The following is a 56,037-nucleotide window of genomic DNA, read 5'->3' as shown; positions in this document are numbered from 1 at the left end:
AAGTCCGAGAGCATCGGTACCGTCGTGGTGGCAGGCGCGGCGAATCTCGCCATCGCGCTGGCCAAGCTGGTCGCCGGGCTGATCTCCGGCTCGGCGGCGATGCTCTCCGAGGCCGCCCACTCGGTCGCCGACACCACCACCGAGGTGCTGCTCTACCTGGCGCTGCGCCGTGGCGCGCGACCCGCGGACCCCTGGCACCCCTTCGGGTACGGCAAAGAGAGCTACGTCTGGGCGTTCCTCGCCGCGCTGTTCACCTTCGTCGCCGGGGCGGGCTTCGCCATCACCCACGGCGTGACCACCATCCTGGTGCACAAGCACAGCGGCAACTACCTCGCCTCCTACATCGTGCTGGCGGTCTCCTTCGCCATCGAGTCGGTCTCACTGGCCCGCGCGGTGCGCCAGATTCGCAACGAGTCCCGCCGCTGGCGGACCACGCCGCGGCGGTTCCTGTGGCTGACCGCCGACACCACCGTCAAGGCGGTGTTCCTGGAGGACAGCGCCGCCCTGATCGGCCTGCTGATCGCCGGGGTCGGGCTCGGCCTGTCCGAGGTCACCGGCGACGAACTGTGGGACGGCCTCGCCTCGATCGCGATCGGCCTGCTGCTGCTGGTGGTGGCCATCGTCCTCGCCAGGGCCAACATCTCGCTGCTGGTCGGGCGCGCGGTGCCGGAGCGGCTGCACCACGAGATCGAACGGGAACTCGCCGACCTGCGGACCGTGCACCGGATCGACACCCTGATGACCATGCAGCTGGGCCCGGACGAGATCCTGGTCGCCGCCAAGGTCGACTTCCATGACGACGCCACCGGCGCCGACATCGAGGCCACCGCCGACGAGGCCGAGCGCCGGCTCACCACCCGCTACCCGGAGATCGGGTTCGTCTTCCTCGACCCGACCCGCTCGATGCCCGGCAGCAACGGGGGCCGCGCCCGGCGTACCCAGCACCAGGACGACCAGCCGCGCCCCGGCCCCGGCACGCCCTGACCCGGAGGCGGCGCCGCCGCCGGGCGCGGATAGCGTGCCGGGCATGGTGCGATGGCGGTCGGGAACGGTTACGGCGGTACGACGGCGGTGGGCCGGCGCGGTGGAACTCGACGTCGACCTGCCCGACGGCACCAGCCTGCGGGCCCTGGCCTACCCCGCCCTGGTCGGCGACCCGGCGCCCGGCGACCGGGTGCTGCTCAACGCCGGCGCCCTGCTGATGGGGCTCGGCACCGGCGGCTACGCCCTGGTCGTGGCGCTGCCCGACCGGCTGCCGCCGGACCCGCCGCAGGCCGGTGACACCCGCGACGCCGGCCACCTGGTCAAGGCCCGCTACACGCCGTTGCAGGCGATCATGCTGGGGGTGGACGAGGAGGCCTCCCCGCACCACGAGCTGCTGGCCGGGGCGGACAGCCTGGACGGCCTGCCCGTGGTCACCGCGGACCTGCACTCGGCGCTCCCGGCGATCCTGGCCGGCGTCCACGCCGAGGCGCCCGACGCCCGGGTGGCGTACCTGCTCACCGACGGCGGCGCGCTGCCGGCCTGGTTCTCCCGCACCCTCGACGGGCTGCGTGGGCAACTGGTGGGCACGGTCAGCGTCGGGCAGGCGTTCGGCGGCGACCTGGAGGCCACCACCCTGCACAGCGGCCTGCTGGCCGCCCGGCACGTGCTGCGCGCCGACGTCGCGATCGTCGCCCAGGGGCCGGGCAACCTGGGCACCGGGACCACCTGGGGCTTCTCCGGGGTCGCCGTCGGCGAGGCGGTCAACGCCGTCGCCACCCTCGGCGGCCGGCCGGTCGGCTCGCTGCGGATCTCCGACGCCGACCTGCGCCCCCGGCACCGCGGCGTCTCCCACCACAGCCTCACCGCGTACGGCCGGGTGGCCCTCGCCCCGGCCGAGCTGGTGGTACCGGAGGGCCTGGCGCCGTCGCTGGCCGCGGACGTGGACGCGACGCTGGCCCCCCTCGCGGGGCGACACACGATCGTCCGGGTGCCCACCGACGGCCTCGACGCGGCGCTGCGCGCCCTGCCGGTGACGTTGTCCACCATGGGCCGGGGGCTGGACGCCGACCACGCCTACTTCCTGGCGGCGGCCGCGGCCGGGCGGCACGCGGCACGGCTGGCGGCCTGACCGCCGCCGGGCTCAGCCGACGAGGAAGATCAGGGCCAGCCAGCCGCCGACGATGACGATCAGCGCGACCGCGAGCACCCAGGTCGGCACGGTGTACTCGCCCCGGCGGTTGCGCTCGATCTCGGCGCGGATCTTCTCCCGGCGGCGTTCGACCCAGTTCAGCTTCTCGGTGCCGCGGTCGCGGTCGGAGGGTGAGGAAGTGTTCATCGCGACGCCAGCGTACCGGTGCCTCGGCGGCCGGTGCCGGGCACCGGCCGCCGACTTCGCTCACATGCTGGCGATCAGGCGTTCCACCCGCTCGTCGTACGCGCGGAACGGGTCCTTGCAGAGCACGGTGCGCTGCGCCTGGTCGTTGAGCTTCAGGTGCACCCAGTCGACGGTGAAGTCGCGGCGCTTCTCCTGGGCGTGCCGGATGAACTCGCCGCGCAGCCGGGCCCGGGTGGTCTGCGGCGGGGTCTCCTTCGCCTCGAAGATCTCCGGGTCGGTGGCCACCCGGTCGACCTGCCCGCGCCGCTCCAGCAGCCCGTAGAGGCCACGGCCGCGGCGCAGGTCGTGGTAGGCCAGGTCCATCTGGGCCACCCGGGGGTGCGACAACGGCAGGTCGTGCTTGCGCTGGTAGCGCTCGATCAGCCGCAACTTGGTCACCCAGTCGATCTCGCGGGCCACCGGGTCCAGATCGCCGGTCTCCACCGCGCCCAGCACCCGGCCCCACAGCTCCACCACCCGCTTGGCGGTCTGGTCGCCGCCCCGGCGCTCGACGAACTCGGTCGCCCTGGCGAGATACTCCTGCTGGATCTCCAGCGCGCTGACCTCCTTGCCGGAGGCCAGCCGCACGTTGCGACGTCCGGTGATGTCGTGCGACACCTCCCGGATCGCCCGGATCGGGTTCTCCAGCGTCAGGTCGCGCATCACCACCCCGGCCTCGATCATCCGCAGCACGATGTCGGCGCTGCCGACCTTGAGCAGCGTGGTGACCTCGTTCATGTTCGAGTCGCCGACGATCACGTGCAGCCGGCGGTACCGCTCGGCGTCGGCGTGCGGCTCGTCGCGGGTGTTGATGATCGGACGGCTGCGGGTGGTCGCCGAGGAGACTCCCTCCCAGATGTGCTCCGCCCGCTGGGACAGGCAGTACACCGCCCCGCGCGGGGTCTGCAACACCTTGCCGGCGCCGCAGATCAGCTGCCGGGTGACCAGGAACGGGATGAGCACGTCCGCCAGCCGGCCGAACTCCCCGTGCCGGGAGACCAGGTAGTTCTCGTGGCAGCCGTACGAGTTGCCGGCCGAGTCGGTGTTGTTCTTGAACAGGTAGATCTCGCCGGCGATGCCCTCGTCGTGCAGCCGCTTCTCGGCGTCGACGAGCAGCCCCTCCAGGATCCGCTCGCCGGCCCGGTCGTGGGCCACCAGGTCCACCACCGAGTCGCACTCCGGCGTGGCGTACTCCGGATGCGAGCCGACGTCCAGGTAGAGCCGGGCCCCGTTGCGCAGAAACACGTTGCTCGACCGGCCCCACGACACGACGCGGCGGAAGAGGTACCGGGCAACCTCGTCAGGGGACAGCCGACGCTGCCCGCGGTAGGTACAGGTGACGCCGTACTCGGTCTCGAGGCCGAAGATTCGCCGCTCCATGATGTGACACTAGCCGCCCGGAGGCCCCGTCCGTCACTGTCACGGCACAGGTCGTGCTCTCCGGTCGATCACAAACCGTCCGAGTACGACATTCCGTCCGGCCGCAGGCTCGCCGTGAACGCCCGGCAGGCGTCGTACTGCGGCAGCAGGCCGGACTCGCGGGCCTGCGCCAGGGTGGGCGCGACGGCATCGCGGGCGGACAGCTGCGGGGCCTCGGCCGGCCACTCGATGGCCAGGTCGGCGTCGAGCGGATGCACCGCGTGTTCCCCGGTCGGGTTGTACGTGGTCGAGCAGAGGTAGCTCAGCGTCGCGTCGTCGGTCAGCGCGCAGAAGCCGTGCCCCAGCCCCTCGCTGAGGTATACCGCGCGCCGGTCGACGTCGTCGAGCCGGGCGCCCTCCCACCGGCCGAACGTCGGCGAGCCGACCCGCAGGTCCACGATCACGTCCAGCACCGCGCCGCGCACGCAGGTGACGTACTTGGCCTGGCCGGGCGGCACGTCGGCGAAGTGGATGCCGCGCACCACGCCGCGCGCGGAGACCGACAGGTTGCCCTGGGCCAGCCGCAGCGGGTGGCCGACCGCCTCGGCCAGCTGGTCGAAGCGGTACCACTCCATGAACAGCCCGCGCGGGTCGCCGTGCTGCTGCGGGCTGATCTCCCAGGCGCCCTCGATGCCCAGCTGCCGGATCTTCATCACCGGACCACCTCCGTTCGCGACTGCGGGGCTCGCAACCCCGGCTCACTCCTCGCGCTCACCGAGCCACCGCCCCGCCGTGCTTCTCGGCCAGCAGGCCGAGCAGGTAGTCGCCGTAGCCGCTCTTGGTCAGCGGCTCGGCCAGCGCGCGCAGCTGGTCGTCGTCGATCAGGCCGGCCCGCCAGGCCACCTCCTCGACGCAGCCGATCTTCATGCCCTGGCGCTCCTCGATCACCCGGACGAACTCGCCGGCCTGCATCATCGAGGCGAAGGTGCCGGTGTCCAGCCAGGCGGTGCCCCGATCCAGCACGGTCACCGACAGCTCGCCGGCCTCCCGGTACGCCTCGTTCACCGCGGTGATCTCCAGCTCGCCCCGGGCGCTGGGCTTGAGGTCGCGGGCGATCCCCACCACCTGGTTGTCGTAGAAGTACAGCCCCGGCACCGCGTACCGGGACTTGGGCTTCTCCGGCTTCTCCTCGATCGAGAGCACCTTGCCCTCGTCGTCGAAGTCGACCACGCCGTACGCCTCCGGGTTGGCCACCGGGTACGCGAACACCCGCCCGCCGACCGGGTCGCGGTGCGCGGCGAGCTGCCGGCCCAGGCCGACGCCGTGGAAGATGTTGTCGCCCAGGATCAGCGCCACCGACTCGTCGCCGATGAAGTCCGCGCCGAGCACGAACGCCTGCGCGATGCCCTCCGGCCGGGCCTGGGTGACGTACTCCAGCCGCAGACCCCACTGGCTGCCGTCACCGAGCAGCCGCTCGAACTGGGACTGGTCCTCCGGCGTCGTGATCACCAGGATCTCCCGCACGCCGGACATCACCAGCGTCGACAGCGGGTAGTAGACCATCGGCTTGTCGAAGATCGGCATCAGCTGCTTGGAGACCGCCCGGGTGATCGGCCAGAGCCGGGAACCGGTGCCACCAGCGAGAAGGATTCCACGCACCCGGGGAGACTACCTGCACCGGCGCGAACCGGACACCGGGGTCGCCGTCCCCCGGGGCCTCCGGCGTTTCGCGTACACTTCCGGACCCGTGAGGATTCTCGTCACCGGCGGAGCCGGATTCATCGGGTCGGAATACGTACGGATGCTGCTGGGCGTGCCCGGCGGCGACGCCGCCGGGGTGCCCGCCGTCGAGCCCGCTGCGGTGACCGTGCTGGACAAGTTGACCTACTCCGGCAACCTGAACAACCTCGCCCCGGTGCGCGAGGACCCCCGACTGCGCTTCGTGCAGGGTGACATCTGCGACCCGGCCCTGGTCGACGAAGTCGTCGCCGGTCACGACGTGATCGTGCACTTCGCCGCCGAATCGCACGTGGACCGCTCGATCGCCGGCGCCGCGCCGTTCGTCACCACCAACGTGCTGGGCACCCAGACCCTGCTGGACGCCGCGCTGCGACACGGCACCGGCCGCTTCGTGCACGTCTCCACCGACGAGGTGTACGGCTCCATCGACTCCGGCTCCTGGACGGAGACCTGGCCGCTGGCCCCGAACTCCCCGTACTCGGCCTCCAAGGCCGGCTCCGACCTGCTCGCGCTGGCCTACCACCGCACCCACGGCATGGACGTGGTGGTCACCCGCTGCTCCAACAACTACGGGCCGTACCAGTTCCCCGAGAAGGTCATCCCGCTGTTCGTGACCAACCTGCTCGACGGCGGCACCGTCCCGCTCTATGGCGACGGCGGCAACGTCCGCGACTGGCTGCACGTGCACGACCACTGCCGGGGCATCGCCCTGGTGCAGCAGAAGGGCCGCGCCGGCGAGGTCTACAACATCGGCGGCGGCACCGAGCTGAGCAACAAGGAGCTCACCGGCCGGCTGCTCGAGGCGTGCGGCGCCGACTGGGACCGGGTCGTCCCGGTCGCCGACCGCAAGGGCCACGACCGCCGCTACTCGCTGGACATCAGCAAGATCAGCGCCGAGCTGGGGTACGCCCCGAGCATCGACCTGGACCGCGGCCTCGCCGAGACGGTGCAGTGGTTCCGGGACAACCGGGCCTGGTGGGAGCCGCTGAAGGCGACCAAGGGCGCATGAGCCGGGTGCTCGTCACCGGCGCCGGGGGCATGCTCGGCCGGGATCTGCTGGCGGTGCTGGCGACCCGACCGGAGCTGACGGTGACCGCCGCCACCCGCGCCGAACTGGACATCACCGACGCCGAGGCCGTCCGCGCCGCCGTCGCCGGACACGCCGTGGTCTTCAACGCCGCCGCGTGGACCGACGTCGACGGCGCGGAGCGGGACGAGGCCGCCGCCACCGCGATCAACGGCGACGGCGTCGCGCACCTCGCGCGGGCCTGCGCCGCCACCGGCGCCCGTTTGGTGCACGTCTCCACCGACTACGTCTTCCCCGGCGACGCGGACCACCCGTACGCCGAGGACGCGCCGACCGACCCGGTCAACGCGTACGGCCGCAGCAAGCTGGCCGGGGAGCGGGCCGTGGTCCGATTTCTCCCCGAAACCGGCTACATCGTGCGTACCGCCTGGCTCTACGGCGCGCACGGGCCGAACTTCGTGGCCACCATGCTCCGCCTCGCCGAGCAGCGCGAGCAGCTCGACGTGGTCGACGACCAGCAGGGCCAGCCCACCTGGTCGTACGCGCTGGCCACCCAGCTGGTGGCGCTGGCCGACGCGGCGCTGGCCGGCCGGGCCCCCGCCGGGGTCTACCACGGCACCTGCTCCGGCCGGACCACCTGGTGCGGCCTGGCCCGCGCCACCTTCGCCCTGGCCGGGTTGGACCCGGAGCGGATCCGACCCACCACCAGCGACCGGTTCCCGCGTCCGGCCGCGCGACCGGCGTACAGTGTGCTAGGGCACGACCGCTGGGCGGCCGCAGGTCTTCCGCCGCTGTCGGACTGGCGTGACACGCTGTCCGACGCCTTCGACTCCCCCACTCCACCCGCCCCGTGGAAGGTCGCATGAAGCTCACCCTGATCACCGGTCTGACCGGCCTGATCCTGCTGGTCACCATCGTCGAACTGCTGCGCCGCCGGCAGCTCCGCGAGAAGTACGGCATGCTCTGGCTGGCCGTCCTACTGATCGTCATTCCGCTGTCGCTGTTCCCCCGGCTGCTGGACAACGTGGCCGGTTTCTTCGGCGTGGTCTCCGGCGTCAGCCTCGTCCTCTTCCTCGGCATCGTCTTCCTGCTGCTGGTGTGCGTGCACCTGAGCTGGGAGGTCAGCGCCCTGGAGGAGGAGACGCGCACCCTGGCCGAAGACTTCGCCCTGCTCCGCGCCCAGGTCGACGCGGACCGGGCGGCCCGCACCGAATCAGCCCGAGACGAACTGGTGTCCCACGATGGTTAACGGCAAGCGCGTTCTGATCATCATCCCCGCGCTCAACGAGTCCGGCTCGATCGCCGACGTCGTCGGCGAGGTCCGCGGCGAGCTGCCCGGCGTCGACGTGCTCGTGGTCGACGACGGCTCCACCGACCGCACCGCTGCGGTGGCCGCCGCTGCCGGCGCCCGGGTCGCCAAGCTGCCGTACAACCTCGGCGTCGGCGGGGCCATGCGGCTCGGCTACCGCTACGCCCGGGACAACGACTACGACGTGGCCATCCAGATCGACGCCGACGGCCAGCACGACCCGCGCTACGTGCCGAAGCTGGTCGACCTGCTCGACGACACCGACCTGGTCATCGGCGCCCGGTTCGCCGGCGAGGGCGACTACAGCGTCCGCGGCCCCCGCCGCTGGGCGATGGTCATGCTCTCCGCCGTGCTCTCCAAGGTCGCCCGGACCAAGCTCACCGACACCACCTCCGGCTTCCGCGCCGCCAACCGGCGGGTCATCGAGATGTTCGCCGGCTGGTACCCGGCCGAGTACCTCGGCGACACCGTGGAGACGCTGGTGCACACCGCCCGGCGCGGCTACAAGATCCGGCAGGTGCCGGTGGCCATGCGCAAGCGGATGGCCGGCACCCCCAGCCACTCCCCCGCCAAGGCGATGATCTACCTGGGTCGCGCGTTCGCGGTACTCACGCTGGCGCTCATCCGCCGGTGATCCGGCGGCTGCTCCACCTCGTCCCGCCCGGCACCCTCGCCGTGGGTGCCGGGCTGGCCCTGCTCGGGCTGGCCTCCTACGTCCACCTCGCGGTGGCCGGGCACAGCCTCACCGAGGCCGACTACTCCTCCCTGTCGGTGCTCTGGTCGATCGTCTTCACCCTCGGCATCGGCGTGTTCATGCCCGTCGAGCAGGAGCTCGCCCGGGTCGTCGCCGCCCGCCGCAGCAAGGGGCTGCCGCCCGGTCCCGTGCTGGCCCGGGGCGCCGTCCTCGCCGCCGGGGTGCTGGCCGTCATGGTGGTCGTGATCCTCGCCGCGCGCGGGCCGCTCACCGACCGGCTCTTCGCCGGCGACGCCGCCATGGTCACCGTGCTGATCGGCGCGCTCGTCGCGATGGCCGTCGCCTACACCACCCGCGGCGTCCTGTCCGGCCTGCAGCTCTTCCCCTGGTACGGCACCCAGCTCGGCATCGACGGCGGACTGCGGATCGCCATGGTCGCCGTGCTCGGGCTCGCCGGCGTCACCTCACCCCTCTGGTACGGGCTGGTGCTGGTGATCGCCCCGCTGGCCGGCGTCCTGCTCACCCTCCCGCCGGTGCTGCGCGCCGTCGGCGGCGGCGTACCGGTCGCCTGGGGAGCGCTGCTGCGCGGCCTCGGCCTGCTCACCGTCTCCAGCCTGCTCTCCCAGGTCGTGGTGAACGTCGGCGTGATCAACGTGCGGCTGCTCGACCCGTCCGACGTCGCCACCGCCGGGGCGCTGCTCTCGGCGCTGGTGCTGGTACGCATCCCGCTGTTCGTCTTCGCCTCCCTGCAGGCGTCGCTGCTGCCCGGCCTCGCAACCTCCGCCACCACCGGCGACCTGCGGGGCTTCCACAGCCTGCTGCGCCGGGCGCTCGGCATCGTCACCGCGCTCGGCGTCCTCGGCGCGATCGGCGCGATCGCCCTCGGCCCCTGGCTGGTGGGCACTCTCTTCGACGCCGCCGACGTGCTCGGCCACGGCGATTTCGCCTGGCTGGCCGTGGCCACCCTCGCCTACCTGTGGGCGATGGTCCTCGGCCAGGCGCTGCTCGCCCTCGACCGGCACCGCGCCCAGGCCCTCGCCTGGACCGTCGGCGTGGCCGCCCTGGTCGCGGTGACGCTCACCCCGGCGTCGGTGGCGCTCCGCGTCGAGCTGGCCTACACGGTCGGCTCCGTCGTGGTGGCCGCCGCCATGGCGCTGCTGCTGCTGCGCCGCCGCTCCCGCCCCACCCCCACCCCGATCCGGTCCCTCGACGACGCCGTGGCGACCGGAGTATCCGGAGGCATCCGATGACCCGCCCGCAGGTGACCGCGGTGATGCTGGCCTACGGCGCCGAGCCGTACCTGGTCGACGCCGCCCGGGCCGTGCTGGACAGCACCGACGTCGAGATCGAGCTGATCGTGGTCGACAACGGCTGCACCGGCGACGGCATCGACGTCGTCAAGGGCTTCCCCGGCGTCCGGGTGATCCGCCCCGAGGAGAACACCGGCTACTCCGGCGGCTGCCGTGTCGGCGCCGCCGAGGCCACCGGCGAATGGCTGGCCTTCGTCAACTCCGACGCGATCGTCGCCCCCGACGCCCTCGCCAGGACTGTCGCCGTCGCCGGCGAACCGGGCGTCGGCGCCGCGATGGCCTCCATCCGCCTCGCCGACAACCCGGAGCTGATCAACACCTCCGGCAACCCGCTGCACTTCACCGGCCTGTCCTGGGCCGGCGGCAACGGCGAGCCGGCCAGCGCCCACGCCGTGCGCACCACCGTGCCGTCGCTCAGCGGCTGCTGCTTCGTGATCAACCGGGCGCTCTGGCGGGAGCTGGACGGGTTCGCCGCCGAGTACTTCGCCTACCACGAGGACACCGAACTCAGCCTGCGCCTGTGGCAGCGCGGGCTGCGGCTGGAGTACGTCCCGGACGCCGTCGTCCGGCACCACTACGAGTTCTCCCGCAACGCCCTCAAGCTCTACCTGGTCGAGCGCAACCGGCTGGTCACGCTGCTCACCGCGTACGAGACCCGGACGCTGGTGGTGCTCGCGCCGGTCCTGCTGCTCACCGAGGCGGCCATGCTCGCCGCCGCGCTCGCCGGCGGCTGGACCAAGCAGAAGTTCCGCGGCTGGGGCTGGCTCTGGACCAACCGGGCCTGGCTGGCGTCCCGCCGCCGGCAGCTCCAGGACGAGCGGATCGTGCCCGACGGGATCATCGCCGAGCTGATGACCGCCCGGGTCGCCCCGTCGAACGTCGACTCGCCCCCCGGCATGGGCGTCTTCAACGCCATCGCCGCCGGCTACTGGGCGCTGGCCAAGCCGCTGCTGCGCAAGCGCTGACCGCGCCCGGGTGAGCGGCCGTCCGGCATTGCCGGGCGGCCGCCGCCGTCCGGGGCCACCCAGGATGCAACCTGCCGCGGAATCGGGGCCGGCGGCCCGGGACGCAACCTGCCGCGGAAACGGGGCCAGGGGCCCGCGCCGCCCCGGACACGCCGCGGGGGCCGGGGAGGTCCCCGACCCCCGCGATCCAGGAGCCGCTACGCCTCCGGCGTGTCCTCCGGCCGACCCTCGAGGTCCGCCGAGCCGGCCGACGTGGTCGGCTTGTGCGCCTCCTCCGTCGGCACCGTCGGGGTCTTCGCCCGGCCGCCGGCCGGCGCCGCGTCACCCGCCGCGTCCCCGTCGAGCAGCGCGGTCAGCCCCGCCCCGGTGACCCGGCGGAAGGTACGCCCCACCCGACGCCGGTCCAGGACCGCCACCTCCAGCTGGTTGGCGGCGATCGTCCGGGCGGCGCCGCCCTCACCGCCGACGCTGCTCAGCGCCTGTACGGCCACCTTCACCGCCTCGCTCAACGACATCTCCGGCCGATGCTGCGCCTTCAACACCCCGGTGATCGCCTCGGCCTGACCGCCCATGGCCATCCGGCCCGGCTCGTCGTTGACCGAACCGTCGTAGGTGATCCGGTACAGCTCGTCGTCCTCGGCGGTGGCGCCGACCTGCGCGACGCAGATCTCCACCTCGAACGGCTTGGACTGCTCGGTGAAGATGGCGCCCAGGGTCTGCGCGAACGCGTTCGCCAGGGCCCGGCCGGTGACGTCGCGCCGGTCGTAGCTCAGGCCGTTCAGGTCGGCCATCCGCACCCCGGCCCGGCGCAGGTTCTCGAACTCGTTGTAACGGCCGACCGCGGCGAAGCCGATCCGGTCGTAGATCTCGCTGACCTTGTGCAGGGCGCTGGAGAGGTTCTCCGCGACGAAGAGCACCCCGCCCTCATAGCTCAGGACCACCGCGCTGCGACCCCGGGCGACGCCCTTACGGGCCAGCTCGGAGCGGTCGCGCATGATCTGCTCGGGCGAGGCGTAGAACTGCATGGCCACGGCGGCGGTTCTCCTTCGGGCGCTGTGCTGACGACTGCTGACTGTGGGGTGGGAGCGGGCCTCAGCCGCCCGGGTTCTCCATCCGGGCCGCCACGACCGCCTCGGCGATCGCCGCCGTCTCGGAGTCGGTGAGCCGGTGGGTGCCCTCGGCCGTCGCCGTCATCACCACCGGGTAGATCCGGCGGGTCAGGTCCGGGCCGCCGGTGGCGGTGTCGTCGTCCGCGGCGTCGTAGAGCGCCTCGACGGCGAGGCGGGCCGCGTCGTCGAGGGAGATCCCGGCGCGGAAGCGCTTCTTCAGGGCGGACTTGGCGAAGAGCGAGCCGGAGCCGATCGCGTCGTAGCCGGTCTCCTCGTACGGGCCGCCGGTGACGTCGAAGCTGAAGATCCGACCGGCCGTCGCCGGGTCCTTCGCGGCCAGGTCGAAGCCGGCGAAGAGCGGCACGACCGCGAGCCCCTGCATGGCCGCGCCCAGGTTGCCGCGGATCATCGAGGCGAGCCGGTTGGCCTTGCCGTCGAGCGAGAGCATCGCGCCCTCGATCTTCTCGTAGTGCTCCAGCTCCACCTGGAACAGTCGCATCAGCTCGATGCCGATGCCGGCCGTACCCGCGATGCCCACCAGGGAATACGCGTCGGCCGGGTGCACCTTCTCGATGTCGCGCTGGGCGATCAGGTTGCCCATGGTGGCCCGCCGGTCGCCGGCCATCACCACGCCACCGGCGGCCGAGATGGCCACGATGGTCGTCGCGTGCGGCGCCATGTCGGCGGCCATGCCCGGCGGCAGCGGCCGTCGGCCGGGCAGCATCTCGGGGGCCACCCTGCTCAGGAACGAGGTGAAGGAGGACGTCCCCGCGTTGGTGAACGCGTCTGGTAGACGCCCGGATGGATCAAAGCCCGCTGCCACGTGGTTCCTCTCAGGTAATTGATCGTCCTGGCCCGCCTCGGAGCATTCTCGCAGAACTGACCAAGACCACCGTTGCAGGTCAGCTTCTCGGCCCTGACGGGCCGAGCTTGCGGCTGTGGGTGCCGTGCTGGCTGCACGGGTCACGCCGCGTTCGGCAGGCTGGCGGCTGCCCAGTCCACGACACCGCGAGCGGCGATGTTGCGGGCTGCGTTCACGTCGGCGTGCTCAGCGAAGCCGCACGACGTGCACCGGAAGGTGGATTGGTTAGGGCGGTTGGCCTTGGCGATATGTCCGCAGGCGGAGCAGCCCTGGGAGGTGTACGCCGGATCAACGTGGACGACCTTGATCCCGGCCCGCGCCGCCTTGTAGACGATCAACCTCAACCGAGGCGAGGTTCGCACCGTCGTTACACAACTGCAGGGTCGCGGAAAGCGCCGCCTCTTGGACGGCATCGGGGTACAGCCGAACCTGGACGACGATCTTCACGTCGACACTCTACCTTCTTGCCGGTCGGCCACCTGTGGTCACGGCCGCGCGTCGCCAGGTCGTGCGGCGGAGCAACCTCGGCGTAATCCGCGAGCACGTCAAGCTTCAGGAACGTCAAGGCTCGTTCCCGCTGGCAGTGGCGCTACAGAGCCTGCCGCATGCAACTCTTTAGTAAACGAACATTCTTCCCTATTCACCCCCTTTCTGCACATATCCACGCACGAACTCCTCGGCGTTCTCCTCGAGGACGGAGTCGATCTCGTCGAGCAGGTCGTCCACGTCCTCGGTGATCTCGGCGTGCCGCTCGGAGACCTCCGGGTTCGCCTCCGTGGTGACGTCCTCGATCTCCTCGCCCTGACGGGCCTTGCCCGACTGCGACTGCCCGCCGCTGTCACGAGTGGCCATGGCTGCCTCCTCCACGATCGTCTGCGATGAACTTACCTCGCCTGAGCGACGAAAAGCCCGCCGCGCACCGGCTCGCGGCACCCGACGGGCGTACGTCGGCGGCCGGTCAGCCGCCGGTGAGCGTCTCCAGCAGGTCCTTGGCGCTCTCGCACCGGTCGAACAGCGCGCCGACGTGCTTGCGGGTGCCCCGCTCCGGTTCCATCATCGGCACCCGAACCAGCGACTCCCGGCCGACGTCGAAGATGACCGAGTCCCAGCTGGCCGCGACCACCTCGGAGGCGTACTGGGCGAGGCAGCGGCCCCGGAAGTAGGCCCGGGTGTCCTCCGGCGGCTCCACCATCGCGGTGCGGGTCTGCTCGTCGTCGAGCAGCGTCTTCATCGACCCGCGGGACACCAGCCGGTGGTAGAGGCCCTTCTCCGGGCGCACGTCGGAGTACTGCAGGTCGACCAGCTGGAGCTTGTGCGAGCCCCAGCCGAGCTTCTCCCGCTCCCGGTAGCCCTCCAGCAGCCGCAGCTTGGCCACCCAGTCCAGCTCGTCGGCGCAGAGGAACGCGTCGCGGCCGAGCCGGTCGAGCACGCTTTCCCACCGGTCCAGCACGTCCGCGGTCTGCTCGTCGACGTCGTCGCCGTACCGGTCGTCGACAAAGGACCGGACCCGCTCCAGGTACGCCCACTGGACGTCCAGCGCGGTCAGCCGGCGGCCGTCGCGCATCCGCATGAGGTGCTTCAGGGCCGGGTCGTGGCTGACCGCGCGCAGCTCGCTGACCGGGTCGGCGATGCCGAGGTCGGCGCCGAGCGCCTTCTCCTCGATCATGGTAAGGATCAGCGCGGTGGTGCCGAGCTTGAGGTAGGTGGAGATCTCCGAGAGGTTGGCGTCGCCGATGATGACGTGCAACCGCCGGTACTTGTCGGCGTCGGCGTGCGGCTCGTCCCGGGTGTTGATGATGGGCCGCTTGAGGGTGGTCTCCAGGCCCACCTCGACCTCGAAGAAGTCGGCCCGCTGGGAGATCTGGAAGCCGCTCCGGCCGCCGTCCTGGCCGATGCCGACCCGGCCGGCGCCGCAGACGATCTGCCGGGTGACGAAGAACGGCGTCAGGTACGCCACGATGTCGGCGAACGGCGTCTGCCGGCGCATGAGGTAGTTCTCGTGGGCGCCGTAGCTGGCGCCCTTGTTGTCAGTGTTGTTCTTGTAGAGGTGGATCGGGTGGGTGCCCGGGATGGTGGCGGCGCGGCGGGCCGCCTCGGCCATCACCCGCTCCCCCGCCTTGTCCCAGCGCACCAGATCGAGGGGGTTGGTGACCTCGGGGGTGGAGTACTCGGGGTGTGCGTGGTCGACGTAGAGCCGCGCGCCGTTGGTGAGTATCACGTTGGCCAGGCCGAGGTCCTCGTCGGCGAGCGCCTCGGCGGGGTCGTACGCGGCCCCGGAGTAGGTGAAGCCGCGGGCGTCGCGCAGTGGCGACTCCTCTTCGTAGTCCCACCGCGCCCGGCCGCCCCGGTTGAGTTCCGGGCGCGCCCCGTAGGCGTTGACCACCTGGGAGGAGGTGACCATCGGGTTGGCTCCGGCCTGGCCGGGCACGGAGATCCCGTACTCGACCTCGGTGCCCATGATCCGTCTTACGCTCATCGACCTACCCGCTCCGCTCGCCCGACCCGGTCCCCCGTCACGTCGAGCGTAGTCCGCCTCAGGGCGCAGGGGGGCACGCCGGCACAGCGGGAGGTGGTGTCGCGGGCGGGGCACCCGGCACGGGGGGCGGCTCGGCGGGGAGCACGTCGCACTCGGGGACGGTGAGGGGGACCCAGCTGACCCGGTGGCGCAGCGACGGGTCCTTCCTGATCAGCCGCTGGATCCGGCGCTCGGCGCGGGGGTCGGCGGCGATGAAGCGGATCGGCCCGGAGACCCGCCGGACGATCTGGTCGGTCCGGTCGGGTTCGAGGAAGTCCAGGTTGTAGACGCCGGCCTCGGTGCGCGCCGTGGTGCCGTGCAGGGCATCGAAGCAGAGGGTCTCGACGTAGCCCCGGTAGGGGCCGCGGTCGACGACGATGGTGGTGGTGTCGGGCAGGTCGGGGTAGCGCTGCTGGGCGGTGGCGCAGACCCAGGCCTCTTTGGACGGCAGGTGCAGGTCCTGGTGCACCCAGCGCTGCGTCCAGGTCTTCTCGTTGGCGATGAGCAGGCTGGGGTGCCATCCGGTGACGCCGCAGAGCGCCACGGCCACGACCATGACGACGACCCCGGTGAGGACGCCGGCGACGGTGGAGCCGACGCCGCGCAGCGACCAGGCGGGGCGGGGTACGGGCAGCAGCCGGACCACGGCGGCGGCGCCGACGACGAGCAGCACGGTGGCCAGGTGGGTGGACTTGATGAAGTAGTAGCCGGGCTCGACGCCGGAGGTGGTGTTGTACTGCGCGATGCCCAGCGGTAGGGCGACGCCGACCGCCGAGACGAGCAGCCAGCGCCGCCAGGTGGGGTCGGCGCGGCGGACCTGGACGAGCAGGGCCACCCCGACGATGCCGCCCAGCCAGATGAGGGCGCGCCAGGCTTCGGTGCGGGCCTCGATTCCGCCGTTGACGTCCAACGCCTCGGTCTGCTTGGCCCGGAGCACGCCGAGCAGGGGGGCGACCAGGGCGAGGGGGGCGGTGGCGAGGCCGACGACGCCGACAGTGGCCCAGCGACGCAGGGCCTCCCGCCAGTGCCCGAGCACCCAGCAGAGCACCAGGACGGCGGCGGGCGGGAGGAACAGGTAGTAGGTGAAGCCGATCGCGACGAGCAGCGCGGCGAGCAGGACGACCTGTTCGCGGGTGCCGGCGAGTGGACGGCCGACCAGCGCGGCGAGGAGCACGGTGAGGGCGAGCCCGAGGACTTCGGTCGCGTAGCCGGAGACGAGCAGGCGGGGCAGTTGGGTGCCGAGGATGAGCGCGCCGACGACGACGGTGAGCACCGTGCGGTGCAGCGGGTGGATGGGGCCGGAGATGCGGTGCGCGGCCCAGAGCAGGGTCAGCACGAACAACCCGAAGCCGGCCATGATCCAGCCGACGTAGTGGTCGACGGCGGCCGGGCCGCGGGGCGCGGTGCCGACGGGGGTGAGGAAGCCGTCGAGCATGGCGGTCACCAGGTGCCAGCCCTGCGGGTAGTAGAGCATCTGGGAGAGGATCTGGTCCTTGGCGGCGGCGGGGTCGACGAAGGCGTAGCCGCCGAGGCGGCCGACGACGTCGAAGAGCGCGAGGTGCCGCCAGTTGTCCTCGCCGCGGGCGATGATGGTCAGCTGGTCGGCGAGGTCGGCGGCGCGCTGCCAGGGCGCGGAGAGGTAGCCGAGCATTGCGGCGGTGCCGGCGACGGGGAACAGGTCGACCCAGCCGGGGCGCGGCAGGCGGGGGCGTCGGCGCAGCGCGGCGGCGGCCAGGACGACCACGGTGAGCGCGAGGCCGGTCAGCGGCACCGGGCGCATCCCCCAGGGCCAGACCGCGAAGAGCAGCCCGCCGGCGGTGGCCGCGCCCAGCAGCAGGGCGAGCGCGAGCACGAGCCGGTCGAGCAGGGTACGGCCACCGCGCAGGACGCTCGCGGCGGCGAGCAGCACCAGCGGGGGCAGCAGCCAGTCGCGGTGCAGGGCGTGCGCGGCGAGGGGTACGCCCCAGGCCGCCACGAGCGCCGCCAGCACCACCAGCGCTCGTGGCCAGGGGCGTCGGGTCGGGGCGGGCGGGTGCGCGTCCTCGGCCGCCGTGGTGGCCGGCGGGTCGACGACGGTGAGCTCGGACGACACGAAGCTCCTCGGACGGATCGACGGGGGGTGGAGGAAGTCTACCGACGAGTCCGGCATTCCACCCGCTGGGGACGCATCGCCCAGGTGAACGTGTCGTGACGTGCGAGAAGGCCCGCGGCGTGCGCCGCGGGCCTTCCTCGTCGTGCGGTCAGAGGTACTGGCCGGTGTTGCTGGCGGTCTCGATGGACCGGCCAGCCTCGGCGCCCTTGCCGCCGGAGACGAGCGTGCGGATGTAGACGATCCGTTCGCCCTTCTTGCCGGAGATGCGGGCCCAGTCGTCCGGGTTGGTGGTGTTGGGCAGATCCTCGTTCTCGCGGAACTCGTCGACGCAGGCGTCGAGCAGGTGCTGCAGTCGCAGGCCCTTGCGCCCGGAGGTGAGGAACTCCTTGATGGCCATCTTCTTGCCGCGGTCGACGATGTTCTGGATCATCGCGCCGGAGTTGAAGTCCTTGAAGTAGAGGACTTCCTTGTCGCCGTTGGCGTAGGTCACCTCGAGGAAGCGGTTCTCCTCGGTCTCGGAGTACATCCGCAGCACGACCGCGTCGATCATCGCCGCCACGGTGGCCTGAGGGTCGCCGCCGTGCTCGGTCAGGTCGTCCGGGTGCAGGGGCAGCCCGGAGAGGATGTACTTGGAGAAGATGTCCTTGGCCGCCTCGGCGTCCGGACGCTCGATCTTGATCTTCACGTCGAGCCGGCCGGGGCGCAGGATGGCCGGGTCGATCATGTCCTCGCGGTTGGAGGCGCCGATCACGATGACGTTCTCCAGCCCCTCCACCCCGTCGATCTCGCTGAGCAGCTGCGGGACGATGGTGTTCTCCACGTCGGAGGAGACGCCGGAGCCGCGGGTGCGGAAGACGGAGTCCATCTCGTCGAAGAAGACGATGACGGGGGTGCCCTCGCCGGCCTTCTCCCGGGCCCGCTGGAAGACCAGCCGGATGTGCCGCTCGGTCTCGCCGACGTACTTGTTGAGCAGCTCGGGGCCCTTGATGTTGAGGAAGAAGCTGGTGTGCCTCTCCTTGCCCTCTCGCTCGGCGATCTTCTTGGCCAGCGAGTTGGCCACCGCCTTGGCGATCAGCGTCTTGCCGCAGCCGGGCGGCCCGTAGAGCAGGATGCCCTTCGGCGGCCGGAGCTGGTGCTCGCGGAACAGGTCGGCGTGCAGGAAGGGCAGTTCCACCGCGTCGCGGATCTGCTCGATCTGCGACTGGAGGCCACCGATGTCGCCGTAGTCGACGTCGGGCACCTCCTCCAGGACCAGCTCCTCGACCTCGCTCTTCGGGATCCGCTCGTACGCGTACGCCGAGCGGGGCTCGATCATGAGCGAGTCACCGGCCCGGATCGGCGAACCGATCAGGGTCTCCGCGAGGTGCACGATGCGCTCCTCGTCGGAGTGCGAGACCACCAGCGCCCGGTCGCCGGGGCTGCCGTCGGGACCGGTGAGGATCTCCTTGAGCATCACCACCTCGCCGACCCGCTCGTAGCCGAACGCGTCGACGATGTTGAGCGCGTCGTTGAGCAGGACCTCCTGGCCGCGCCGCAGCTCCGTGGCGTCCAGCGACGGTGAGACGGCGACCCGGAGCTTGCGCCCGCCGGTGAAGATGTCCACCGTGTCGTCGTCGTGCCGCGCGAGGAAGACGCCGTAGCCACTCGGTGGCTGGGCGAGGCGGTCGATCTCCTCCTTGAGGGTCACGATCTGCGCGCGAGCCTCCTTGAGGGTGCTCACGAGCCGGTCGTTGTTCTCGGTCAGCCGCGCCAACTGTGCCTGGGTGGCCGCCAGCCGCTCTTCGAGCTGCCGGGCGTGTCGGGGGCTCTCGGTCAACTTGCGCCGCACCAGAGCGAGTTCCTCTTGCAGGAACGCGACCTGCGTGGAGAGATCGTGGGCTTCCTTCTCCCACCGTGCGGCGCGCGAGTCCGCGTCGTCGCTGCGTGCCACGTCCCACCTCCCCGGGGGCTTGAACGTTCTGCCCTAACACTAGCCGCTATGCGGCCGATTCGATCCTACGCAACGCCCTCGTCACCGAACCTTGATCGCCAAGGGTCGCCTCCGGGGTGGATACGGGCGTTCGGGTACCGTCGGGGCGTGGGACGGGAGAACATGGGGGGTGCATCGTGGCGGAGGTCGTGACGGACCAGCTTCAGGTCTGGGTGGACCAGGATCTCTGCACCGGCGACGGGCTCTGCGTGCAGTACGCGCCGGAGGTCTTCGAGTTCGACGTCGACGGCCTGGCGTACGTCAAGGGCCCCGACGGCGAGCTGCGAATGGCCCCGGGCAGCCGGGTCGACGTGCCGGAGCACCTGCGCCTGGAGGTGATCGACTCGGCGAAGGAATGCCCGGGCGAGTGCATCCACGTGGTGCGCGGCAGCGACGGCGTCGAGGTGGCCGGCCCGGAGGCCGAGGAGGACTGACCCGCCCGGCGGGGCCGCCAGACGTGCAAGGGCCGCGGACGACGAGGTCGTCCGCGGCCCTTGCACGCCGGGTGGGCCCTCAGAGCACCGGGCGGCCCACCACGGAGGCGACGAGCCGGGCGAACTCCTCCAGCCGGGCGATCTGGCCGGCCCCGCCGTCGTCGAGCGTCTTGCCGAAGCGCAGCGCGTCGTGCCGGGGCGCCCCGGCGATCTCGTCGCCCGGCGGCGCCTCGTCCAGCGAGGTCAGCAGCAGGTAGACGTCGATGCTGTCGACCCGGACCTCGCCGTTGTCGGCGCGGGTCAGCCGCCGCCGGCAGCCGACCTCGGTGACGGTGGAGACCGGCACCACCCGCAGCGACGAGGTCATCGACCCGGGCGGCCCCTCCCCCGGCGGCACGTCCTCGCCGTGCCAGAGCACCAGGCGGCTGCCGTCGCAGACGACGACCTCCTGCCAGACCCCGTTGACCTCGTTGACGAAGCGTTCCAGGGTGAAGCCGAGCACCGACGCCCCGCGCAGCACCCCACCGAGCGCCTCCAGGGCGATGTCCGGGTCACGCAGGTAGGCCCGCGCCGCCGATTCGAGGTCCTGGTAGGGCGACCAGTCCGGGAACACCGCCGGCAGATCTCCACCGCCGAAGCCCGGCCGACTCATGCCATCTCCCCCAGGTCGCGCCGCCGACCCGCACCGGCCGGCGGAATCCGCCCGCTCACTCCCAGCCGTCCCGCCCCGCCGTCACGACGCGTCCGCCCCGCCCGAGGCGGCGGGTTCCATCCCGGCGGCCCGGGCGGCCGCCGCCTGGCGGGCGGCCTCGGCCTCCCGCAGCGCCTGCCGACGCTCGGCGTACGCCTCGGCGCCCTTGCTGGGCTTGCGACGCCGCGGCGGGGCGGTGACGCCCGGGGCGAGCTTACGCGCGGAGACCAGGAATGCGGTGTGCGCGATCATCCGGTGGTCCGGGCGGACGGCCAGGCCCTCGGCGTGCCAGTCGCGCACCAGCGACTCCCAGGCCCGTGGCTCGGTCCAGCCGCCGCGCTCGCGCAGCGCCTCCACCAGCTCGGACAGCTGCGGGGTGGTGGCGACGTAGCCGATGAACACTCCGCCGGGCAGCAGCGCCCGCTCGACCATGTCGAGGGTCTCCCACGGGGTGAGCATGTCCAGGATGATCCGGTCGAAGCCGGTCTCGGGGCAGTCGGCGACGTCGCCGACGTGCAGCGTCCAGGCAGGGTGCGGGGCGCCGAAGAAGGCCTCGACGTTGCGCCGGGCGATCTGGGCGAAGTCGTCGCGCATCTCGTACGAGTGCAGCTCGCCGCCGGTGCCGACGGCGCGCAGCAGGGAGCAGGTCAGCGCCCCGGAGCCCGCGCCCGCCTCCAGCACCTTGGCGCCGGGGAAGATGTCGCCCATCGCGACGATCTGCGCCGAGTCCTTCGGGTAGATCACCTGCGCGCCACGGGGCATGGACAGCACGTAGTCCGACAGCAGCGGGCGCAGCGCGAGGAACGCGGTGCCGCCGCCGGAGGTGGTCACCACGCTGCCGTCGGGCTGCCCGATCAGCGCGTCGTGCTCCAGGATCCCGCGGTGCGTGTGGAACGCCTTCCCGGGCTCCAGGACGACCGTGTGCATCCGCCCCTTCGGGTCGGTCAGCTGCACCCGGTCGCCGGGCCGGAACGGCCCGCGGTGCACGGGGGGCAGATCCGGGACGGCGACGGGCGCCGGTGTGCCGGGGTCAGCCGGGAGGGCGGAGGGATGTGCTGCGGTCACTTGTTCATCTTCCGTGTGGGTTCGAGGACCTGGGCGAGATCCCCGATGTGCAGAACGCCGACGACATCTTCGCCTGCCGTCACCACGTACTGTGCGGCCGGGTGGTTCTGCACCGTCTCCATCACCCGGTCGCCGGCGAGCCCGGCCGGCAGCACGGGCAGCCGGTCCAGCGGCCGGGCCACCGCGTCCACCGCCAACCAGGGCCGGCGTTCCGGGGGTACGGCGTCCACCGCGGCCGGGTCCACCAGGGCGACCGGCCGGCCGGCGCCGTCGACCACGATCACCGCCGCCCCGGCCGGCGCCTGCGCGGCGTGCCGGCGCTGCGCCTCGGCCAGCGGGGTGCCGGTGGGCACACCGAAGACGGGCCGGGCCAGCCGGGCCAGGTCGATCAGCGGGACGCGGCGGCTGATCCGGGCGTACCGGATCGACTGACCGGCGCCGCGCCACAGGGTGACGACGACCAGCAGCATCAGCGGCAGGGCCAGCGGCACCAGCAGCCGCCCGACGGTGAGCAGCACCACCAGCACCGCCGTGCCGACCGCGACGGCGCGCCCCACCCAGCCGGCGACCTCGGTGGCCCGGTGCCGGTCGCGGGTGAACGCCCAGACCGCGGCGCGCAGCGCCCGGCCGCCGTCCAGCGGCAGCCCGGGCAGGATGTTGAACAGCGCGACGATGACGTTGCTCAGCGCCAGCTGCAGGGCGAGCTGGTGGGCCAGGGTGTGCTCGGGCAGGGCCAGGGTGAGGCCGACGGCGAGCGCGCCGAGCACGGCGGAGACCGCCGGCCCGGCCAGCGAGACCAGCAGGTCGACCCGGGGGGTGGGGGCGTCGGAGTCCATCTCGGTGTAGCCGCCGAGCAGTTCCAGGGTGATCCCGCGCACACCGATGCCGTACCGGCGGGCGGTCAGCGCGTGGCCGAGCTCGTGCAGCAGCACGGAGCCGAGCAGCGAGACGACGAAGCCGAGGCCGATCAGGTAGCCGCCCAGCGGGCCGAGGCCGAGCTGGTCGCGGGCGAACTCGGCGTACGTCACGGTGATCAGCAAGGTCAGCAGCAGCATCGAGACGTTGACGTGCAGCGGCACCCCGAACACCCGGCCCACGGTCAGGCCGGGACGCCGGCCGGGCCGGCGGGGCGCTCGGGTACGGGAGTTCACCGGCCCGATGCTACGCGGTGCCGATCATGCTCCGGTGCGGCGATCACAGCCCTGTCACACCGGTGCCCTAACCTTCCGGGCATGACGGCGGAACCGGTGATCGACCAGCAGGCCACTCCCGCGGCGGCGCTGCCGACCACGATCCGGGCGTCGTTGTCGCCGTCGCGGGCGGCGGATTTCAAGACCTGCCCGCTGCTCTACCGGTTCCGCAGCATCGACCGGCTGCCCGAGCGCCCGACGGTGGAGCAGGCCCGGGGCACCCTGGTGCACGCGGTGCTGGAGCGGCTGTTCGACCTGCCGGCCGGCGGGCGCACCCCGGACGCCGCCGGTGGCCTGGTCGCCCCGCAGTGGGACCGGCTGGTCACCGAGCAGCCCGAGCTGGCCGGCCTGTTCGACCCCGGCGACGAGGCGGGCACCGCCGAGTTCCTGCGCGCGGCGGCGGCGCTGCTGGAGGGCTACTTCGCGGTGGAGGACCCGCGCCGGCTGGAGCCGGCCGAGCGGGAGAGCCTGATCTCGGCCGTGGTCGACGAGCAGCTGCTCATCCGGGGCTACCTCGACCGCCTCGACGTCGCGCCCGACGGCGCGCTGCGGGTGGTCGACTACAAGACCGGCGGCGCGCCCCGGGAGGCGTTCGAGGCCCGCGCGCTGTTCCAGCTGAAGTTCTACGCGCTGGTGCTGTGGCGTACCCGGGGGGTGGTGCCGCGGGTGCTGCGCCTGCTCTACCTCAAGGACGCCGAGGTCTGCGACTACTCCCCCGACGCCGAGGAGCTGCTGCGCTTCGAGCGCACGGTGGTGGCGCTCTGGCAGGCGATCGAGCAGGCCACCGAGCGGCAGGACTTCCGCCCCCGGCCGAGCCGGCTCTGCGACTGGTGCAGCCACCAGGCGCACTGCCCGACCTTCGGCGGCACCCCGCCGCCGTTCCCGGACCGGTCGGCGGCCGCCGACCCGCTGCGCGACGCCCGCTCCCGCCCGGCCGCCCCCGGCGCCGACGAGTGAGTCGCCGGCGGCGCCACGCGCCCGGCCGGCTCAGCGCGGCGGCGGGGGCTGCCACCAGGGCATCCGCTGGCCGGCCGCCCAAGCGGCCGAGGCCGTCTCCTCCCTGAGGAGGAGGGCCGGTTCACCATCAGCGACGAGCTCACGCGTCGGGCGGCGGCTAGCGTCGCGGTATGACCGACCGAGCCGCGCGATGGTGGCAGCGCCGACCGCTCGCCGGTGACGCGCTCTTCGCCGTCGCCCTGGTGCTGCTGGAGGTCGCCTTCCTCCTGCTCACCCCGCCGGAGTTCTGGCCCGGACGGCTGCCGGCCGCGCTGGCCTGGAGCCTGTTCGCGGCCGCCCCGGTGGCGCTGCGCCGGGTCGTCCCGTGGGCGGCGGTGGGCCTCGCGGTGGCCACCCTGGCGCTGCCGACCCTGCTCGGGCACGCCCCCGGCACGCAGGGCCTGACGTTCATGGTCCTGACGTACACGATGGCCGCGCACCGTCCGGCGCGGCAGGCGGTGCTCGCCGCGGTGCTGCTCTGGGTGCCGGTGGCGGTGGCCAACCTGGTCGCCCCGCCCGAGGGAGTGCTGGAGGTGGGCCCCGGCTACCTGCTGCTCAACAACCTGCTCACCGCCCTGCTGTCGTACGCGGTGGGGCGGGCGGTGCAGGCGCGCCGCACGTCGGTGCGGGTGCTGCGGGAGCGGGCCCGGGTCGCCGAGCAGAACCAGCGTTCGCTGGCCGAGCAGGCGGTCGCCGACGAGCGGCACCGGATCGCCCGGGAGCTGCACGACGTGGTCGCCCACCACGTGAGCGTGATGGGGGTGCTGGCCACCGGTGCGCGCCGGGTGCTGCGCCGCGACCCGGACGCCGCGGACGAGGCGATCGCCACCATCGAGGACACCAGCCGGGTCACGCTGCGCGAGATGCGCCGCCTGCTGGACGTGCTGCGCACCGACGCGGAGCCGGCGGCGGAGCTGGCCCCGCAGCCCGGTCTGGCCGGGATCGAAGCGCTGGTCGAGCAGGTGCGGGAGGCGGGTCTGCCGGTGACCCTGCACCTGGAGGGCACGCACGGGCCGGTGGAGGAGGGCGTGTCGCTGACGATCTACCGGATCGTGCAGGAGGCGTTGACCAACGCGCTCAAGCACGCCGGGGAGGCCACCGCGCAGGTGCGGCTCACCCTCTCCGACGGATGCCTGACGGTGGAGATCACCGACACCGGGCGCGGGCCGGGCCCGGGACCCGACCGGATCGGGCACGGCCTGGTCGGCATGCGGGAGCGGGTCGGCCTCTACGGTGGGACTCTGCGGACCGGTCCCCGACCGGGCGGCGGCTTCCGGGTGTCGGCCAGGATCCCGGTGGAGCCGGTCGGGGTCCCGGCGTGACCCGAAAACATCCCGGGCGGCGCCAGCGCACCAACCATCGCGAGGGCCACCGGGCCCGACGGCCCGACCAGCACGACAGGGAGACCTCATGAGCGACGGCGCGGCGACGGCGCGGCCGGTACGGATCCTGCTCGCCGACGACCAGCCGCTGCTGCGTACCGGCTTCCGGATGGTGCTGGGCACCGAGGAGGACCTGGACATCGTGGCCGAGGCGGGGGACGGCCAGGAGGCGGTGGAGCTGTCCCGGCGGCTGCTGCCGGACGTGGTGCTGATGGACATCCGGATGCCCCGGATGGACGGCGTGGCGGCCACCCGGGCCATCGTCGACGCCCGGCTGCCGGTGCGGGTGCTCATCCTGACCACCTTCGACCTGGACGAGTACGTGGTGGGGGCGTTGCGCGCCGGGGCGAGTGGCTTCCTGGCCAAGGACGTGCCGGCGGAGGATCTGGTCACCGCGATCCGGACGGTCGCCGCCGGGGAGGCGGTGGTCGCGCCACGGATCCTCAAGCGGCTGCTGGACCGCTTCGCCACCGTGCTGCCGGACCCGGCGGCCACCCCACCGAAGGCGCTCAACTCGCTCACCGAACGGGAGCGGGAGGTGCTGGTGCAGGTGGCGCGGGGGCTGTCCAACGCCGAGATCGCCGTGGCGCTGTCGGTCAGCGAGACCACCATCAAGACCCACGTCGGGCACGTGCTGACCAAGCTGGGGCTGCGCGACCGGGTGCAGGCGGTGGTGCTGGCGTACGAGTCGGGCCTAGTGCGCCCGAAGGCGTGAGGCGGCTACGTCGCGGAGCGTACGCGAGGGGTCGCCGGAGGGGCGACGGCGCGGTTGCCGTCGTCACCTACCGTCACAAAAGACGGCGCGGCGCGGTTGACCATGACGTGATGTCAGGTCCTGGCGTCGGTTCCGGCGCCGTCCCGGCGGGTGGAAACACGCTCGACCGGCCGCCGGCTCAGGGGCAACCCTGAGCCAGGCTCCGACTCAGGGGCAACCCTGAGCCAGGCTCCGGGCGGACCCGCAGCGGGAAATCCGCTCCGGGTCCGCCCCTGGGCGGACGGATCCGGCGGGCACGGCACAGAGGATGGGAGCAGCCCCACCGACCAGCGGGGGCGGCGGGGACACAAGTGATGCAGACGGAAGAGGTAGATGACGTGACCGCGACGGTAGGCCACCAGGCGCAGGCCGCGGCCAGGGCCAGCGACGTGTGGAAGGTGTACGGCAGCGGTGAGGCGCAGGTCGCCGCACTACGGGGGGTGAGCGCCGAGTTCGAGCGCGGCCGGTTCACGGCGATCATGGGCCCGTCGGGTTCGGGCAAGTCGACGCTGATGCACTGCCTGGCGGGGCTGGACTCGGTCACCCGGGGCACCGTGCACATCGGCGACACCACGGTGACGGGGCTCGGCGACGCCGGCCTGACGAAACTGCGGCGGGACAAGGTCGGTTTCATCTTCCAGCAGTTCAACCTGCTGCCGACGCTGACCGCCCAGGAGAACATCCTGCTGCCGCTGTCGATCGCCGGCCGCAAGCCCGACCCGGCCTGGTACGACACGGTGATCGACACGGTGGGCCTGCGGGACCGGCTGGGGCACCGCCCGGCGCAGCTGTCGGGTGGTCAGCAGCAGCGGGTGGCGTGCGCCCGGGCGCTGGTCGCCCGACCCGAGGTGATCTTCGCCGACGAGCCGACGGGCAACCTGGACTCCCGCTCCGGCGCGGAGGTGCTGAACTTCCTGCGCAACTCGGTCCGCGAGCACGGCCAGACCATCGTGATGGTCACCCACGACCCGACCGCCGCCGCGTACGCCGACCGGGTCATCTTCCTCGCCGACGGGCAGATCGTCTCGGAGCTGATCGAGCCGACCGCCGACACCGTGCTGGACACCATGAAGAAGCTCGACACGCCGGCCGAGGTGGCGAACTGATGTTCCGCGCGACGTGGAAGAGCCTGCTGGCGCGCAAGGTGCGCCTCATCCTCTCCGGCCTGGCCGTGGTGCTGGGCGTCATGTTCGTCTCCGGCGCGTTCGTGCTCACCGACACGCTCGGCCGCTCGTTCGACGCGGTCTTCGCCGACGCGTACGAGGGTGTCGACGTCAACGTCTCCGCCAAGCCGAAGATCGCCCTCAGCGAGACCGAGGGCGAGCAGGTGCCCGGGTCGCTCCCGGCCGCGACACTGGAGAAGGTGCGTACGGTCGGCGGGGTGGCCGAGGCCACCGGGATCGTTGCCGCCGACGGCGCGCGCCTGATCGGCAGCAACGGCAAGGTGGTCACCTCGTTCGGGCCGCCGCAGCTCGGCCAGAACTGGGTGGGCGAGGACGACCTGGTCAAGCTGCGTGAGGGCCGCGAGCCGCGCGCCGACGACGAGATCGTCGTCAACGGAGCGCTGGCGAAGGCGGCGAAGGTGAAGGTCGGCGACCGGGTGGGCGTGCTGACCCTGGAGCCGAAGAAGGAGTTCACCCTGGTGGGCGTCTTCGGTTACAGCGGTGACCGGGACTCCCTGGGTGGCGCCAACGAGGTCGCCTTCACCACCCCGGTGGCGCAGCGCCTGATGCTCGGCGAGCCGGACGTGTTCACCAACATCAGCGTGAAGGCCGCCGACGGGGTCGGCGAGGCCGCCCTGCGCGACGACATCGCCGGCGTTCTCGGCGGCGACTTCGAGGTCAAGACCGGCGAGCAGCTCTCCGCCGACGCCTCGGCCGGCCTGAAGGAGGGGCTGTCCTTCTTCAACAAGATCCTGCTCGGCTTCGCCGCGGTGGCGCTGCTGGTCGGCACCTTCCTCATCCTCAACACCTTCTCGATCATCGTCGCCCAGCGCACCCGGGAGCTGGCCCTGATGCGGGCCATCGGGGCCAGCGGTCGTCAGATCATCGGCTCGGTGGTGCTGGAGGCCGTGGCGGTGGGCCTGATCGCCTCCGTGCTGGGCCTGGGCGCCGGCATCGGGGTCGGCGCGCTGCTGGCGTACCTGTTCGGCAAGGTGGCCGGCGGGCTCGCCCTGGCCGGGATCGGTGTGCCGGCGGCGGCGGTGATCGGCGCGTTCTCGGTGGGTCTGGTGATCACCGTGGTGGCGGCGCTGCTGCCGGCGCTGCGGGCCTCGCGGATCCCGCCGATCGCGGCGATGCAGGACGTGGCCACCCCGGACCGCCCGCTGACCAAGGTGACGGTGGCCGGCGGGATCGTCACCGCGATCGGCGCCGGCCTGCTCTTCCTGGGGCTCAGCGGCAACGCCGGCGACAACACCCTGACCACCATCCTCGGCGGGGTGCTGTTCGCCTTCATCGGGGTGGCGCTGCTGACCCCGCTGATCAGCCGGCCGGTGGTGTCCCTGCTCGGGGCGCTGTTCGCCTGGTCGGTGCCGGGCAAGCTGGGCCGGCTCAACTCCGGCCGCAACCCGCGCCGCACCGCGATCACCGCGGCCGCGCTGATGGTCGGCATCGCACTGGTCACCGGCGTGACGGTGATCCTCGACTCGGCCAAGGGCAGCATCAGCGCGCTGGCCGAGGACCAGATCAAGGCCGAGCTGGTGATCTCCGGGGCGCAGAGCGGCCCGCGCCCGCCGAGCTTCGACCCGGCGGTGCTGGACAAGGCGGCGGCCATCCCGGGGGTGCAGATGGTCGACGGCGAGTACGGCGACATGGCGGTGGTCAACGGCGAGCGCACCTGGGTGGCGGCGTCAAGCAACGTCGCCGCGCTGGAGCGGATCTTCGGGGCGAAGGCCACCGCCGGTGACATCAGCCGGCTGGGGCCGGACCAGATGCTGTTCAGCTCCGACACCGCGAAGTCGCGCAACCTCTCGGTCGGCTCCCCGGTCACGGTGCAGCTGTCCCGGGGCGAGGCCCGCACGTACACGGTCAGCGGGATCTACGAGAGCTCGCAGCTGACCAACCCGGTGGTGCTGCCGCCGCAGGCGGCGCGGGACTTCGCCATCCCGCAGCCGATCCAGGGCTTCCTGCAGCTCGCCCCCGGCACCCAGGTCGCCGACGTGCAGCCGCAGGTCGAGACGCTGCTCGCGGACAGCCCCGAGGTGTCGGTGGCCGACCGGGCCGCCTTCATCAAGCAGCAGACCAGCATGCTGGACACCCCGCTGCAGATGATCCAGATCCTGCTGGCGCTGGCCATCGTGATCGCGGTCCTCGGCATCATCAACACCCTCGCCCTGTCGGTGCTGGAGCGGACCCGGGAGCTGGGCCTGCTGCGGGCGATCGGGCTGCGCCGGGCGCAGACCATGCGGATGATCACGGTCGAGGCGGTGGTGATCTCGATCTTCGGCGCGCTGCTCGGCGTGGTGGTCGGCACCGGCCTCGGCGCGGCGGTGGTCCGGGCGCTCAAGGACGAGGGCATCACCGACCTGGTCCTGCCCTGGGGCCAGATGGGGGTCTTCCTCGGGCTGGCCGCGATCATCGGGGTGATCGCCGCGGTGCTGCCCGCGGTGCGGGCCGCGCGGATCAACGTGCTGGGCGCCATCGCCCACGACTGACCCGACGCACTCCACGACGAGGGGCCCCGCCGGTCGGCGGGGCCCCTCGCGCGTGGTCAGGCCAGCGGCTCGCCGAGCAGCGCGGCCAGCAGCTCCAGGTCCGCCGCCGTCAGGCTCTCCAGCTGGTGTACGCCGTCGATCGGCGCGATCGGCACCTCCGCCGGCACGGCCAGCACCGCCGCACCGGCGGCGAGCGCGCTGGCCACTCCGGTCGGCGAGTCCTCGATCGCCACGCACCGGCCGATCGGCACGTCCAGTAGCCGGGCCGCGGTGAGGTACGGCTCGGGGTGCGGCTTCGCCGAGTCGACCTCGTCGCCGCAGACCACCGCGTCGAAGCTGTCCCGCCCGAGGGTGTCCAGGGCCACCTCGACCAGCGGACGCCCGCTGGAGGTGACCAGCGCGGTGGGGATGCCGGCGGCGCGTACCGCCCGGAGCAGGGCCAGCGCCCCGGGACGCCAGCGCAGCCCGGTGCGGAACAGCTCCAGGATCCGGGCGTTGATCCAGTCGATGCTGACCTGCGGGTCCCGCTCCGGCTGGCCGAGGTCGTCGTGCACGATCCGCATCGACTCGGCCATGCTCGTGCCGATCACGGCATGCCGCGCCGCGTCGGAGAGCGTGCCGCCGTACTCGGCCGCCAGCTCACGCAGCGCGACGTCCCAGAGCTTCTCGCTGTCGACCAGGGTGCCGTCCATGTCGAAGAGCACGGCGGCGGGGTGTGGGCTGCTCAGCGGGGGCCTCCTCCGGCTTGGGGTGGTGTCGGAGCGATCCTCTCAGCCCGACCCGGGCCGCCCGCCGCCCTCCCTGCCGAAGGTGACCTGGCCGATGCCGATCAGCCGAGGTCGCAGGCGTCCCACTTGCCGTCACGGCAGACCAGGTCAGACTCACCCTGCCGGTGCACCACCAGGGTCGCGTACTGCTGCTCCGAGCAGCCGAACCGGACTCGGTTCAACCGGCCGCCGACGGCCCAGATCGACACCGTACGGTCGGCGAACTGCCACGACAGGCAGCGATCGTCAAACGGCTGAGCCGCGTCCGCCCGGAACCTGATCGGCTTCGACTCGACCCTGGCGCGCCGCTTCGACCCGTGCTTGCCGAGATTGCCAGCACGGATGTTGGCCTTCAGGGTGGCGTACGCGCCGGCAACCTTGCGGGCAACGTGGATCGCCGGCTGGGCCGACAGCCAGTTCGCCGGTCGCATCACAAACGACGTTGCTCCGTTGTGGACGGTCCGGGATACCGTCAGGTCGGTAGCGCTACCGCGAGACCAGACCATCGATCTTCTGTGAGGGCATCTCATTCAGGTCTGGTCTCATACACGCTGGTTGGTGCCCTGCTGGTCGCCCGCGGCGCCGCCCGTGCCGCAATCGCTTCCCATCCAGCCCGTGATCGTTGGCGGCTCAGCTGTAGTCGCCCCGGCGTGTCGACTAGCTCAGCTGCCAACGTTCCAGTCGTAAACGGGCGCCATCCTGCCGCGACCATCAACCCGAAACAGACACACCATCACGTACCTGAACGGGATGCCCTCTAGAAGCATGAGCATGGATGACCTGACCGGCGCGCAGTGGCGTACCAGCACCCGCAGCAGTTCCAACGGCGGAGCGTGCATGGAGGTCGCCGACAACCTTCCCGGCGTCATCCTGGTCCGCGACACGAAGGACCGCGAGGGCGGGACCCCTGGCCTTCAACCACGCGGCTTGGCGCGCGTTCGTCGCTCAGATCGCCGTGCGGTCCTGACCCATCGGTGTCCGGCTCGGCCCGGCGGCTCCGACGTCCCCGGAGAAGGCCCATCCGAGGGTCGGCCGAGAGGAGTGACGCGTGAAGTACATGATCATGCTGTACGGCTCGCAGCGGGACTACGCCGCGATGGCGGGCCGACCCGGCGACAACCCGCCGCCGATGTCGCCGGAGCAGGTCGCGGCGATGCACGCCCACATGGAGGCGGTGCACAAGGAGATCGCGGAGTCGGGCGAGCTTGTCGACGGCCGGGGGCTGACCGCTCCGGTGCACGCCCGGCGGGTCCGGTTGCGCCAGGGTGCACCCGTGGTCACCGACGGCCCCTACCCGAAGACGCAGGAGGTGCTGGCCGGATTCACGATCGTGGAGTGCCGCAGATCGAGGCGCTCTACGCGGTGCTCATGGACCTGTCCGACAACCCGGTGGTGGCGCTCAACCACGCCGTGGCGGTGTCCATGGCCCGGGGCGCGCCCGCCGGGCTCGACCTGCTCGCCGCGCTGGCGGCCGACCCGCGGATCGCCGGTGACCCACGGCTGCCCGCCGCCCGCGCGCACCTGCTGGAACGCACCGGCGACGTCGACGCGGCGCGGGCGGCGTACGAGGAGGCGGCGCGGCGGTCGATGAACCTGCCGCAGCAGCGTTACCTGTACGCCCGCGCCGCCCGCCTGGCCGGCGCCGACTGAGCTGGTCTCACCACTGCCCGCCGGGCACCAGCACCCTCGTGACGTCCGGCAGCGTGGTCAGCACCCGACGGTTCCCGCCGCCCGGCTCGACGGCGACCAGCTCGGTACGCCCCGGCGTCCGGCGCGTCAGGACAACGTCCGCGCCGACGATCCCCTCGAACAGCTCCGCGGAGCCCTTCTCCGCCGGGGCCAGGTCCACCCGTCCCGCCGACTCGCCGGTGCGGACGTCCACGCCGACCAATGCGCTCGCCGGCCACGCTGGCGCCCCCTCCGGCTGGTCGGATGGCTCCAGGTCCGACCGGCCCACCTGCACCCAGATCCGGGCCGGCGTCCCGCCGCCGTGCAGCAGCGGCACGATCGCGTTGAAGGACTCGCCGGGACGGAGCTGTCCGGGCCGCAGCACCGGCACGTCCCGGGTGGCGCTGGTGTCGAGGTCCCGCACCGTGACGGCCAGCCGCGGTGGCGCCGTGGCGTCCGGGGCGGACGGCTCCAGGTCGACCAGGACGAGGTGTCGGCCGTCGACGAGGGTGACCGCGTCGGTCAGCGGGGTGCCCGCCACGTCGAGCCGGCGCAACGCCCCGTTGCCCGTCGAGAGCACCGCGAAGGCGCGGCTCGACCGGGACAGCTCGGCGAGCACGACCGAACCCGAGTCGGTGGACCAGCGCCACAGCTCGTACCCGGTCGGCACCGCCCGCTCCGTCGTGCCGGCCAGGTCCCGGATCCACCACCGGCCGTCCCGCCGGACAGCCAGCCACCGGCCGTCCGGGGACAGCGACTGGTGCACCGGGCCGAGAGTGGCCGGGGTGCGTCCGGCCCGGAACTGCCCGCCGGAGCGGGTGACCAGGTGGATGTCCCGCTGCCGGAAGGTGCGGGTCGCCTCGTCGAAGTCGCCCGGCAGCTCGACCTCGTACAGAAAGGCCGCCGGGCCGACCTCCCGGTCCGTCGGCAGATCCGCCAGGGTGGGCGGCGGACCCAGCCGGGTCGGCAGGCCGGCCAGCACGTCCCGTGGCGCGACGGCAGGGGTGGTGGCCTCCGCCGGCGGGCCGTCGGTGCTCGTCCGCCAGCCCAGCACACCGGCCGCCCCGCCGACCAGCACCCCGGCCAGCAGCACCGCGAGCCACCCGCGTCCGAGTGCCCGTCGCGGCGTCTGTTCCTCCACCGTGGATTCCATCCCGGTGCCCCCCGTTCCGGGCCGTCGCTGCCCCGGCCAGCGAAGCCGAGGCGAGCGCCGCCCGTCAACAGCGTCGCGTGATCCGACGCACGATGTCGACCTGATCGAGACCGGTCAGGGTCGCGGCTCGGGTTCCACCCGGAACACCGGGTGCCGGGCGGCGACCGCCTCGAACTCCGCGAGCGGGGCGCGCCGGTCGACTGGCAGGTGCGGTCGGGCGCCGGGGGCGAGGTCGAGGTAGCGGCGCAGGATCGGGGCCCGCCGCGCCACGTCGACCTCCCGTAGTAGCACGCGCTCCCGCCCGCCGTGGCGCAGCACCGCCCGCCCGCCGGCCGCCCGCACGTTGCGTACCCAGTTGGCGTTCTCGCCAAGCATGGACACCAGGTAGCGGGCACCGTCGACGTCGGCCACCACCACCGGCACGGTGACGGTCCGGCCGGTGCTCCGGCCGCGTACCTCCAGGGTGACCGCGCGGCGTGGGGCGAGCACCCCGGTGGCGAACTGCGCGGCGTCCATCCGGTTCATCGCCCGGGCCAGCCGGCCGGGCCGGTCGCCGGGGTACATCCGGCGCTTGACCTCGTACAGCAGCTCCACGACACGGCGCACGGTCACCTCCCAGGTCCACCGTCGAGTCTGCACGCCGCCGGCCGGTGGGTGCAGGGGCGTTGGTCCCGGCCCGACACGCCGGCGGCCCGGCGATGGGGTGGCGGCCGTACCGGGTGGCGATGACGGTCGCCGGAACGGCAGCGTGATCCCGTCCCGGTCGAGCACGGCGATGTAGTGGCCGAGCAGGCCGGGGAACCGGCGCGGGGGCAGGCGCAGCACGGCGGCGTTGCCACGGGCGTGCAGGTCGACCTCGGTGCGTTCCACCCGCCGACCGTAGCCGCCGTCACCCGTCCGCGAGGACCTCCCGAAGGCGGGCGGCAAACCGCTTCGGGTCCTCCACGAAGCCGATGTGGCCGCCCGGGAACATCGTCGGCGCGGTGCCGAGCGCCTCGGCCAGCGCCCGGGACGTCCGGTCGCAGACCTGGCCGGTCGACTCCTCCCCCAGGCCGACCACCACCCGGGTCGGGCCCTCGCGCAGGGCGGCGATGTCCGGCTGGAACCGAGTGGTGCCACCGATCATGTGCACGTACTGGAAATGCTCGTCGGCGGCGGCCTGCGGATCGGGGTCGCCCCCGAACATGGCCTGGACGACCTCCTCGGGCAACTCGATGTTCGCGGTGGCGAGGAACTGCCGCCCGGCGCCCAGCCGGTCGCCGGCGACATACGTGGCGACCATGGCGTCCTCCCGGGCCAGGAGTTCCGCGCGGTCATCCAACAACCCGAGCAGCGGCGGCTCATGGGCGATGACCGTGTGCGCCCGCCCCGGGTGGGCCTGGGCGAGGGCGAGGACGGTCACCGCGCCACCGCTGGAACCGAGCACGGCGGCCGGGCCGGCGTCGAGGTGGGCGATCAGCCGGGCGACGTCGTCGGCGCGCAGCTGCGGGGTCGAGTCCTGGTGCGGGTCGTGCAACGGGCTGCGGTTGATGCCGCGCGGGTCGGTGGTGAGCACGGTGTGGTCGGCGGCCAGCAGGTCGGCCAGCGGCGCGAACGCCCCGGCGTCCATCGGGGCGGCGACCAGCGCCACCAGCGGGCCCCGTCCGCGGACCTCGTAGTGCAGTCGCCCGTCGGGGACCTCCAGGCTCGCGGTGGTGGCGGGTGCGGTGGATGTGGTGCTCATCGGGTCCTCCCGGGTCGTGGCGTGCGCGCGTTCAGGGTGGAGACTTCCGTCATACGGCAGAATCGTCGCTCGTGAGGGTGATTTCTCCGCGCGTCGCCGACGACGCCCGCGACGCCGGGCTGGACCGGGCGCGCGAGGGTGACCAGGCCGCGTTCGCCGACCTGGTGGCGCCGTTGCGCCGGGAGCTGCACGCGCACTGCTACCGGATGCTCGGCTCCGCCCACGACGCCGACGACGCCCTGCAGGAGGCGCTGCTGCGGGCGTGGCGCGGGCTGCCGCGCTTCGAGGGGCGCAGCTCGGTGCGCTCATGGCTGTACACGGTGGCCACCCGCACCTGCCTGGACGTCGTGGCCGGCCGCGCCCGCCGGGCGCTTCCGGTCGACCTCGGCCCGGCCAGCGACCGGGCGGTCCTGGACAGCGCCCCGGCGGGCCATGTCGCCTGGCTGGGCCCGTACCCCGACGCCGGGCTCGCCGACGGTCCGGCCGCCCCCGACGTACGCTACGAGCAGCGCGAGGCCGTCGAGCTGGCCTTCGTCGCCGCCCTCCAGCACCTTCCCGGCAACCAGCGGGCGGCGCTGCTGCTCTTCGAGGTGCTGGGCTTCTCCGCCGCCGAGATCGCCACCATGATGCACACCTCGGTCACGTCGGTGAACTCCGCGCTGGCGCGCGCCCGGCGACTCGTGGCCGACCGGGTGCCCCCGGCCAGCCAGCGGCAGACCTTGCGCCGCATCGACGACGCCCGGCTCCGGGAGATCGTCACCGGCTACGCGACCGCCCTGGAGGACGGCGACACCGACGCCCTGGTCGCCCTGCTGACCGAGGACGTCACCTGGTCGATGCCGCCGCTGCCGCAGTGGTACCGGGGCCTGACGGCGGTCACCGACTTCGCCCGCGAGCTGCCGATGACCCGATGCGGGAGCTGGCGGCACCGGGCGACCAGCGCGAACGGACAGCCGGCGGTGGCGTCGTACCTGCGCCCGGAGGACGCCGGGCCGTACCTGGCCTGGTCGATCAACGTGCTGACGCTGCGGGACGGGCGGATCGCCGAGATCACGTCGTTCCTGGGGGCCGAGCACTTCGCCGGCTTCGGGCTGCCCGACTCGCTGCCACCGGTCAGCGCGGGCGGCAGCGACCAGCAGCCCCGGTGACCGGGGCGGCGGGAACTCGCCACCGTCCCGCCGGTGACGCCGGCCGCTGGGCACCTACCCGAGGCGGCCGAGGAAGCCCAGCACCCGTTCGGTGAGCAGCGAGGCCGCCGGCTCGTCGTAGGAGGGCAGGCTGCTGTCGGCGAACAGGTGCTGCGGACCCGGGTACAGGAACAGTTCAGCGTCCGGGGCCGCCGCGACGAGGGCACGGGCCGCGTCGAGGTCGCCTTCGTCGACGAAGAACTCGTCGGCGTCCATCCCGTGCACCTGGACCGGCACACCGGGCGGCCACTCCCCGCCGAACTCGGACGTCGGGAGGCAACTGTGGAACAGCAGGGCGCCCTTCGCGCCCGGCCGGGTCTGGGCCAGCAGTTGCGCCGGCATGACCCCGAGCGAGAACCCAGCGTAGACGAGGTCGTCGGGCATCTCCTCGGCGGTGAGCCGCCCGCGTTCCAGGATCACGTCAAATCCGACCTCCCGGGCGTAGTCGAGGCCCTCGTCCAGGGTGTCGAAGACCTTCCCGTCGTACAGGTCCGGGGTGTGCACCGTGTGCCCGGCTTCCCCCAGCCGGTCGGCGAAGTCGCGGACCCCCGATGTCAGCCCGTGCGCGTGGTGGAACAACAACACCTCAGCCATGCCACATCCCTCCCAGGGGTTTCCTCGTGCTCGACGTACAGGATGATGCCCCGAGCGCCCGACATTCTCGCGAGACGGCCCTGTCACCTTGCCGCCGTGCGGAAGGAAATCCGGCGGACCTGCGCGACACCGCGGAGGTACGGCGACGCTTCCCGAGGCTCATGGCGTACCTGGACGAGAACAGCTGGATCGCGCGCCCCTGGGACGACCGATAATCAGGGGCGCCGGCGCGGGGCTCAGCGGTACGGTCCGGCGATGGATGACGCGGACGGATACTTCGGCGAAGCGGTGGCGGCGGCCTACGACGACCCGACGACGGAGATGTTCGATCCCGCCGTCGTGGCGACCACGGTGGACGTGCTGGCCGAACTCGCTGGCTCCGGCCGGGCCCTCGAACTGGGCGTCGGGACCGGACGCGTCGCGCTGCCGCTGGCCGCGCGCGGCGTGCCGGTACACGGCATCGACCTGTCCCGGGCGATGGTCGACCGGCTGCGCGCCAAGCCCGGCGGCGACGCCATCGGCGTGACGATCGGCGACTTCGCCACCACGCGGGTGCACGGGACGTTCTCCGTGGCGTACCTGGTCTTCAACACCATCATGAACCTGACCAGCCAGGAGGCCCAGGTGGCCTGCTTCCGTAACGTCGCCGCGCACCTGGCACCCGGCGGCCGCTTCGTGATCGAGGTGCTGGTCCCCGAGCTGCGCCGGCTCCCGCCCGGCCAGAACGTGGTGCCCTACCACGTCTCCCCGACCGGATGGGCGTTCGACGTCTACGACTTCGCCACCCAGGCGACGAGCTCCAACTATGTACGGATCGTCGATGGTCGCGGGGAGTACCGGTCGATTCCCTTCCGGTACGTGTGGCCGGCGGAACTCGACCTGATGGCCCAGCTCGCCGGGCTGCGGCTGCGGGACCGCTGGGACGGGTGGAGTCGGGAGGCGTTCACCAGCGAGAGCCGCCAGCACGTCTCGGTCTGGGAAAAGCCCGCCAACTGACCGTCTCGGCCACCTCCTGGCCGTCGAAAGTCCCGACGTCTGTGCGGTGCCACCGGCTGCGGCGGCGCTTCCCTCCCCACCCGATCGTCAGATCGTATGCGGGACGGGCTCGGTCGCGAGTATTCGGGTGCCGGCGATCAGATCGTGCAACGCGGTATGGTCATCCCGCACGAACATCAACGTGACGGTCAGCGCCACCATGGCGTACGTGGCGCTGATCGGCAGCCAGGCGTTGGCCGGACTCACCATGGTTGCGGCGCCGGGGCTGGACAGCAGCGCCACCACACCGAGGTGCGCGAGTTGCCAGGGCATGAGCTTCACCGCGTTGCGCGCTGCGATACGTGCCGGGTGGGCGCGCTTTCCCTGAGGGCCGAGAACCCGGAGACCGGCCCGCCGTTTGCCCCAGGTGGCGCCTGCGGCGCTGGACTCTGTGGCGGTCAGGTAGAGCCAGACAGGAACTACCGACGCCACGAAGGCGACGAGGTCCGGGTGATCGTCCCAGACTGCGAAGCCGGCGAGATACAACGGGACGAACAGGGCCGCAAGGACCGCCAGCCAGCTCAGCATGACGCAGTAGTCCAGGAGTGCGGCGAGCAGACGACGCTTCATCACCACGTCCTTCTCTCCCGGTCGTTCACCAGCAACACGATCGATCCGCACCGCATGCCGGTGCGGCTGGTCATCGCGGCCCACCAGCCGGTGGATCCCGATGTGCACCCGCCGTCTCATCGTTCAGTACGTAGCGGAGAAGATGAGCCGTGCTCGGGTCAGGATGGGCAAGTACACCACGGCGAGGTTGGGCTGGCGACGGCGGCGCCCGCACCGATCAGCGATGACATCCGTGACCTGGTTCTGCGGCTGGCCGCGGAGAACCCGGGATGGGGGCACCGGCGCATCCAAGGTGAAAGTTCACGCCGGCGTTCGACGCCGTGTTCGCCGCCGAAGGCATCGACGTGGTGAACACCCCGCCACACACGCCTCGGGCGAACGCGTACGCGGAACGCTTCGTGCGCAGCGTCCGGGTCGAGTGCACCGACCGGGTCCTGATCTACAACGAACAGCACGCCCGCACCGTGCTGCGCGACTACGAGGACCACTTCGTCCGGCACCGGCCCCACCAGAGCCTGAAGCGACATCCACCCGACTACGACCCCGACGCGGTCGTCGCGATCGACAAGCCGATCCGGCGACGCCGTGTCCTGGGCGGCGCCATCAACGAATATCGCCGAGCCGCTTGATCCACCAGGCGAATCGCCAGCTCACAGCCTGAAACGGAGTTTGGCACGGTACAGGGCAAGCCACATCCGCATCGGCATTTGACTATGACCGTGTCCACGGTGGCAGTACGCCTTGGAAGCGGGCCTGCCGCCGACCACCCCCAAGCTCTCGCCGACCTCGGCTGCGCCCTGCGCGCCTACCCGCCAGCTCACCAGCTGAGACTCGCCGTAAGAAGAAATTCTGCGTCATCGTGAACCGGTAGGCGCTGGAACGCAACAGAGAAGGCGATGGACGACGACGAGCTGGTCAGTGCCGTGGCGGGTGGTGACGATGGGGCGTTGCGGGAGCTGTTCTCGCGGCATGCGCCGTGGATGGCTGCCCGGCTGCGTGCGGTCCTGCCCGCCCCCGATGTGGAGGACGTGCTCCAGGAGACGTTTGTGGCGGTGTGGCGGGGTGCCGCGGGTTACCGGTTGGGGGGTGCCGGTGGCTGGCTGTGGGGGATCGCGCGGCGGCAGGCGGCGTTGTGGCTGCGCCGCCGGGGGCGCACCGACTTGCTCCTGCCCGCTCTGCTAGCGGCCGGCGAAGGCCAGCCGGTGGACCCGACGGAAGCGGCGTTGTTGAGAGCGGAACTCGCCGATGCTGTCGAGGCGCTTGGCCCGGAGGGCAGCCCGCAACGGGAGACGTGGCGGCTGATGTACGTCGAGGACCGGCCGGTGGCTGAGGTAGCTGAGCTGATGGGCGTTCCGGAGGGAACGGTGAAGAGCCGCGCGTACCAGATCCGCCGGCTGATGCGCGCCGCGCTGCGACGGCACGATTCGATGCCAGAGGGAGATAGGCGATGACCAGCGACCATGAGGTGGGTGCCGATCGCGTCTCGGCGCAGCGCCCGGCGCCGCGCGACGTCGACCTGGACCGTGTCTGGGTCGGGGTTGCCGCCGAGGTGTGGCGTCGCCGTCTGGGCCCGGTGGAGCGGCTGGCTGGCCGGCTGCTCCGCTCGCCGGGTCTGGCTCGGGCGTTGGTGACCACGCCGTCGCTGCTGCTCGGGTGGGTCGTCGCCACCGGGGTGGTGCTGCTGGCAGGGGTGCTGGCCACGCTGGAAACCGGGACGCCGTACGTCGCGCTTCTCGCGCCGGCGGTGGCCGCGGCGGGTATCGCGTACGCGTACGGGCCGGGGATCGACCCGGCCTGGGAGTTGTCGTGCAGCGTCGCGGTCAGTGATCGGCTGGTGCTGCTGGTCCGGGCGCTGGCGGTGTTCGGCCTGAACGCGGCGTTCGGGCTGGCCGCCTCGGCCGCGTCGGGCGTCGCTACGGCGGTCACGCTCGGCTGGCTGCTCCCGATGACCGCGGTGTGCGCGCTGGCGCTCGCCACGGCAACGGTTGCCCGGTCGGCGAACGTGGGAGTGGCGGCCGGCGTGGCCGGCTGGGTGATCATGATTTTGGCCGGCCAGGCGGCCACCGGGCGGATCAGCGCAGCGGTGACGACCTCGGTGCTGTGGCTTCCCTATCTGACGTTCGCCTGCTGCTGCGCGGCGATCGTGCTCTACACGACCCGGATCCCGAGAGGAACCTCATGAACGTCGCGACCACTGAACTGACCCGCCGGTTCGGCCGGACCATGGCCGTGGCCGGGGTGACCCTGGACGCCGGTCCGGGCGTGTACGGGCTACTCGGCCCGAACGGGGCGGGCAAGACCTCGTTGCTGCGGATGCTGGCGACGGTGATCCCACCGTCCTCGGGCCGGATACGGCTACTCGGTCATGATCCCGACATCTATCGGCAGCGCCGGCAGATCCGGCGCAGGCTCGGCTACGTACCGCAGAACCTCGGGTTCTACCCGGGGTTCACGGTCGTGGAGTTCGTCGAGTACTTCGCGCTGCTCAAGGAGATGCCGTCAGCGGAGGTGCACCGCGCGGTCGCCGCCGCGGTCGAACGCGTGGGCCTGGGCGACAAGGCGAAGGCGAAGCTGCGTACCCTATCCGGTGGGATGCTGCGCCGGGTGGGGATCGCGCAGGCGATCGTCAACGAGCCCGAACTGCTGCTGCTGGACGAGCCGACCGCCGGGCTGGACCCCGCGCAGCGGGTCGCGTTCCGGGCCCTGCTGCGCGACCTCGGGCAGCGCGCCACCGTGATCGTCAGCACACACCTGGTCGAGGACGTCGGCGCCGCCTGCACCCAGGTCGCCCTGATGGACCGCGGAAAGATCGTTTTCCACGGCACGCCGGACGAACTGACCGCCCGCGGCGTCGGAACCACGGCGGCGGGAGATGCCCCGCTGGAGCGCGGATACAGCGCAGTACTCGCGGAGACACGCTCATGACCGCCACGCCCGTCACGCAGGTGCCCACCAGGCCGGCGCGGGCCCGCCGCGTGCCGCTGGCGGCAGCCGGGCGGCTGCTGCGACTGGAGCTGCGCCGCAACGTGATGCTGTGGATGCTTCCGATCGTCGCCGCGCTCTTCTGGTTGATCACGTACCGGCCGGCCATGGCGTACCCACCATTGTGGAACGTCCGCGCGATGACCATGCAGACCACCGCCCTGGCGATCTTCGTGCCCACAGTGGTCGGCGTCGCCGCCTGGCTGGCCTCGCGGGAGGCCCGCCACGGCATGACCGACCTTCTGTCCGGCACCTCCCGGCCGAGGTGGGCCCGCCAGCTCGCCACCTGGGCCGCCACCACCTGCTGGGCGCTGGTCGCGTATCTGGGCTGCGTGGCTGTCCTGTACGCGGTCACCGCTCGGCAGGGCGCCTGGGGCGGCCCGCTGTGGTGGCCGGCCGCGGTCGGCGCCGCGAGCCTGCCCGCATTCTCCGCGCTCGGATTCGCCGCCGGGGCGCTGCGCCCCAGCCGGTTCACCACACCACTGGTCGCCGTCGCCGCATTCCTCGCGCTCGAACTCACCGCGCAGTTCATCCACGGCGACCACTCACCCTGGCAGGTATCCCCACTGGTCGCCGGCCCCTGGGAAAACGGCGCAGACCCGGGCGTCGCCACGTTCTACCCCTACCTGCCCGACCTGCCCATCGTCCAGCTGATCTTCCTCACCGGCCTCACCACGGCGCTGCTCGGCGTCCTGGGCCTGCCCGCCGGCTCCGGCGGCCGACGGCTACGCCGCTCCGCCGCCGCCCTCACCACGGCCGGCCTGCTGGCCGCCATCACCGCGACCACACTGGCCGGCACCGGCCGGCTCGACCCCCGCGGCATGATCGCCATCCCCGCCCTGCACAACCCCGCCGACAACCGTCCCGTCCCCTACACACCCGTGTGCAGCGACACCCCGATCCCGATCTGCGTGCACCCCGCCTACAGCGTCCACCTGCCCACCGTGACCGCCGCACTCGAACCGGTACTCAGCGAACTGGCCGGCCTGCCCGACGCGCCGGTCCGCATCAACCAAACCGCCGCGACCTATCGACAAGAATCGGGCAACGGCGTCAGTATCAGCAGAGCCGGCCCGGCCATGAGCGACACCCCGCCAACGCTCCACATACTCCTCCCCATCCAACTGGCGCGTCCGGTAGCCACCGACGTACTAACTGCCGAGCTGTGGACGAATACCGCGCGCGACATCCTCTACAACGTCATCGGCGGCGACCGCCGGGAGAAGACCGAAGCGCAACAGGCGGTCGCCGAGGCCATCCTCAAGACCTCCACCCTCCCGCCCGGTACCCGGACCGCCGCCGCCGCGCAACGGTTCGCCGCCCTGTCACCGGCTGCCCGGCACGCCTGGCTCACGTCTCACGTGGCCGCGCTGCGGGCCGGCCAGATCACCCTCGCGGAGTTGCCATGACCGCCGCCGCAGCAGGCAAGCCGCCGGCAGGATCCGCACATGCCGGCCTACGCCTGGCATGGCTGCATCTGACCAGCCGCCGCGTCCCAGCGGCCCTGGCCGCGATCGCGGTCTGCGCTGTCGCATTACGGATCGCGCTGCACTGGCAATGGAACGCCTACGGCGCACTCCAACTCCCACTGATCTTCGAAGCCGGATGCGCCGCCGTCATCGCCGCCACCACCGCCAGCCCGTTCGGCGAACCGGAACGCGCCACCGGCCGATGGCTGCCACTCCTGCGACTGGGCACAGCACTGACCCTGACCGCCGCTGCAGCCGGCGCGCTGGTCGCCGCGGGAACCGGCGCCCACCTCGCCGGCGGCGCCCTGGACGTGCTGCGCAACCTCGCCGGACTTGTCGGCATCGGGCTACTGTGCGCCGCCCTCCTCGGCGGCGCACTCACCTGGACCGCCCCCACCGCCTACCTCATGATCGCCATCTACGCCCTCTACACCCAGTGGCACGGACCCGCACTGACCACACCCTGGATCTGGCCCGCCCGACCCCCACACGACATCGGCGCCGCCCTCTGCGCCGGCCTGGTGTTCATCACCGGCATGGCCGCCAACGCGCTATGCGGAGCCCGCGACGCCACCAACGAGCGGCCCGGAAGCCGGTGACGGCCTGGAGACGGCATGATCATGGTTCAAAGGCCCTCGCCGGGGGGGGGAAGGTGCAGGTCAGAGCACTTGCCCCGATTATTTGGCGTTGAAGTAGTTGGCCTCCGGGTGGTGCACCACGATCGCGTCGGTCGCCTGCTCCGGCACCAGCTGGAACTCCTCGGACAGCTGCACACCGATCCGCTCCGCCCCCAGCAGCTCCACGATCTTCGCCCGGTCCTCCAGGTCGGGGCAGGCCGGGTAGCCGAACGCGTACCGGCAGCCCCGGTAGTCGTTGCGCAGCAGGCCGGCCAGATCCGCCGGGTCGTCGTCGGCGACGGTACGGCCACCGGGCAGGGTCAGCTCCGCGCGGACCCGCCGGTGCCAGTACTCGGCGAGCGCCTCGGTGAGCTGCACGGACAGCCCGTGTACCTCCAGGTAGTCGCGGTACTCGTTGCCGGCGAACATCTTCGCGGTGTACTCGCTGATCGGCTGCCCGACGGTGACCAGTTGCAACGCCACCACGTCCAGCGCGTCGCCCTTGGGACGGAAGAAGTCGGCGAGGCAGAGCCGCCGCTCCTGCCGCTGGCGGGGGAAGGAGAACCGGGCCCGCTCCACCCGGGCGTTCTCGTCGAGCACCACCAGGTCGTTGCCCTCGGCGTACGCGGGGAAGTAGCCGTACACCACCGCCGCCTCGAGGATCTTGTCGGCGATCAGCCGGTCCAGCCAGTAGCGCAGCCGGGGCCGGCCCTCGGTCTCCACCAGCTCCTCGTACGAGGGGCCCTTGCCGCCCCGGGCGCCGCGCAGCCCCCACTGCCCGAGGAAGGTGGCCCGCTCGTCGAGCAGCGCCGCGTAGTCGGCCAGCGGCACTCCCTTGACCACCCGGGTGCCGAAGAACGGCGGGGTGGGCACCGCCACGTCGGTGGCCACGTCGGAGCGCACCGAGGCGTCGTGCAGCTCGGGCAGCGCCTCGGTGACCATCGTCCGCTGCCGCTCCCGACGGGCCCGCCGGGCGGCCAGGGCGGCCTCCCGCTCGGGGTCGACGACCGGCGCTCCGCCCCGCTTGGCGGTCATCACCCGGTCCATCAGGGACAGCCCCTCGAAGGCGTCCCGGGCGTAGTGGACCTGGCCGGGGAACATCGACCGCAGGTCGTCCTCGACGTACGCGCGGGTGAGCGCCGCCCCACCGAGCAGCACCGGCCAGCGTTCGGACACCCCGCGAGAGGCCATCTCGGCGAGGTTCTCCTTCATGATCACAGTGCTCTTGACCAGCAGGCCGGACATCCCGATCGCGTCGGCCCGGTGCTCCTCGGCGGCGTCCAGGATCGCGCTGATCGGCTGCTTGATGCCGATGTTGACGACCTCGTAGCCGTTGTTGGACAGGATGATGTCGACCAGGTTCTTGCCGATGTCGTGCACGTCGCCGCGGACGGTGGCGAGCACGATGCGGCCCTTGCCACCGTCCTCGGCCGTCTCCATGTGCGGCTCCAGGTAGGCCACCGCGGTCTTCATCACCTCGGCCGACTGCAACACGAACGGCAGCTGCATCTGCCCCGAGCCGAACAACTCGCCGACGACCTTCATGCCGTCGAGCAGGATGTCGTTGATGATGGACAGCGGGCTGCGCCCCCCGGCCATCGCCGCGTCCAGGTCGGCCTCCAGGCCGTTACGCTCGCCGTCGATGATCCGCCGCTTGAGCCGCTCGTCCAGCGGCAGCGCGGCCAGCTCCTCGGCCCGCCCCGCCCGCGCCGACGCGGCGTCCACACCCTCGAAGGCCTCGATGAACCGCTGCACCGGGTCGTACCCCTCGCGCCGCCGGTCGTAGACCAGGTCCAGCGCCACCTCCCGCTGCTCGTCGGGGATCCGGTTGACCGGAAGGATCTTGCTGGCGTGCACGATCGCGCTGGTCAGGCCCGCCTGCTGGCACTCGTGCAGGAACACCGAGTTGAGCACCTGTCGGGCGGCCGGGTTGAGCCCGAACGAGACGTTGGAGATGCCGAGGGTGAAGTTCACGCCGGGGTAGCGGCGGGCGATCTCCCGGATCGCCTCGATCGTCTCGATGCCGTCCCGCCGGGTCTCCTCCTGCCCGGTGGCGATCGGGAAGGTCAGCGCGTCGATGAGGATGTCGGAGCGGTCCATCCCCCACCGCCCGGTGAGGTCCTCGATCAGGCGGGCCGCGACCCGGACCTTCCACTCGGCGGTCCGCGCCTGCCCCTCCTCGTCGATCAGCAGCGCCACCACGGCGGCACCGTGCTCCTTGACGATCGGCATCACCCGGGCGTAGCGGGACTCCGGCCCGTCGCCGTCCTCGAAGTTCACCGAGTTGACCACGCACCGGCCGCCGAGCATCTCCAGCCCCGCCTCGATCACCGCCGGCTCGGTGGAGTCCAGCATGATCGGCAGGGTGGAGGCCGTGGCGAAGCGCCCCGCCAGCTCCCGCATGTCCTGCGTGCCGTCCCGGCCGACGTAGTCGACGCACAGGTCCAGCAGGTGCGAGCCGTCCCGGGCCTGGCTGCGGGCGATCTCCACGCACGCCTGCCAGTCAGCGGCGAGCATGGCCTCCCGGAACGCCTTGGAGCCGTTGGCGTTGGTCCGCTCCCCCACCATCAGCACCGAGGCGTCCTGGGCGAACGGCACCGGGTGGTAGATCGAGGAGACACCCGCCTCGTGCCGCGGCTCGCGCGGCACCGGGGTCGCGCCGTGCAGCCGCTCGGCCAGCACCCGGATGTGCTCCGGCGTGGTGCCGCAGCAGCCGCCGACCAGCGCCACCCCGTACTCGGCGACGAACCGCTCCAGCGCGTCGGCCAACTCCACCGGGGTGAGCGGGAAGTATGCCCCATCCGCCGTCAGCACCGGCAGGCCCGCGTTCGGCATCACCGACAGCGGGATCCGGGAGTGCTGGGACAGGTAGCGCAGGTGCTCGCCCATCTCGGCCGGGCCGGTCGAGCAGTTCAACCCGATCAGGTCCACGCCCAGCGGCTCGATCGCCGCCAGCGCCGCCCCGATCTCGCTGCCCACCAGCATGGTGCCGGTGGTCTCCACGGCCACCTGGCAGATGATCGGCACCCGCCGTCCCAGTTCCACCATGGCGCGCTTCGACCCGACGACCGCGGCCTTGACCTGGAGCAGGTCCTGGCAGGTCTCGATGATCAGCGCGTCGGCCCCGCCGGCGATCAGGCCGGCGGCGTTCTCCCGGTACGCGTCGCGCAGGCTGGCGTACGCGGTGTGCCCGAGGGTGGGCAGCTTGGTGCCCGGCCCGATCGAGCCCAGCACGAACCGGGGCCGCTGCTCGGTGCTGTACGCGTCGGCCGCCTCCCGCGCAATCCGGGCCCCGGCCTCGGCCAGCTCCCGGATCCGCTGCGGGATGCCGTACTCGCCCAGGTTGGCCAGGTTGGCACCGAAGGTGTTGGTCTCGACGCAGTCCGCCCCCGCCTCGAGGTAGGCCTCGTGCACCCCGCGCACCACGTCCGGACGGCTCACGTTGAGGATCTCGACGCAGCCCTCCAGCCCTTCGAAGTCGTCGAGGGTCAGGTCGGCGGCGTGCAACATGGTGCCCATCGCCCCGTCGGCGATGAGGATCCGGTCGGCCAGCACATCCAGCAACGAAGTCCGCACGGGTTCAGGTTAATGCGACGATGCCGGCATTGGTCATCGGCCGTCGCCGGTCCCACATTCTGCCGGCGGGAACGCACATCCCTTTCGTACCGTTTCGGCGGCATGGCGGCACGGCGGCCCGGCGCGGCCGACGGGCCGCACCTGGCGCCGCCACGTAGGCTGGCGGACGTGAAGGACATCTGGGACGCCACCATGCACGGGCGGAGGACCGGGTCGGCGCCCGGCGCCGTCCCCGACGAGCAGGGTGAGGTGACGGCGTGACCGAGTTCGACGGGCTGCCGGTGCTGCGGTCCCCGGTAGCGATCGCCGCCTTCGAGGGCTGGAACGACGCCGCGGACGCCTCCACCGCCGCCGTGGAGCACCTGGAGCAGGTCTGGCAGGCCCGCCCGGTCACCGAGCTGGACCCGGAGGACTTCTACGACTTCCAGGTCAGCCGCCCGACCATCATGATGGCCGAGGGTGAGACCCGTCGGGTCGAGTGGCCCACCACGAAGTTCATGGTGGCCAGCCCGGAGGGCACCGAGCGGGACGTGGTGCTGATCCGCGGCATCGAGCCGAGCATGCGCTGGCGCACCTTCTGCGAGCAGGTGCTGGAGATCTGCCACAGCCTGGAGGTCGAGCGGGTGGTGCTGCTCGGCGCGCTGCTGGCCGACGTGCCGTACACCCGCCCGCTGCCGATCAGCGGCAGTGCCTCCGACTCCGAGGCCGCCCAGCGCTACCAGCTCACCCCCACCCGCTACGACGGCCCGACCGGCATCGTGGGGGTGTTGCAGGACGCCTGCACCCGGGCCGAGGTCGACGCGGTCTCGTTCTGGGTGCACGTGCCGCACTACGCCAACAACCCGCCCTGCCCGAAGGCCACCCTCGCCCTGCTGCACCGGGTCGAGGAGGTGCTCGACCTGCCGGTGCCGATGGCCGACCTGGCCGAGGAGGCCGCCGAGTGGGAGCAGCGGGTGCGCGGCGCCGCCGAGCAGGACGCCGAGCTCGGTGAGTACGTCCGCGAGTTGGAGGAGCGGGTCGGCGACGCCGGCATCACCCCGTTGACCGGGGACGAGATCGCCCAGGAGTTCGAGAAGTACCTGCGCCGCCGGGGCGGTTCCGCCGGCCCCACGGCGGGCTCCTGGTAAGCGCCGCCCGTCGACTCATCGGCCCCGGACGTCCGCGTCCGGGGCCGATCTGCGTATGTCCGGGGTGGCGGCGGTCACCCCGTCTAGGGCATCCTAGGAACCTAGTGGCATGAGGAGGCGGGTGTGCAGATCAACCCGGGGGCCGCCGAGTTCCCGCACCGGCAGATCGCCGCGCAGCTCAAGGCCCAGGTGCGCCGCGGCGACTGGGGACCGGGCGAGCGGCTGCCGTCCATCCCGGCCATCGCCGAGATGTTCGGCGTGGCGAAGCAGACCGTGCAGCGCGCCGTCGACCAGCTGCGGGTCGAAGGCATCCTGATCACCAAACCCGGCTCCGGTACGTACGTACGGGGCACCCGACGCCGGCTCAACCGGCTCTCCCGGGGCCGCTACGGCGGCTTCCGGGGCTACCACACCGACCTGGCCGCCCGGTACCGTCAGCAGCTGGTGTCCGTCGGCCGCGCCCCCGCCCCACCGGAGGTCGCCGACGCGTTCGGGGTGCCCGACGGCACCGAGCTGCTCTGCCGCCGGCACCTGGTACGCACCGAGGACTCGCCGGTCGAGGTGGGCGCCTCCTGGTTCCTGCCGACCGACACCGCGGGCACCTCACTGGAGCGGGCCGAGGCGTTCGGCCGCCCGCTCTACCAGGAGGCCGAGGAGGCCACCGGCCGCCGGTACGTCTCGGCCACCGACACGATCAGCGCCCGCCAGCCCAGCCGGGAGGAGGCGGAGACCCTGCAGATCCGCCCGGACACCCCGGTGCTGCACCTGCTGCACGTCGCCCACGACGAGCGGCGCAAGCCGATCGAGGTCGCGCAGGCCACCTGGCCCGGCCCGATGACCACCCTCACCGAGGAGTACCGGATCCCCGCGCCGGCCCCGGAACAGGACCCCGACCCCGGCCTGGTGCTCGGCTGACCCGGGCCACCCGCGACGCCGCTCAAGGGACGGTTAGCTGCACGGGCGCCTGGACGAGGTGGTGTGCCTGGACTGCGGCAATCGTGCCGCGTCGGGAAACGACGAGGCGGCGACGGTGCGGCGGCCACCGTCGCCCGACCTCCATGATCCAGTCGCACTTTCCGACCCGACACGCCGTCCACGGTGTCGGAGATCGCGACTGGATCATGAGGCTGCGGCGGCCAGCGACGCCCGGGCGACCGGTGGCGGGCGGCCCCAGCCGGTCGGGCTCAGAGCCGGATGCCGAGCAGGGCGTCCACGGTGTCGGCGAAGAGGGCGGGCGCCTGCGGGTCGTCGCCGGCGCCGGCCAGGGCGCGGTCGGCCCAGTCGTCGGCCAGCGCGAGGGCGCCCGGGGTGTCCAGGTCGTCGCCGAGCCGGGCGCGTACGCCGGCCAGGAACGCCGCCCCGGACGGCCCGGCGGTCGCGGCGGCGGCCCGCCGCCAGCGGTCCAGGCGCCGCCCGGCGGCGACGAGGAGGTCGTCGGTCCAGGAACGGTCGGCGCGGTAGTGCCCGGACATCAGCCCCAGCCGCACCGCCATCGGGTCGACCCGGTCGGCCCGCAGCCGGGAGACGAAGACCAGGTTGCCCTGGGACTTCGACATCTTCTCGCCGTCCAGGCCGATCATCCCGGCGTGCACGTAGTGGGCGGCGAAGGGCGCCTCGCCGGTGAGCCGCTCGGCGTGCGCGGCGGAACACTCGTGGTGCGGGAAGAGCAGGTCGTTGCCGCCGCCCTGCACGTCGATCCGGTCGCCGAGCAGATTCAGCGCGATCACCGCGCACTCGATGTGCCAGCCGGGGCGGCCGGCGCCCAGCTCACCGCCGGGCCAGGAGGGCTCCCCCTCGCGGGCGCCGCGCCACAGCAGCGGGTCGAGCGGGTCACGCTTGCCGGCCCGGTCGGGGTCGCCGCCGCGCTCCGGAAGGATCTCCAGCATCTGCCCCCGGGTCAGGTTCGACTCGTAGCCGAACGCCGGGGCGGCGGCGATGTCGAAGTAGACGTCGCCGGTGCCGTCGTCCAGGCGGTACGCGGCGCCGTCCTTGACCAGGACGAGGACCTTCTCGGCGATGTCCGGGATCGACTCCACCGCGCCGACGTAGTGCGCCGGCGGGATGATCCGCAGCGCCTCCATGTCCTCCCGGAACAGCGCGGTCTCCCGCATGGCCAGGACCTTCCAGTCCTCGCCGTCGCGCGCCGCGCGCTCCAGCAGCGGGTCGTCGATGTCGGTGACGTTCTGCACGTACCGCACCGTCACGCCCGCGTCGCGCCACATCCGCTGCACCAGGTCAAAGGTGATCATGGTGGCGGCGTGGCCGAGGTGGGTGGCGTCGTACGGGGTGATGCCGCAGACGTACATGGTGGCCGTGCCGCCGGGCCGGCTGGGGTGGACGCGACGCCGCGCCGAGTCGTACAAGCCCAGTGACCCGCCGCCGCCCGGCAGCCGTGGCACCTCGTGTCCCGCCCAAGACTCCATGACCGTCAGCCTAACGATCCGTCAGGCGGTGGGCAGGCACCCCACGGGTGATCAACGCGACAACGGCTCACATGGGGGGCCAGGGCATCGCCGGCCAGTCCTGCGGCGGCTGCGGGTACCGCCCGGCCTCCCGCAGCCGGTCGATCCGCGCCGCCAGCTCGGCGATCTCCCCGACCGTCAGGTGGGCGGACAACTCCTCGCCCAGCTCGCCGGCCACCTGGCCGGCCAGCGCGTCGAGCATCTCCACCGCGTCCGGCGGCAGCCGCCGGCCGGCCCAACCCCAGAGGACCGTCCGCAGCTTCTCCTCCACGTGGAAGCAGACGCCGTGGTCCACCCCGTAGAGGCAGTCGTCCGGACCGACCAGCAGGTGACCGCCCTTGCGGTCGGCGTTGTTCAGCACCGCGTCCAGCACCGCCAGCCGGGCCAGCCGCGAATCGTCGGCGTGCGCCAGGGCGTACGCGGCGCCGTCGTCGTCGCGGGCCGCAGCGACCGGGAACCAGCGCGGCGGCACCGCGCCGGCGGGCACGAAGCCGACCAGCGGCTCGACGTCGGCCGGCTCGTCGATCCAGAGCTGGCAGGAACCGGGCCCGAACGGGCCGTCGCGCAGCACGGTCGGCGGCACCAGGTCCCACCCGGTGGCCCGGGAGACCAGGTAGGCGGCGACCTCCCGGCCGGCGAGGGTGCCGTCGGGGAAGTCCCAGAGCGGCCGCTCGCCACGCACCGGCTTGTAGACGCAGCGGGCCGTCCGCCCGTGCAGGGTCAGGATCCCGCGCAGCGTGGTGTTGGAGGCGTCGACCAGCCGCCCCTCCAGGGCGAGCTCACCGTCGCGCAGCAGCCGGAGCGCCGCGCTGCCGTCCTGGCGGGGCTGCAACTCCGACGAGGTCACCGGTGGTAACCGTTGTGCCGCGGGCAGAGGTGCCCGGCGGGGTCGAGCGGCTGGCCGCAGAGCGGGCAGGGCGGGCGGCCGGCGTTGACCACCCGGCGGGCCCGCTCGATGAACTGGCGGGTCGCCTCAGGGGTCAGCCGCACCCGGAGCCGGTCGAGGTCCTCGTCCGGCTCGGCGTCGTCATCGTCGTCGTCATCGTCGTCGCCCAGCTCGACCTCGACCTCCGCCTCGCCGGCGGCGATCGCCTCGATCACCACGGTCGCGCTGTCGACGTCGAAGGCCAGGCCGAGGGTGCCGACCCGGAACTCCTCGTCGACCGGGGTGTCCAGCGGGTCGTTGTCGCCGACGACGGCGGGCGCCTCGGGCAGGTCGACGCCGAACCGGCGCTGGGCCTCGGCGAGCAGCTCCTCCAGCTTCTCGGCGAGCAGGGACACCTGCACCTTCTCCAGCGCGACGCTGACCAGCCGGCCAGCGCCGCGCGCCTGGAGGAAGAATGTGCGCTCCCCCGGCGGCCCGACGGTCCCGGCGACGAACCGCTCCGGCGGCTCGAAGGCGTGCACCTGGTGGGTCATACCCACGACCCTATCCGGCGCACGGGAGCGTCGCGCACCGCACCGAGGGTCGTTCCGCCCAGGGCGGAACACCGCCGGCCGCCCGGGAGGGCGCCGGACGTGGCGGGCCGACTCACCCGGCGGCCCCCGCGCCACCGCCCACCGCGGCGTCCGAGTCGGTCGGCCGGGTCGCCCGCCGGCGCCGCCTACGCGGCGGCGGCACCAGCCCGGCGAGATCACCGCCGGTGTCGTTGAGCCGGACCAGGAAGGGCCGCAGCGGCGTGTAGCGGATCGCGGTGACCGACGCCGGGTCCGCGACGATGCGCTGGAAGAGATCCAGGTGTACGCCGAGCGCGTCCGCCACGATGGCCTTGATCACATCGCCGTGGCTGCACGCCAGCCAGACCGCCTCCGGCCCGTGCTCGGCGGTGACCGCGGCGTCCCAGGAGCGCACCGCGGCGACCGCCCGCGCCGCCATCGCCGCCATCGACTCCCCCTCGGGGAAGACCGCCGCGCTCGGGTGCTGCTGCACCACCGGCCAGAGCGGCTCCTTGGCCAGCATCTTCAGCGGCCGCCCCTCCCAGGCCCCGTAGCCGCACTCGATCAGGCCCTCCTCGACCACCGGCTCGACCTGCGGCAACGCCAGCTCCAGGGTCTGCCGGCAGCGGATCAGCGGGCTGGTCACCACCGTCGCCAGGGGCAGGCCGCGCAGCCGCTCGCCGACCGCGGCGGCCTGGGCCCGGCCGGTGTCGTCCAGCTCGACCGGCTGGCGGCCGGCCAGCCCGCCGTCGGCGTTCGCCGTGGTCCGGCCGTGTCGCAGAAGCAGAAGGGTCGCCACGAACACCACCCTAGGCGCAGGCCGGACACGCCACGGCCCCCGGCACGGGTGTCGGGGGCCGTGGCGGACGGGGCCCGGTCAGGTGGCGGTGATCGCGCCGGTGAGCAGCAGCGAGAGCACCAGCGTGCCGAGCGCCACCCGGTAGAGCACGAAGACGTACAGGGTGTGGTGGGCCACGTAGCGCAGCAGCCAGGCGATCGCGGCGTAGCCGATGGCGAAGGCGATCACGGTGGCCACCACCGTCTGCGCCACGCTCGGCACCGAGGTGCCCGGCGCGGCCGGCTCGAACACGTCACCGATGCTGAAGACCCCGGACATCACCACCGCCGGGATGGCCAGCAGGAACGAGTACCGCGCCGCCGCCTCCCGGGTGAGGTTGAGCAGCAGGCCGGCGGTGAGCGTGCCGCCGGAGCGGGACACCCCGGGGATCAGCGCCATCGCCTGGGCGAAGCCCATGACCACGCCGTCACGCAGCCGGAAGTTCGCCAGGGTGCGGGTCTGCCGCCCCCAGTACTCGGCGAAGGCGAGCACGAAGGCGAAGACGATCAGGGTGGTGGCGACCACCCACAGGTTGCGGGCCGTGTCACGGATCTGGTCCTTGAACAGCACCCCGAACAGCCCGATCGGAATGGAGCCGACGATGACATACCAGCCCATCCGGTAGTCGAGGCTGGAGCGCACCGAACGGTCCCGCAGGCCCACCAGCCAGGTGCGGGTGATCCGCCAGATGTCCTTGGCGAAGTAGATCAGCACCGCCGCCTCGGTGCCCAGCTGGGTCACCGCGGTGAAGGAGGCGCCAGCGTCCCGCTCGAAGAAGATGGCGGAGGTGATCCGCAGGTGCCCGGACGAACTGACCGGCAGGAACTCGGTGAGCCCCTGGACGATGCCCAGGACGATGGCCTCGACCCAGGTCACTCGCCGACCCCGGACAGTTCGAGGGCCTCGGCGACGGTGCGCAGCGTCTGCACGCCGCTGTCCCGGTCGGCGACGAACAGGGTGACCGAGAGGGTGGTCACGCCGGCCGCGGCGTACTCGCGCATCCGCTCGGCGATGCGCTCCTTCGGGCCGAGCAGCGAGGTGCGGTCGATGAACTCCATCGGCACCGCGGCGGCGGCGTCGCGCTGCCGCTTGGCCAGGTAGAGGTCCTGCACCTCGCGGGCGGCGTCGCCGTAGCCCATCCGGGTGGCGAGCTGGTTGTAGAAGTTCTGCTGGCGGCTGCCCATGCCGCCGACGTAGAGCGCGGCGTACCAGCGGACCAGCTCGGCGCAGGTGGCGATGTCGTCGCCGACCACCACCGGCACCGAGGGCACCACGTCGAAGCCGGCCAGCTCCTTGCCCGCCTTCGCCCGGCCGGCGCGCACCGAGGCGAGCTGCTCCTCGGCGAACTCCGGGGCGTAGAAGACGGCCAGCCACCCGTCGGCGATCTCGCCGGCCAGCTCCAGGTTCTTCGGGCCGACGGCGGCCAGGTAGATCGGGATGTGCTCGCGGGGTGGGTGGAAGCCCAGCCGCAGCGCCTTGCCGGGGCCGTCGGGCAGCGGCAGGGTGTAGTGCTCGCCGTCGTAGGCGACCTCCTTGCGGGCGACCGCCAGCTTCACGATGTCGACGTACTCGCGGGTGCGGGCCAGGGGCTTGGCGAACCGTACGCCGTGCCAGCCCTCCGAGACCTGCGGGCCCGAGACGCCGAGACCGAGCCGGAACCGGCCGCCGGAGAGCGCGTCGATGGTGGCCGCGGTCATCGCGGTCATGGCCGGGGTCCGGGCGGGGATCTGCATCACCGCGCTGCCCACGTCGATCCGCTCCGTCTGGCCGGCCATCCAGGCCAGCATGCTGGGCGAGTCGGAGCCGTAGGCCTCCGCCGCCCACACCACCGAATAGCCGAGCCGGTCCGCCTCCTGGGCAAGCGCCAGGTGGTCGGCGGGTGTGCTCCACGCCGTCTGGTAACCGAGGCTGAGCCCGAGTCGCACTGGTCCTCCCCCATCCGCACCACAGGTCGCACCAGGGTACGCAATGGCGACGGTGGGCCCGATCACCGGCTCACCCGGCCGGCCGGGTGGCCGGGCGGCCGGCGACCGGCCCGGGGCCCCGCCACGGTCGGATCGGCGACGCGACGGGCAGAGATGACGGGAGCGAGGATATCCGTGACGCCGGGTTCGAAATAAGGTTCACCCATGCAACAGCGACCGCTCGGCCGAAGCGGGCTGGCGGTTTCCCGGCTCGCGCTCGGCACCATGTCATGGGGCCGGGACACCGACGCCGACGACGCGGCCGCCCAGCTGAAGAGTTACCTCGACGCGGGCGGCAACCTCGTCGACACCGCCGACGTCTTCGGCGACGGTGAGGCTGAGGCGGTGCTCGGCTCGCTGCTGGGCGCCCTGGTGCCCCGCGACGAGCTGCTCATCGCCACCAAGGCGGGCCTGCGGCCGGGCATCGGCCGGCGACGCGACGGCTCCCGCGGGCACCTGCTGCGCACCCTGGACGCCTCGCTGCGCCGCCTGGGCACCGACCACGTCGACCTGTGGCAGGTGCACGGGTACGACCCGGACACGCCGCTGGAGGAGACCCTGGCGGCGCTCGACCACGCGGTGGCCAGCGGCCGGGTCCGCTACGTCGGCGTGTCGAACTTCTCCGGCTGGCAGACCGCCCGCGCCGCCGCGTGGCAGGCGGCCTGGCCGGGGCGTGCTCCGGTGGTCGGCGCGCAGGTGGAGTACTCGCTGCTGGAGCGGGGCGTCGAGCGGGAGGTGCTGCCCGCCTGCGCGGCGCTCGGACTGGGGGTGCTGCCCTGGTCGCCGCTCGGCCGCGGGGTGCTCACCGGCAAGTACCGGCACGGCCGACCGGCCGACTCCCGGGCCGCCTCGCCGCACTTCGAACGGTTCGTGGCCACCTACCTGGAGCCGCGCTGCTCCAGCATCGTGGAGGCGGTGGCCACCGCCGCCGGGGGGCTCGGCGTCTCGCCGATGGAGGTGGCGCTGGCCTGGATCCGGGACCGGCCCGGGGTCACCGCGCCGATCCTGGGCGCCCGCACGGTGGGGCAGCTCCTCGGCGCGCTACAGGTGGAGCGGATGACCCTGCCAGCGGAGATCACCACCGCGCTGGACGACGTCTCCGCAGTGCCGGTGGGCTACCCGGAACGCGACAGCTGACCGCCGGGCCGGCCGGGCTGTCAGCCGAGGTCGGGGCGGTCGCCGGGGATCTCCCGCACGGCGGCCAGGAAGCGGGCCTGGTCGTCGCGGGTGGCCGGGTTGACGATCCGGATCCACGAGCCGTCGTCGAAGTGCAGGGTCGCCGGGAACTGCATCAGCCGCGCGGACCCGTGGTCGCAGTCGATCCGGGTGATCCGCCGCCGCTGCACGCTCCACAACAGCCGCGGCTCGCGCCGGTCCGGCCTGCCCTCGTC

56 protein-coding genes and 3 pseudogenes (2 of these 59 cut by a window edge) are annotated in these 56,037 nt (G+C 72.6%); 30 read left to right on the top strand and 29 right to left on the bottom strand.

Features of this window, described 5'->3' with window-relative positions:
- Positions 1-984: the 3' portion of a cation diffusion facilitator family transporter gene (locus tag ABZ807_RS13610; RefSeq protein ID WP_357156389.1), read on the top strand. The gene continues 18 nt to the left of window position 1, outside the view; only the last 984 of its 1,002 coding nucleotides appear in the window; its start codon lies off the left edge, out of view; it ends in the stop codon at positions 982-984.
- 43 nt (positions 985-1,027) lie between these two features.
- Complete coding sequence (locus ABZ807_RS13605) at positions 1,028-2,113, top strand: DUF3866 family protein (RefSeq protein ID WP_357156387.1); 1,086 nt, start codon at positions 1,028-1,030, stop codon at positions 2,111-2,113.
- Positions 2,114-2,125: 12 nt separating this feature from the next.
- Here the strand turns inward: ABZ807_RS13605 and ABZ807_RS13600 are convergent, their stop codons facing one another.
- From ABZ807_RS13600 to rfbA, 4 genes are all read right to left on the bottom strand, one after another.
- Positions 2,126-2,320 (bottom strand): hypothetical protein, encoded by a 195-nt coding sequence (locus ABZ807_RS13600; RefSeq protein WP_357156385.1) that lies wholly within the window; start codon positions 2,318-2,320, stop codon positions 2,126-2,128.
- Positions 2,321-2,380: 60 nt separating this feature from the next.
- Complete coding sequence (gene pafA, locus ABZ807_RS13595; protein ID WP_357156383.1) at positions 2,381-3,739, bottom strand: Pup--protein ligase; 1,359 nt, start codon at positions 3,737-3,739, stop codon at positions 2,381-2,383.
- 68 nt (positions 3,740-3,807) lie between these two features.
- A complete protein-coding gene (locus ABZ807_RS13590) occupies positions 3,808-4,431 on the bottom strand; it encodes a dTDP-4-dehydrorhamnose 3,5-epimerase family protein (RefSeq protein ID WP_357156381.1) in 624 nt (207 codons plus the stop codon).
- A 58-nt stretch (positions 4,432-4,489) separates the two neighbouring features.
- Entirely contained in the window at positions 4,490-5,377 is an 888-nt protein-coding gene (gene rfbA / locus ABZ807_RS13585; RefSeq protein WP_357156379.1) for a glucose-1-phosphate thymidylyltransferase RfbA, read from the bottom strand.
- Positions 5,378-5,465: 88 nt separating this feature from the next.
- On the opposite strand from rfbA, the gene rfbB reads away from it, so the two are divergent.
- The 6 genes from rfbB to ABZ807_RS13555 are packed head-to-tail and all read left to right on the top strand — an operon-like array spanning position 5,466 to position 10,763.
- Positions 5,466-6,467 carry a dTDP-glucose 4,6-dehydratase gene (gene rfbB, locus ABZ807_RS13580; protein ID WP_357156377.1) on the top strand — a complete coding sequence of 334 codons (1,002 nt, stop codon included), beginning with the start codon at positions 5,466-5,468 and terminating at the stop codon, positions 6,465-6,467.
- Positions 6,464-7,351, top strand: a complete 888-nt coding sequence (gene rfbD, locus ABZ807_RS13575; RefSeq protein ID WP_357156375.1) for a dTDP-4-dehydrorhamnose reductase — start codon at positions 6,464-6,466, stop codon at positions 7,349-7,351. Before rfbB ends, rfbD begins: the two co-directional genes overlap by 4 nt.
- Positions 7,348-7,734: a DUF2304 domain-containing protein gene (locus ABZ807_RS13570; protein ID WP_357156373.1), complete on the top strand. Its 387-nt coding sequence runs from the start codon at positions 7,348-7,350 to the stop codon at positions 7,732-7,734. Before rfbD ends, ABZ807_RS13570 begins: the two co-directional genes overlap by 4 nt.
- Positions 7,727-8,428 (top strand): glycosyltransferase family 2 protein, encoded by a 702-nt coding sequence (locus ABZ807_RS13565; protein ID WP_357156371.1) that lies wholly within the window; start codon positions 7,727-7,729, stop codon positions 8,426-8,428. Before ABZ807_RS13570 ends, ABZ807_RS13565 begins: the two co-directional genes overlap by 8 nt.
- Positions 8,425-9,738 carry a polysaccharide biosynthesis protein gene (locus tag ABZ807_RS13560; RefSeq protein WP_357156369.1) on the top strand — a complete coding sequence of 438 codons (1,314 nt, stop codon included), beginning with the start codon at positions 8,425-8,427 and terminating at the stop codon, positions 9,736-9,738. The genes ABZ807_RS13565 and ABZ807_RS13560 overlap by 4 nt, the downstream gene beginning before the upstream one ends.
- Positions 9,735-10,763, top strand: coding sequence for a glycosyltransferase family 2 protein (locus ABZ807_RS13555; RefSeq protein ID WP_357156367.1), 1,029 nt, complete (start codon positions 9,735-9,737; stop codon positions 10,761-10,763). Before ABZ807_RS13560 ends, ABZ807_RS13555 begins: the two co-directional genes overlap by 4 nt.
- 197 nt (positions 10,764-10,960) lie before the next feature.
- On the opposite strand, the gene prcA is transcribed toward ABZ807_RS13555, so the two are convergent.
- The 7 genes from prcA to arc form a co-directional block, all read right to left on the bottom strand.
- On the bottom strand, positions 10,961-11,794 hold the full coding sequence (gene prcA, locus ABZ807_RS13550) for a proteasome subunit alpha (RefSeq protein WP_357156364.1): 834 nt from the start codon (positions 11,792-11,794) through the stop codon (positions 10,961-10,963).
- A gap of 61 nt (positions 11,795-11,855) precedes the next feature.
- A complete protein-coding gene (gene prcB, locus ABZ807_RS13545) occupies positions 11,856-12,695 on the bottom strand; it encodes a proteasome subunit beta (RefSeq protein WP_357156363.1) in 840 nt (279 codons plus the stop codon).
- Between the two features lie 140 nt (positions 12,696-12,835).
- A complete protein-coding gene (locus ABZ807_RS13540; RefSeq protein ID WP_357156361.1) occupies positions 12,836-13,072 on the bottom strand; it encodes a transposase in 237 nt (78 codons plus the stop codon).
- 298 nt (positions 13,073-13,370) lie between these two features.
- Positions 13,371-13,586: a ubiquitin-like protein Pup gene (locus ABZ807_RS13535; RefSeq protein WP_357156359.1), complete on the bottom strand. Its 216-nt coding sequence runs from the start codon at positions 13,584-13,586 to the stop codon at positions 13,371-13,373.
- A gap of 106 nt (positions 13,587-13,692) precedes the next feature.
- Entirely contained in the window at positions 13,693-15,210 is a 1,518-nt protein-coding gene (gene dop / locus ABZ807_RS13530; RefSeq protein ID WP_357156357.1) for a depupylase/deamidase Dop, read from the bottom strand.
- A gap of 58 nt (positions 15,211-15,268) precedes the next feature.
- A complete protein-coding gene (locus ABZ807_RS13525; protein ID WP_357156355.1) occupies positions 15,269-17,341 on the bottom strand; it encodes a hypothetical protein in 2,073 nt (690 codons plus the stop codon).
- Between the two features lie 148 nt (positions 17,342-17,489).
- On the bottom strand, positions 17,490-19,271 hold the full coding sequence (arc, locus tag ABZ807_RS13520; protein WP_357156353.1) for a proteasome ATPase: 1,782 nt from the start codon (positions 19,269-19,271) through the stop codon (positions 17,490-17,492).
- A gap of 176 nt (positions 19,272-19,447) precedes the next feature.
- Here arc and ABZ807_RS13515 point away from each other — a divergent pair, with 176 nt between their 5' ends.
- On the top strand, positions 19,448-19,744 hold the full coding sequence (locus ABZ807_RS13515; protein ID WP_357156351.1) for a ferredoxin: 297 nt from the start codon (positions 19,448-19,450) through the stop codon (positions 19,742-19,744).
- Positions 19,745-19,823: 79 nt separating this feature from the next.
- Here ABZ807_RS13515 and ABZ807_RS13510 read toward each other — a convergent pair whose 3' ends face one another.
- From ABZ807_RS13510 to ABZ807_RS13500, 3 genes are all read right to left on the bottom strand, one after another.
- On the bottom strand, positions 19,824-20,396 hold the full coding sequence (locus ABZ807_RS13510) for a hypothetical protein (protein ID WP_357156349.1): 573 nt from the start codon (positions 20,394-20,396) through the stop codon (positions 19,824-19,826).
- 81 nt (positions 20,397-20,477) lie between these two features.
- Positions 20,478-21,431, bottom strand: coding sequence for a tRNA (adenine-N1)-methyltransferase (locus tag ABZ807_RS13505; protein ID WP_357156513.1), 954 nt, complete (start codon positions 21,429-21,431; stop codon positions 20,478-20,480).
- Between the two features lie 65 nt (positions 21,432-21,496).
- Complete coding sequence (locus ABZ807_RS13500; RefSeq protein ID WP_357156347.1) at positions 21,497-22,651, bottom strand: site-2 protease family protein; 1,155 nt, start codon at positions 22,649-22,651, stop codon at positions 21,497-21,499.
- Between the two features lie 81 nt (positions 22,652-22,732).
- On the opposite strand from ABZ807_RS13500, the gene ABZ807_RS13495 reads away from it, so the two are divergent.
- The 5 genes from ABZ807_RS13495 to ABZ807_RS13475 all read left to right on the top strand — a co-directional run bounded on the left by ABZ807_RS13495 (position 22,733) and on the right by ABZ807_RS13475 (position 29,477).
- A complete protein-coding gene (locus tag ABZ807_RS13495) occupies positions 22,733-23,647 on the top strand; it encodes a PD-(D/E)XK nuclease family protein (RefSeq protein ID WP_357156345.1) in 915 nt (304 codons plus the stop codon).
- A gap of 170 nt (positions 23,648-23,817) precedes the next feature.
- Complete coding sequence (locus ABZ807_RS13490) at positions 23,818-25,008, top strand: sensor histidine kinase (RefSeq protein ID WP_357156343.1); 1,191 nt, start codon at positions 23,818-23,820, stop codon at positions 25,006-25,008.
- Positions 25,009-25,096: 88 nt separating this feature from the next.
- The gene (locus tag ABZ807_RS13485; protein WP_357156342.1) at positions 25,097-25,783 is read left to right on the top strand and encodes a response regulator transcription factor; all 687 of its coding nucleotides are present in this window, start codon (positions 25,097-25,099) and stop codon (positions 25,781-25,783) included.
- 377 nt (positions 25,784-26,160) lie between these two features.
- Positions 26,161-26,928, top strand: coding sequence for an ABC transporter ATP-binding protein (locus ABZ807_RS13480; protein WP_357156340.1), 768 nt, complete (start codon positions 26,161-26,163; stop codon positions 26,926-26,928).
- Positions 26,928-29,477, top strand: coding sequence for an FtsX-like permease family protein (locus ABZ807_RS13475; RefSeq protein WP_357156338.1), 2,550 nt, complete (start codon positions 26,928-26,930; stop codon positions 29,475-29,477). The genes ABZ807_RS13480 and ABZ807_RS13475 overlap by 1 nt, the downstream gene beginning before the upstream one ends.
- A 56-nt stretch (positions 29,478-29,533) precedes the next feature.
- Here the strand turns inward: ABZ807_RS13475 and ABZ807_RS13470 are convergent, their stop codons facing one another.
- Both ABZ807_RS13470 and ABZ807_RS13465 read right to left on the bottom strand, forming a co-directional pair.
- Positions 29,534-30,181, bottom strand: a complete 648-nt coding sequence (locus tag ABZ807_RS13470) for an HAD family phosphatase (protein ID WP_357156337.1) — start codon at positions 30,179-30,181, stop codon at positions 29,534-29,536.
- A 125-nt stretch (positions 30,182-30,306) separates the two neighbouring features.
- Positions 30,307-30,675, bottom strand: a complete 369-nt coding sequence (locus tag ABZ807_RS13465) for a hypothetical protein (protein ID WP_357156527.1) — start codon at positions 30,673-30,675, stop codon at positions 30,307-30,309.
- On the opposite strand from ABZ807_RS13465, the pseudogene ABZ807_RS13460 reads away from it, so the two are divergent.
- The 4 genes and pseudogenes from ABZ807_RS13460 to ABZ807_RS13445 all read left to right on the top strand — a co-directional run.
- Positions 30,644-30,763: pseudogene (locus tag ABZ807_RS13460) on the top strand (XRE family transcriptional regulator); the annotation flags it as partial. The gene ABZ807_RS13465 and the pseudogene ABZ807_RS13460 overlap by 32 nt on opposite strands.
- Before the next feature lie 261 nt (positions 30,764-31,024).
- Positions 31,025-31,211: pseudogene (locus ABZ807_RS13455) on the top strand (DUF397 domain-containing protein).
- A gap of 90 nt (positions 31,212-31,301) precedes the next feature.
- Positions 31,302-31,529: pseudogene (locus ABZ807_RS13450) on the top strand (hypothetical protein); the annotation flags it as partial.
- A 50-nt stretch (positions 31,530-31,579) separates the two neighbouring features.
- The gene (locus ABZ807_RS13445) at positions 31,580-31,894 is read left to right on the top strand and encodes a hypothetical protein (protein WP_357156525.1); all 315 of its coding nucleotides are present in this window, start codon (positions 31,580-31,582) and stop codon (positions 31,892-31,894) included.
- Positions 31,895-31,901: 7 nt separating this feature from the next.
- On the opposite strand, the gene ABZ807_RS13440 is transcribed toward ABZ807_RS13445, so the two are convergent.
- From ABZ807_RS13440 to ABZ807_RS13430, 3 genes are all read right to left on the bottom strand, one after another.
- Complete coding sequence (locus tag ABZ807_RS13440; RefSeq protein WP_357156336.1) at positions 31,902-33,053, bottom strand: hypothetical protein; 1,152 nt, start codon at positions 33,051-33,053, stop codon at positions 31,902-31,904.
- Positions 33,054-33,179: 126 nt separating this feature from the next.
- Positions 33,180-33,935 (bottom strand): nitroreductase/quinone reductase family protein, encoded by a 756-nt coding sequence (locus ABZ807_RS13435; RefSeq protein WP_357156333.1) that lies wholly within the window; start codon positions 33,933-33,935, stop codon positions 33,180-33,182.
- Positions 33,936-33,954: 19 nt separating this feature from the next.
- The gene (locus ABZ807_RS13430; protein ID WP_357156331.1) at positions 33,955-34,788 is read right to left on the bottom strand and encodes an alpha/beta hydrolase; all 834 of its coding nucleotides are present in this window, start codon (positions 34,786-34,788) and stop codon (positions 33,955-33,957) included.
- A 71-nt stretch (positions 34,789-34,859) separates the two neighbouring features.
- Here ABZ807_RS13430 and ABZ807_RS13425 point away from each other — a divergent pair, with 71 nt between their 5' ends.
- Positions 34,860-35,936: a sigma-70 family RNA polymerase sigma factor gene (locus ABZ807_RS13425; RefSeq protein WP_357156329.1), complete on the top strand. Its 1,077-nt coding sequence runs from the start codon at positions 34,860-34,862 to the stop codon at positions 35,934-35,936.
- 54 nt (positions 35,937-35,990) lie between these two features.
- Here the strand turns inward: ABZ807_RS13425 and ABZ807_RS13420 are convergent, their stop codons facing one another.
- Positions 35,991-36,569 carry a dienelactone hydrolase family protein gene (locus ABZ807_RS13420; RefSeq protein WP_357156327.1) on the bottom strand — a complete coding sequence of 193 codons (579 nt, stop codon included), beginning with the start codon at positions 36,567-36,569 and terminating at the stop codon, positions 35,991-35,993.
- 255 nt (positions 36,570-36,824) lie between these two features.
- Between ABZ807_RS13420 and ABZ807_RS13415 the strand changes: the two genes are divergently transcribed.
- Complete coding sequence (locus ABZ807_RS13415; RefSeq protein ID WP_357156325.1) at positions 36,825-37,565, top strand: class I SAM-dependent methyltransferase; 741 nt, start codon at positions 36,825-36,827, stop codon at positions 37,563-37,565.
- A gap of 87 nt (positions 37,566-37,652) precedes the next feature.
- Here the strand turns inward: ABZ807_RS13415 and ABZ807_RS13410 are convergent, their stop codons facing one another.
- Positions 37,653-38,282, bottom strand: a complete 630-nt coding sequence (locus ABZ807_RS13410) for an RDD family protein (RefSeq protein WP_357156323.1) — start codon at positions 38,280-38,282, stop codon at positions 37,653-37,655.
- Positions 38,283-38,494: 212 nt separating this feature from the next.
- On the opposite strand from ABZ807_RS13410, the gene ABZ807_RS13405 reads away from it, so the two are divergent.
- From ABZ807_RS13405 to ABZ807_RS13380, 6 genes are all read left to right on the top strand, one after another.
- The gene (locus ABZ807_RS13405; protein ID WP_357156321.1) at positions 38,495-38,803 is read left to right on the top strand and encodes an integrase core domain-containing protein; all 309 of its coding nucleotides are present in this window, start codon (positions 38,495-38,497) and stop codon (positions 38,801-38,803) included.
- A gap of 267 nt (positions 38,804-39,070) precedes the next feature.
- Positions 39,071-39,625, top strand: a complete 555-nt coding sequence (locus ABZ807_RS13400; protein ID WP_357156319.1) for an RNA polymerase sigma factor — start codon at positions 39,071-39,073, stop codon at positions 39,623-39,625.
- Complete coding sequence (locus tag ABZ807_RS13395) at positions 39,622-40,356, top strand: hypothetical protein (protein ID WP_357156317.1); 735 nt, start codon at positions 39,622-39,624, stop codon at positions 40,354-40,356. Before ABZ807_RS13400 ends, ABZ807_RS13395 begins: the two co-directional genes overlap by 4 nt.
- Positions 40,353-41,099: an ATP-binding cassette domain-containing protein gene (locus ABZ807_RS13390; RefSeq protein WP_357156315.1), complete on the top strand. Its 747-nt coding sequence runs from the start codon at positions 40,353-40,355 to the stop codon at positions 41,097-41,099. Before ABZ807_RS13395 ends, ABZ807_RS13390 begins: the two co-directional genes overlap by 4 nt.
- Positions 41,096-42,565 carry a hypothetical protein gene (locus ABZ807_RS13385; RefSeq protein ID WP_357156313.1) on the top strand — a complete coding sequence of 490 codons (1,470 nt, stop codon included), beginning with the start codon at positions 41,096-41,098 and terminating at the stop codon, positions 42,563-42,565. Before ABZ807_RS13390 ends, ABZ807_RS13385 begins: the two co-directional genes overlap by 4 nt.
- Positions 42,562-43,224, top strand: a complete 663-nt coding sequence (locus ABZ807_RS13380; RefSeq protein WP_357156311.1) for a hypothetical protein — start codon at positions 42,562-42,564, stop codon at positions 43,222-43,224. Before ABZ807_RS13385 ends, ABZ807_RS13380 begins: the two co-directional genes overlap by 4 nt.
- A 78-nt stretch (positions 43,225-43,302) precedes the next feature.
- Here the strand turns inward: ABZ807_RS13380 and metH are convergent, their stop codons facing one another.
- Positions 43,303-46,818, bottom strand: coding sequence for a methionine synthase (gene metH / locus ABZ807_RS13375; RefSeq protein WP_357156309.1), 3,516 nt, complete (start codon positions 46,816-46,818; stop codon positions 43,303-43,305).
- A gap of 102 nt (positions 46,819-46,920) precedes the next feature.
- Here metH and ABZ807_RS13370 point away from each other — a divergent pair, with 102 nt between their 5' ends.
- From ABZ807_RS13370 to ABZ807_RS13360, 3 genes are all read left to right on the top strand, one after another.
- Entirely contained in the window at positions 46,921-47,079 is a 159-nt protein-coding gene (locus ABZ807_RS13370) for a hypothetical protein (RefSeq protein WP_357156307.1), read from the top strand.
- The gene (locus ABZ807_RS13365; protein ID WP_357156305.1) at positions 47,076-47,945 is read left to right on the top strand and encodes a PAC2 family protein; all 870 of its coding nucleotides are present in this window, start codon (positions 47,076-47,078) and stop codon (positions 47,943-47,945) included. The genes ABZ807_RS13370 and ABZ807_RS13365 overlap by 4 nt, the downstream gene beginning before the upstream one ends.
- 123 nt (positions 47,946-48,068) lie before the next feature.
- Positions 48,069-48,860 (top strand): GntR family transcriptional regulator, encoded by a 792-nt coding sequence (locus ABZ807_RS13360; protein ID WP_357156303.1) that lies wholly within the window; start codon positions 48,069-48,071, stop codon positions 48,858-48,860.
- Between the two features lie 269 nt (positions 48,861-49,129).
- Here the strand turns inward: ABZ807_RS13360 and mshC are convergent, their stop codons facing one another.
- The 6 genes from mshC to ABZ807_RS13330 form a co-directional block, all read right to left on the bottom strand.
- On the bottom strand, positions 49,130-50,368 hold the full coding sequence (gene mshC / locus ABZ807_RS13355) for a cysteine--1-D-myo-inosityl 2-amino-2-deoxy-alpha-D-glucopyranoside ligase (protein ID WP_357156301.1): 1,239 nt from the start codon (positions 50,366-50,368) through the stop codon (positions 49,130-49,132).
- A gap of 67 nt (positions 50,369-50,435) precedes the next feature.
- On the bottom strand, positions 50,436-51,254 hold the full coding sequence (locus ABZ807_RS13350) for an SCO1664 family protein (RefSeq protein WP_357156299.1): 819 nt from the start codon (positions 51,252-51,254) through the stop codon (positions 50,436-50,438).
- The gene (locus ABZ807_RS13345) at positions 51,251-51,826 is read right to left on the bottom strand and encodes a DUF3090 domain-containing protein (RefSeq protein ID WP_357156296.1); all 576 of its coding nucleotides are present in this window, start codon (positions 51,824-51,826) and stop codon (positions 51,251-51,253) included. Before ABZ807_RS13345 ends, ABZ807_RS13350 begins: the two co-directional genes overlap by 4 nt.
- A gap of 112 nt (positions 51,827-51,938) precedes the next feature.
- On the bottom strand, positions 51,939-52,652 hold the full coding sequence (locus tag ABZ807_RS13340) for a histidine phosphatase family protein (protein ID WP_357156294.1): 714 nt from the start codon (positions 52,650-52,652) through the stop codon (positions 51,939-51,941).
- A 69-nt stretch (positions 52,653-52,721) separates the two neighbouring features.
- The gene (locus ABZ807_RS13335) at positions 52,722-53,558 is read right to left on the bottom strand and encodes an undecaprenyl-diphosphate phosphatase (RefSeq protein ID WP_357156292.1); all 837 of its coding nucleotides are present in this window, start codon (positions 53,556-53,558) and stop codon (positions 52,722-52,724) included.
- A complete protein-coding gene (locus ABZ807_RS13330; RefSeq protein WP_357156290.1) occupies positions 53,555-54,607 on the bottom strand; it encodes an LLM class F420-dependent oxidoreductase in 1,053 nt (350 codons plus the stop codon). Before ABZ807_RS13330 ends, ABZ807_RS13335 begins: the two co-directional genes overlap by 4 nt.
- 204 nt (positions 54,608-54,811) lie before the next feature.
- On the opposite strand from ABZ807_RS13330, the gene ABZ807_RS13325 reads away from it, so the two are divergent.
- Positions 54,812-55,783: an aldo/keto reductase gene (locus tag ABZ807_RS13325; RefSeq protein WP_357156288.1), complete on the top strand. Its 972-nt coding sequence runs from the start codon at positions 54,812-54,814 to the stop codon at positions 55,781-55,783.
- A gap of 20 nt (positions 55,784-55,803) precedes the next feature.
- Here ABZ807_RS13325 and ABZ807_RS13320 read toward each other — a convergent pair whose 3' ends face one another.
- Positions 55,804-56,037 carry the 3' portion of a hypothetical protein gene (locus ABZ807_RS13320; protein ID WP_357156286.1) on the bottom strand. It continues 684 nt past the right edge of the window, so only the last 234 of its 918 coding nucleotides appear in the window; its start codon lies beyond the right edge, outside the window; its stop codon occupies positions 55,804-55,806.

The organism is Micromonospora sp. NPDC047548 (assembly GCF_040642975.1).
Lineage (GTDB): Bacteria > Actinomycetota > Actinomycetes > Mycobacteriales > Micromonosporaceae > Micromonospora.
The sequence above is the reverse complement of the archived record's forward strand: the minus strand, read 5'-3'. Positions and strand labels throughout refer to the sequence as shown.

Coding starts and splice junctions, on each gene's coding strand:
- ABZ807_RS13400 (WP_357156319.1), top strand. CDS start 39,071: ATGGACGACGACGAGCTGGTCAGTGCCGTGGCGGGTGGTGACGATGGG.
- ABZ807_RS13590 (WP_357156381.1), bottom strand. CDS start 4,431: ATGAAGATCCGGCAGCTGGGCATCGAGGGCGCCTGGGAGATCAGCCCG.
- ABZ807_RS13555 (WP_357156367.1), top strand. CDS start 9,735: ATGACCCGCCCGCAGGTGACCGCGGTGATGCTGGCCTACGGCGCCGAG.
- ABZ807_RS13390 (WP_357156315.1), top strand. CDS start 40,353: ATGAACGTCGCGACCACTGAACTGACCCGCCGGTTCGGCCGGACCATG.
- ABZ807_RS13475 (WP_357156338.1), top strand. CDS start 26,928: ATGTTCCGCGCGACGTGGAAGAGCCTGCTGGCGCGCAAGGTGCGCCTC.
- ABZ807_RS13370 (WP_357156307.1), top strand. CDS start 46,921: ATGGCGGCACGGCGGCCCGGCGCGGCCGACGGGCCGCACCTGGCGCCG.
- ABZ807_RS13485 (WP_357156342.1), top strand. CDS start 25,097: ATGAGCGACGGCGCGGCGACGGCGCGGCCGGTACGGATCCTGCTCGCC.
- mshC (WP_357156301.1), bottom strand. CDS start 50,368: ATGGAGTCTTGGGCGGGACACGAGGTGCCACGGCTGCCGGGCGGCGGC.
- ABZ807_RS13395 (WP_357156317.1), top strand. CDS start 39,622: ATGACCAGCGACCATGAGGTGGGTGCCGATCGCGTCTCGGCGCAGCGC.
- ABZ807_RS13495 (WP_357156345.1), top strand. CDS start 22,733: ATGACGGCGGAACCGGTGATCGACCAGCAGGCCACTCCCGCGGCGGCG.
- ABZ807_RS13490 (WP_357156343.1), top strand. CDS start 23,818: ATGACCGACCGAGCCGCGCGATGGTGGCAGCGCCGACCGCTCGCCGGT.
- ABZ807_RS13605 (WP_357156387.1), top strand. CDS start 1,028: ATGGTGCGATGGCGGTCGGGAACGGTTACGGCGGTACGACGGCGGTGG.
- ABZ807_RS13510 (WP_357156349.1), bottom strand. CDS start 20,396: ATGAGTCGGCCGGGCTTCGGCGGTGGAGATCTGCCGGCGGTGTTCCCG.
- dop (WP_357156357.1), bottom strand. CDS start 15,210: ATGAGCGTAAGACGGATCATGGGCACCGAGGTCGAGTACGGGATCTCC.
- ABZ807_RS13345 (WP_357156296.1), bottom strand. CDS start 51,826: ATGACCCACCAGGTGCACGCCTTCGAGCCGCCGGAGCGGTTCGTCGCC.
- ABZ807_RS13325 (WP_357156288.1), top strand. CDS start 54,812: ATGCAACAGCGACCGCTCGGCCGAAGCGGGCTGGCGGTTTCCCGGCTC.
- rfbD (WP_357156375.1), top strand. CDS start 6,464: ATGAGCCGGGTGCTCGTCACCGGCGCCGGGGGCATGCTCGGCCGGGAT.
- pafA (WP_357156383.1), bottom strand. CDS start 3,739: ATGGAGCGGCGAATCTTCGGCCTCGAGACCGAGTACGGCGTCACCTGT.
- ABZ807_RS13570 (WP_357156373.1), top strand. CDS start 7,348: ATGAAGCTCACCCTGATCACCGGTCTGACCGGCCTGATCCTGCTGGTC.
- ABZ807_RS13420 (WP_357156327.1), bottom strand. CDS start 36,569: ATGGCTGAGGTGTTGTTGTTCCACCACGCGCACGGGCTGACATCGGGG.
- ABZ807_RS13565 (WP_357156371.1), top strand. CDS start 7,727: ATGGTTAACGGCAAGCGCGTTCTGATCATCATCCCCGCGCTCAACGAG.
- ABZ807_RS13415 (WP_357156325.1), top strand. CDS start 36,825: ATGGATGACGCGGACGGATACTTCGGCGAAGCGGTGGCGGCGGCCTAC.
- ABZ807_RS13385 (WP_357156313.1), top strand. CDS start 41,096: ATGACCGCCACGCCCGTCACGCAGGTGCCCACCAGGCCGGCGCGGGCC.
- ABZ807_RS13465 (WP_357156527.1), bottom strand. CDS start 30,675: ATGCGACCGGCGAACTGGCTGTCGGCCCAGCCGGCGATCCACGTTGCC.
- ABZ807_RS13535 (WP_357156359.1), bottom strand. CDS start 13,586: ATGGCCACTCGTGACAGCGGCGGGCAGTCGCAGTCGGGCAAGGCCCGT.
- ABZ807_RS13380 (WP_357156311.1), top strand. CDS start 42,562: ATGACCGCCGCCGCAGCAGGCAAGCCGCCGGCAGGATCCGCACATGCC.
- ABZ807_RS13600 (WP_357156385.1), bottom strand. CDS start 2,320: ATGAACACTTCCTCACCCTCCGACCGCGACCGCGGCACCGAGAAGCTG.
- ABZ807_RS13430 (WP_357156331.1), bottom strand. CDS start 34,788: ATGAGCACCACATCCACCGCACCCGCCACCACCGCGAGCCTGGAGGTC.